Source organism: Actinoplanes sp. ATCC 53533 (assembly GCF_003947245.1).
In genome coordinates, this window is sequence record NZ_QHHV01000003.1 from 57,672 (window position 1) to 107,090 (window position 49,419).

The 49,419-nt window shown below is 73.2% G+C and carries 52 protein-coding genes and 1 pseudogene (1 of these 53 cut by a window edge); 29 read left to right on the forward strand and 24 right to left on the reverse strand.

Annotation, left to right across the window (positions count from 1 at the left end; all coding sequences use genetic code 11):
* Positions 1-1,103, reverse strand: partial view of a bifunctional diguanylate cyclase/phosphodiesterase gene (locus DMB66_RS00545; RefSeq protein ID WP_125801984.1) — the 5' portion only. Its footprint begins 859 nt before the window's first position; the window shows 1,103 of its 1,962 coding nt (coding positions 1-1,103); its start codon is at positions 1,101-1,103; the stop codon falls past the left edge of the window.
* A gap of 135 nt (positions 1,104-1,238) precedes the next feature.
* On the opposite strand from DMB66_RS00545, the gene DMB66_RS00550 reads away from it, so the two are divergent.
* Complete coding sequence (locus tag DMB66_RS00550; RefSeq protein WP_125801985.1) at positions 1,239-2,396, forward strand: branched-chain amino acid ABC transporter substrate-binding protein; 1,158 nt, start codon at positions 1,239-1,241, stop codon at positions 2,394-2,396.
* Positions 2,397-2,410: 14 nt separating this feature from the next.
* On the opposite strand, the gene DMB66_RS00555 is transcribed toward DMB66_RS00550, so the two are convergent.
* A complete protein-coding gene (locus tag DMB66_RS00555) occupies positions 2,411-4,033 on the reverse strand; it encodes a glycosyltransferase family 39 protein (protein ID WP_233624188.1) in 1,623 nt (540 codons plus the stop codon).
* A gap of 131 nt (positions 4,034-4,164) precedes the next feature.
* On the opposite strand from DMB66_RS00555, the gene DMB66_RS00560 reads away from it, so the two are divergent.
* The 4 genes from DMB66_RS00560 to DMB66_RS00575 all read left to right on the forward strand — a co-directional run bounded on the left by DMB66_RS00560 (position 4,165) and on the right by DMB66_RS00575 (position 6,990).
* Positions 4,165-5,418, forward strand: a complete 1,254-nt coding sequence (locus DMB66_RS00560) for a sensor histidine kinase (RefSeq protein ID WP_125801986.1) — start codon at positions 4,165-4,167, stop codon at positions 5,416-5,418.
* A complete protein-coding gene (locus DMB66_RS00565) occupies positions 5,388-6,065 on the forward strand; it encodes a response regulator transcription factor (RefSeq protein ID WP_125801987.1) in 678 nt (225 codons plus the stop codon). Before DMB66_RS00560 ends, DMB66_RS00565 begins: the two co-directional genes overlap by 31 nt.
* A gap of 92 nt (positions 6,066-6,157) precedes the next feature.
* A complete protein-coding gene (locus DMB66_RS00570; RefSeq protein ID WP_199751618.1) occupies positions 6,158-6,664 on the forward strand; it encodes a hypothetical protein in 507 nt (168 codons plus the stop codon).
* A gap of 56 nt (positions 6,665-6,720) precedes the next feature.
* Positions 6,721-6,990, forward strand: a complete 270-nt coding sequence (locus tag DMB66_RS00575; protein ID WP_125801988.1) for a DUF2277 domain-containing protein — start codon at positions 6,721-6,723, stop codon at positions 6,988-6,990.
* A gap of 14 nt (positions 6,991-7,004) precedes the next feature.
* On the opposite strand, the gene DMB66_RS00580 is transcribed toward DMB66_RS00575, so the two are convergent.
* Positions 7,005-7,766, reverse strand: coding sequence for a hypothetical protein (locus DMB66_RS00580; RefSeq protein WP_199751621.1), 762 nt, complete (start codon positions 7,764-7,766; stop codon positions 7,005-7,007).
* A 72-nt stretch (positions 7,767-7,838) separates the two neighbouring features.
* Between DMB66_RS00580 and DMB66_RS00585 the strand changes: the two genes are divergently transcribed.
* Positions 7,839-8,198, forward strand: coding sequence for a helix-turn-helix transcriptional regulator (locus DMB66_RS00585; RefSeq protein ID WP_125801989.1), 360 nt, complete (start codon positions 7,839-7,841; stop codon positions 8,196-8,198).
* Complete coding sequence (locus tag DMB66_RS00590) at positions 8,195-8,827, forward strand: SRPBCC family protein (RefSeq protein ID WP_125801990.1); 633 nt, start codon at positions 8,195-8,197, stop codon at positions 8,825-8,827. The genes DMB66_RS00585 and DMB66_RS00590 overlap by 4 nt, the downstream gene beginning before the upstream one ends.
* A gap of 7 nt (positions 8,828-8,834) precedes the next feature.
* Here DMB66_RS00590 and DMB66_RS00595 read toward each other — a convergent pair whose 3' ends face one another.
* The 4 genes and pseudogenes from DMB66_RS00595 to DMB66_RS00610 all read right to left on the reverse strand — a co-directional run bounded on the left by DMB66_RS00595 (position 8,835) and on the right by DMB66_RS00610 (position 12,397).
* Positions 8,835-9,410: a sigma-70 family RNA polymerase sigma factor gene (locus DMB66_RS00595; protein WP_125801991.1), complete on the reverse strand. Its 576-nt coding sequence runs from the start codon at positions 9,408-9,410 to the stop codon at positions 8,835-8,837.
* 140 nt (positions 9,411-9,550) lie between these two features.
* Positions 9,551-10,240, reverse strand: a pseudogene (locus DMB66_RS00600) (YcnI family protein); the annotation flags it as partial.
* A 127-nt stretch (positions 10,241-10,367) separates the two neighbouring features.
* Positions 10,368-11,726 carry an ATP-binding protein gene (locus DMB66_RS00605; RefSeq protein WP_233624190.1) on the reverse strand — a complete coding sequence of 453 codons (1,359 nt, stop codon included), beginning with the start codon at positions 11,724-11,726 and terminating at the stop codon, positions 10,368-10,370.
* Positions 11,727-11,728: 2 nt separating this feature from the next.
* Positions 11,729-12,397 (reverse strand): response regulator transcription factor, encoded by a 669-nt coding sequence (locus DMB66_RS00610; protein ID WP_125801993.1) that lies wholly within the window; start codon positions 12,395-12,397, stop codon positions 11,729-11,731.
* A 102-nt stretch (positions 12,398-12,499) separates the two neighbouring features.
* On the opposite strand from DMB66_RS00610, the gene DMB66_RS00615 reads away from it, so the two are divergent.
* From DMB66_RS00615 to DMB66_RS00625, 3 genes are read left to right on the forward strand one after another with little or no spacing between them, the layout of a single operon-like run.
* Positions 12,500-13,648: a hypothetical protein gene (locus DMB66_RS00615; RefSeq protein ID WP_125801994.1), complete on the forward strand. Its 1,149-nt coding sequence runs from the start codon at positions 12,500-12,502 to the stop codon at positions 13,646-13,648.
* Positions 13,645-14,577 (forward strand): ABC transporter ATP-binding protein, encoded by a 933-nt coding sequence (locus DMB66_RS00620; protein ID WP_125801995.1) that lies wholly within the window; start codon positions 13,645-13,647, stop codon positions 14,575-14,577. The genes DMB66_RS00615 and DMB66_RS00620 overlap by 4 nt, the downstream gene beginning before the upstream one ends.
* Complete coding sequence (locus DMB66_RS00625) at positions 14,564-15,433, forward strand: ABC transporter permease (RefSeq protein WP_125801996.1); 870 nt, start codon at positions 14,564-14,566, stop codon at positions 15,431-15,433. Before DMB66_RS00620 ends, DMB66_RS00625 begins: the two co-directional genes overlap by 14 nt.
* Positions 15,434-15,460: 27 nt before the next feature.
* Here the strand turns inward: DMB66_RS00625 and DMB66_RS00630 are convergent, their stop codons facing one another.
* Positions 15,461-16,204 carry a PASTA domain-containing protein gene (locus DMB66_RS00630; protein WP_125801997.1) on the reverse strand — a complete coding sequence of 248 codons (744 nt, stop codon included), beginning with the start codon at positions 16,202-16,204 and terminating at the stop codon, positions 15,461-15,463.
* A 195-nt stretch (positions 16,205-16,399) separates the two neighbouring features.
* Here DMB66_RS00630 and DMB66_RS00635 point away from each other — a divergent pair, with 195 nt between their 5' ends.
* Positions 16,400-17,020 carry a dihydrofolate reductase family protein gene (locus tag DMB66_RS00635; RefSeq protein WP_125801998.1) on the forward strand — a complete coding sequence of 207 codons (621 nt, stop codon included), beginning with the start codon at positions 16,400-16,402 and terminating at the stop codon, positions 17,018-17,020.
* On the opposite strand, the gene DMB66_RS00640 is transcribed toward DMB66_RS00635, so the two are convergent.
* On the reverse strand, positions 16,974-18,419 hold the full coding sequence (locus DMB66_RS00640; RefSeq protein ID WP_125801999.1) for an alpha/beta fold hydrolase: 1,446 nt from the start codon (positions 18,417-18,419) through the stop codon (positions 16,974-16,976). The two genes, DMB66_RS00635 and DMB66_RS00640, sit on opposite strands and share 47 nt — an antisense overlap.
* Positions 18,420-18,551: 132 nt before the next feature.
* Between DMB66_RS00640 and DMB66_RS00645 the strand changes: the two genes are divergently transcribed.
* Both DMB66_RS00645 and DMB66_RS00650 read left to right on the forward strand, forming a co-directional pair.
* Complete coding sequence (locus DMB66_RS00645; RefSeq protein ID WP_233624191.1) at positions 18,552-19,739, forward strand: sensor histidine kinase; 1,188 nt, start codon at positions 18,552-18,554, stop codon at positions 19,737-19,739.
* Complete coding sequence (locus DMB66_RS00650; RefSeq protein ID WP_125802000.1) at positions 19,727-20,407, forward strand: response regulator transcription factor; 681 nt, start codon at positions 19,727-19,729, stop codon at positions 20,405-20,407. Before DMB66_RS00645 ends, DMB66_RS00650 begins: the two co-directional genes overlap by 13 nt.
* Here the strand turns inward: DMB66_RS00650 and DMB66_RS00655 are convergent.
* Genes DMB66_RS00655 through DMB66_RS00670 form a run of 4 tightly spaced genes read right to left on the reverse strand, consistent with a single transcriptional unit; the run spans position 20,404 to position 23,495 of the window.
* The gene (locus tag DMB66_RS00655; protein WP_125802001.1) at positions 20,404-21,021 is read right to left on the reverse strand and encodes an isoprenylcysteine carboxylmethyltransferase family protein; all 618 of its coding nucleotides are present in this window, start codon (positions 21,019-21,021) and stop codon (positions 20,404-20,406) included. The genes DMB66_RS00650 and DMB66_RS00655 overlap by 4 nt on opposite strands.
* A gap of 3 nt (positions 21,022-21,024) precedes the next feature.
* The gene (locus DMB66_RS00660; protein ID WP_125802002.1) at positions 21,025-21,735 is read right to left on the reverse strand and encodes a cation transporter; all 711 of its coding nucleotides are present in this window, start codon (positions 21,733-21,735) and stop codon (positions 21,025-21,027) included.
* Positions 21,732-22,067, reverse strand: a complete 336-nt coding sequence (locus tag DMB66_RS00665; RefSeq protein ID WP_125802003.1) for a helix-turn-helix transcriptional regulator — start codon at positions 22,065-22,067, stop codon at positions 21,732-21,734. Before DMB66_RS00665 ends, DMB66_RS00660 begins: the two co-directional genes overlap by 4 nt.
* A gap of 15 nt (positions 22,068-22,082) precedes the next feature.
* Positions 22,083-23,495: a DHA2 family efflux MFS transporter permease subunit gene (locus DMB66_RS00670; protein ID WP_125802004.1), complete on the reverse strand. Its 1,413-nt coding sequence runs from the start codon at positions 23,493-23,495 to the stop codon at positions 22,083-22,085.
* A 58-nt stretch (positions 23,496-23,553) separates the two neighbouring features.
* On the opposite strand from DMB66_RS00670, the gene DMB66_RS00675 reads away from it, so the two are divergent.
* From DMB66_RS00675 to DMB66_RS00695, 6 genes are all read left to right on the forward strand, one after another.
* Positions 23,554-24,135, forward strand: coding sequence for a TetR/AcrR family transcriptional regulator (locus DMB66_RS00675; protein WP_125802005.1), 582 nt, complete (start codon positions 23,554-23,556; stop codon positions 24,133-24,135).
* A 217-nt stretch (positions 24,136-24,352) separates the two neighbouring features.
* Positions 24,353-25,252, forward strand: a complete 900-nt coding sequence (locus DMB66_RS00680) for an aminoglycoside phosphotransferase family protein (protein WP_125802006.1) — start codon at positions 24,353-24,355, stop codon at positions 25,250-25,252.
* Positions 25,253-25,260: 8 nt separating this feature from the next.
* A complete protein-coding gene (locus DMB66_RS60940) occupies positions 25,261-25,398 on the forward strand; it encodes a hypothetical protein (protein WP_158647096.1) in 138 nt (45 codons plus the stop codon).
* 168 nt (positions 25,399-25,566) lie between these two features.
* On the forward strand, positions 25,567-26,148 hold the full coding sequence (locus DMB66_RS00685; protein ID WP_233624192.1) for an ATP-binding cassette domain-containing protein: 582 nt from the start codon (positions 25,567-25,569) through the stop codon (positions 26,146-26,148).
* Positions 26,141-26,941: an ABC-2 family transporter protein gene (locus DMB66_RS00690; RefSeq protein WP_125802007.1), complete on the forward strand. Its 801-nt coding sequence runs from the start codon at positions 26,141-26,143 to the stop codon at positions 26,939-26,941. The genes DMB66_RS00685 and DMB66_RS00690 overlap by 8 nt, the downstream gene beginning before the upstream one ends.
* On the forward strand, positions 26,938-27,732 hold the full coding sequence (locus DMB66_RS00695; protein WP_125802008.1) for an ABC transporter permease: 795 nt from the start codon (positions 26,938-26,940) through the stop codon (positions 27,730-27,732). Before DMB66_RS00690 ends, DMB66_RS00695 begins: the two co-directional genes overlap by 4 nt.
* Positions 27,733-27,954: 222 nt before the next feature.
* On the opposite strand, the gene DMB66_RS00700 is transcribed toward DMB66_RS00695, so the two are convergent.
* From DMB66_RS00700 to DMB66_RS00710, 3 genes are all read right to left on the reverse strand, one after another.
* A complete protein-coding gene (locus tag DMB66_RS00700; protein WP_125802009.1) occupies positions 27,955-28,734 on the reverse strand; it encodes a sulfite exporter TauE/SafE family protein in 780 nt (259 codons plus the stop codon).
* A gap of 71 nt (positions 28,735-28,805) precedes the next feature.
* Complete coding sequence (locus DMB66_RS00705) at positions 28,806-30,311, reverse strand: GNAT family N-acetyltransferase (protein WP_125802010.1); 1,506 nt, start codon at positions 30,309-30,311, stop codon at positions 28,806-28,808.
* Between the two features lie 49 nt (positions 30,312-30,360).
* The gene (locus DMB66_RS00710; protein WP_199751624.1) at positions 30,361-31,782 is read right to left on the reverse strand and encodes an MFS transporter; all 1,422 of its coding nucleotides are present in this window, start codon (positions 31,780-31,782) and stop codon (positions 30,361-30,363) included.
* A 93-nt stretch (positions 31,783-31,875) separates the two neighbouring features.
* Between DMB66_RS00710 and DMB66_RS00715 the strand changes: the two genes are divergently transcribed.
* The 6 genes from DMB66_RS00715 to DMB66_RS00740 all read left to right on the forward strand — a co-directional run bounded on the left by DMB66_RS00715 (position 31,876) and on the right by DMB66_RS00740 (position 36,494).
* Entirely contained in the window at positions 31,876-32,463 is a 588-nt protein-coding gene (locus DMB66_RS00715) for a TetR/AcrR family transcriptional regulator (protein WP_125802011.1), read from the forward strand.
* Between the two features lie 79 nt (positions 32,464-32,542).
* Positions 32,543-33,703, forward strand: a complete 1,161-nt coding sequence (trpB, locus tag DMB66_RS00720) for a tryptophan synthase subunit beta (protein ID WP_125802037.1) — start codon at positions 32,543-32,545, stop codon at positions 33,701-33,703.
* The gene (gene trpA / locus DMB66_RS00725) at positions 33,700-34,512 is read left to right on the forward strand and encodes a tryptophan synthase subunit alpha (RefSeq protein WP_233624193.1); all 813 of its coding nucleotides are present in this window, start codon (positions 33,700-33,702) and stop codon (positions 34,510-34,512) included. The genes trpB and trpA overlap by 4 nt, the downstream gene beginning before the upstream one ends.
* Positions 34,415-35,209 (forward strand): GntR family transcriptional regulator, encoded by a 795-nt coding sequence (locus DMB66_RS00730; protein ID WP_370318317.1) that lies wholly within the window; start codon positions 34,415-34,417, stop codon positions 35,207-35,209. Before trpA ends, DMB66_RS00730 begins: the two co-directional genes overlap by 98 nt.
* 92 nt (positions 35,210-35,301) lie before the next feature.
* The gene (locus DMB66_RS00735) at positions 35,302-35,925 is read left to right on the forward strand and encodes a TetR/AcrR family transcriptional regulator (protein WP_125802013.1); all 624 of its coding nucleotides are present in this window, start codon (positions 35,302-35,304) and stop codon (positions 35,923-35,925) included.
* Positions 35,922-36,494 (forward strand): SRPBCC domain-containing protein, encoded by a 573-nt coding sequence (locus DMB66_RS00740; RefSeq protein WP_125802014.1) that lies wholly within the window; start codon positions 35,922-35,924, stop codon positions 36,492-36,494. Before DMB66_RS00735 ends, DMB66_RS00740 begins: the two co-directional genes overlap by 4 nt.
* A gap of 16 nt (positions 36,495-36,510) precedes the next feature.
* On the opposite strand, the gene DMB66_RS00745 is transcribed toward DMB66_RS00740, so the two are convergent.
* Both DMB66_RS00745 and DMB66_RS00750 read right to left on the reverse strand, forming a co-directional pair.
* On the reverse strand, positions 36,511-37,305 hold the full coding sequence (locus DMB66_RS00745; protein WP_125802015.1) for a hypothetical protein: 795 nt from the start codon (positions 37,303-37,305) through the stop codon (positions 36,511-36,513).
* Positions 37,306-37,380: 75 nt separating this feature from the next.
* Entirely contained in the window at positions 37,381-37,959 is a 579-nt protein-coding gene (locus DMB66_RS00750; RefSeq protein WP_125802016.1) for a helix-turn-helix domain-containing protein, read from the reverse strand.
* Between the two features lie 65 nt (positions 37,960-38,024).
* Here DMB66_RS00750 and DMB66_RS00755 point away from each other — a divergent pair, with 65 nt between their 5' ends.
* Positions 38,025-38,501: a DinB family protein gene (locus DMB66_RS00755; protein WP_125802017.1), complete on the forward strand. Its 477-nt coding sequence runs from the start codon at positions 38,025-38,027 to the stop codon at positions 38,499-38,501.
* 3 nt (positions 38,502-38,504) lie between these two features.
* Here DMB66_RS00755 and DMB66_RS00760 read toward each other — a convergent pair whose 3' ends face one another.
* The 4 genes from DMB66_RS00760 to DMB66_RS00780 form a co-directional block, all read right to left on the reverse strand.
* Positions 38,505-41,429 (reverse strand): hypothetical protein, encoded by a 2,925-nt coding sequence (locus DMB66_RS00760; RefSeq protein ID WP_125802018.1) that lies wholly within the window; start codon positions 41,427-41,429, stop codon positions 38,505-38,507.
* 16 nt (positions 41,430-41,445) lie between these two features.
* The gene (locus DMB66_RS00765; RefSeq protein WP_125802019.1) at positions 41,446-42,660 is read right to left on the reverse strand and encodes a hypothetical protein; all 1,215 of its coding nucleotides are present in this window, start codon (positions 42,658-42,660) and stop codon (positions 41,446-41,448) included.
* A 127-nt stretch (positions 42,661-42,787) separates the two neighbouring features.
* Positions 42,788-43,402 carry an RNA polymerase sigma factor gene (locus DMB66_RS00770; RefSeq protein WP_233624194.1) on the reverse strand — a complete coding sequence of 205 codons (615 nt, stop codon included), beginning with the start codon at positions 43,400-43,402 and terminating at the stop codon, positions 42,788-42,790.
* 359 nt (positions 43,403-43,761) lie between these two features.
* The gene (locus tag DMB66_RS00780) at positions 43,762-45,492 is read right to left on the reverse strand and encodes a DUF4419 domain-containing protein (RefSeq protein WP_158647097.1); all 1,731 of its coding nucleotides are present in this window, start codon (positions 45,490-45,492) and stop codon (positions 43,762-43,764) included.
* A 184-nt stretch (positions 45,493-45,676) separates the two neighbouring features.
* On the opposite strand from DMB66_RS00780, the gene DMB66_RS00785 reads away from it, so the two are divergent.
* Complete coding sequence (locus tag DMB66_RS00785) at positions 45,677-45,952, forward strand: Atu4866 domain-containing protein (RefSeq protein ID WP_125802021.1); 276 nt, start codon at positions 45,677-45,679, stop codon at positions 45,950-45,952.
* A 6-nt stretch (positions 45,953-45,958) separates the two neighbouring features.
* Positions 45,959-46,795: a helix-turn-helix transcriptional regulator gene (locus DMB66_RS00790; RefSeq protein ID WP_125802022.1), complete on the forward strand. Its 837-nt coding sequence runs from the start codon at positions 45,959-45,961 to the stop codon at positions 46,793-46,795.
* 6 nt (positions 46,796-46,801) lie between these two features.
* Here DMB66_RS00790 and DMB66_RS63360 read toward each other — a convergent pair whose 3' ends face one another.
* Together DMB66_RS63360 and DMB66_RS00800 are read right to left on the reverse strand one after the other, a co-directional pair.
* Positions 46,802-48,034: a tyrosine-protein phosphatase gene (locus DMB66_RS63360; protein ID WP_233624195.1), complete on the reverse strand. Its 1,233-nt coding sequence runs from the start codon at positions 48,032-48,034 to the stop codon at positions 46,802-46,804.
* Positions 48,035-48,244: 210 nt separating this feature from the next.
* The gene (locus DMB66_RS00800) at positions 48,245-48,931 is read right to left on the reverse strand and encodes a TetR/AcrR family transcriptional regulator (RefSeq protein WP_199751627.1); all 687 of its coding nucleotides are present in this window, start codon (positions 48,929-48,931) and stop codon (positions 48,245-48,247) included.
* A 46-nt stretch (positions 48,932-48,977) separates the two neighbouring features.
* Here DMB66_RS00800 and DMB66_RS00805 point away from each other — a divergent pair, with 46 nt between their 5' ends.
* The gene (locus DMB66_RS00805; protein ID WP_125802024.1) at positions 48,978-49,301 is read left to right on the forward strand and encodes a nuclear transport factor 2 family protein; all 324 of its coding nucleotides are present in this window, start codon (positions 48,978-48,980) and stop codon (positions 49,299-49,301) included.
* The last annotated feature ends 118 nt before the right edge of the window (positions 49,302-49,419 follow it).

Sequence of the window (49,419 nt, forward strand, 5' to 3'; positions counted from 1 at the left end):
TAGACGGCGACGCCGCCGCCGTTGCCCTTGGCCCGGTACATCGCCGCGTCGGCGTGCCGGAACAGCTCGTCGGCGGCGCCGTGCAGCGGGCCGAGCGCGATGCCGAGGCTGCCGCTGATCGCCGCCGGGCCCTCGTCCAGCAGGAAGTCGCGGCGCAGCGAGCCGACCAGCCGCTCGGCCAGCTCGGTGGCCGCGGCGACGCCGGAGACGTGCGGCAGCAGCACGGCGAACTCGTCGCCGCCGAGCCGGGCCACCAGGCCGTCGGCGCCGACGCCGCTGGTCAGCCGGCGGCCGGACTCGATCAGCACCAGGTCGCCGGCGTGGTGGCCGAGGGTGTCGTTGACGGCCTTGAAGCCGTTGAGGTCGATGACCATGAGCGCCATCTGATGACCGTCGCCCGCGGCGGTGATGTCGGCCAGGGCCCGGCGCAGCCGCTGGCCGAAGAGGGTGCGGTTGGGCAGTCCGGTGAGCGGATCGTGCAGGGCCAGGTGCCGGCTCGCCGCGGCCTGCTCGACCAGGCGGTGCTGGTAGCCGAGCACCAGCCGCAGGATCATGCCGACCAGGGTCAGGGTCACGCCGAAGCCGACCGAGGTGCCGATGAGCAGCCGCACCTGGGTCCGGCGCAGCTCCGCGACCTGCATCTGGGCGTCGTCGTGGTACGCCCGCGACACCTCGTCCACGTCGTCCTGCAGGCTGTAGAAGGCCGGCGTCACCTCGAGCCGGTCGAGCTGGATGTGCCCGGGGTCGCTGTCCGCGATCTGCGCGATCAACCGCGCGGCGAGGACCTGGTACGCGAGTTGCTCCTCCCGCAGCCGCAGCGCGTCCACCCGGGCCTGCCCGGTGTCTTCGGCGGCGATCCGGCTCAGCGTGTCGTTCGAGGTGCGGGCCACCTGGGCGAAGCGCTGCTCGACGGCCACGGAGGGCTCGACCTGGTAGTGCCGCAGGTTCACCTCCTGCATCGCGATCGCGATCCGCGCCTCGGCGAACATCGAGTCGATGACCAGCGCGTGGCTCTGCTGCTCGGTGGCCCGGGTGGTGTGCACGGTGCCCTGGATGACGTATCCGGCCAGCGCCAGCAGCACCCCCGCCAGGGCAGCGGTCATCGCCACACTGCGTCCTCGGATGCGCCTGATCACGTCGGTCTATTCGGCAGCGGCGGGCGGAGGTGAAGGCGAATGAGCTCAGCTGACCGGGTCCGGTACCGAAGAGACCCATGAGTCGAAGGACGGGGTGGTCCCATGCGCAGCCGACAACTGCTGGCCGGCGTCGCGCTGGCGGTCGTACTGGCCGCCCTCGCCGGCTGCGGCGAGCAGGCGAAGAGCTCCACGACCGCGACGGAGCCCGCGGCGGGCACCATCCGCCTCGGCACCCTCGTGCCGCTCACCGGGCGCAGCAGCCCGTCCGGCGAATCCATGGTCAACGGAGCCCGGCTGGCGATCAGCGAGGCCAACGCGGCCGGCGGCGTCCTGGGCCGGCAGATCGAACTGGTCGTCGAGGACGACGCCTGCGACCCCGGCACCGCGGTCACCGCCGCCCGCACCCTGGTCGGCAAGGACATCGTGGCCTCGATCGGCGGCTACTGCAGCAGCGCCACCGTGCCCACCCTGAAGATCTTCCGGTCCGCCGGCGTGCCGATGGTCGTGGCGCAGGCCAACTCCACCGACCTGCTCGCGCCGAAGTACGACAGCGTCTTCCTGATCTGCGGCACGGTCAGCGCCGAGGCGGACATCGCGGTCGGCTGGATGAAACAGCTCGGCGGGCGCCGGCTGGCGGTCGTGCACGACGGCACCAGCTTCCCGATCACCCTGGCCGATTCCACGGCCGCCGCGGCGAAGCGGACCGGCGACCTGGCGGTGGCCGGCGAGTTCGAACTGAGCCAGGGCGCGACGAACTACTCCCGGATCGTCCGCAAGGTGCTGACCAGCGAGGCCGACATCGTGTACTACACCGGCTACTACGCCGAGGCCGGCCAGCTCATCAAGGATCTGCGCGACGGCGGCTTCACCAGCAAGATCGTCGTCGGTGACGGCTCCACCGACGGCCAGCTGCTGGCGAACCTCACCCCGGCGCAGTCGCGGGACGTGTACGGCACGGCGACGATCTTCCCGGAGCTCATGCCCGAGCTGGCCGACTGGTCGAGGCGCTACCGGACGGCCTTCGGCACGACGCCGGGCACGTCGACGGTCGAGGCGTACGACGCGGCGAAGGTCGCGCTCGACGCGATCAAGCGAGCCGGCAGCCTCGACCACGAGGCGGTCCGCGAGGCGATCGCGACCACCAGGCTGGACGCGTTGAGCGGGCCGCTGAGCTTCAACCCCGACGGGACCCGCGCCCAGCCGAGGTTCCTGCTGCTGCGCACCGAGAACGGCAAGTTCAGCCTGCAGCCGACCGGCTGAGGCACCGGCGCCGGTCAGGGACGGCGGTAGATGGTGATCGAGTGGCCCACCTCGTCCACCGGCTCGCCGCTGGTGCGCAGCAGGCTCTTGAGCCGGGCGCCGGCCCGGGCGGCCGCGCTGTCGGAGACCACGAGCAGGCCGTGCACGTCCGCCGCCGGCGTCTTCAGCGGGTTCCCCGCGGTGATGCCGTACGCGGCCGGCAACCCGGCGCCCTTGTACACCAGCCAGACCTGCTCGCCGGGATACCGCTCGCGCAGCCGGTCGGCGAGCCGGCCCAGGTCCTGGCCCCAGTCGACGTTCGAGTCGTGCAGCCGCAGGTGGGTCTTGGCCGGGCCGCCGAACGCCTCGTTCGAGTACGGCAGGTAGTACGGGAACGTCCGCAGCGAGCTGACCGCCACGAACAGCGTCAGCACCGCCGCCGTGAGGTGCGCCCAGCGCCAGCGCAACGCGACCACGGCGGCCGCCGCCACGGCCAGGAAGACCGGCATGAACACCGCGTACCGGCTGCCGAAGTCGCGCGAGCCGGTCATGGCCACGACGAATAGCACGGCGGGCAGCAGGAGCAGGTACAGCGCGGCGATTCGCAGCCGCGGCACGATCAGCAGGGCCACCGTGCCGGCCAGCCACAGCACCAGCAGGCCCAGCGGCGTCTTCACCAGCATGGCCAGCGGCAGGTAGTACCAGCGCGAGCCCTTGTACGGGTGGCCGAACAGGAAGCCGTTGAACGTCCGGTCCTCGAAGGCGAACTGGATCCGCATGCCGTCGCGGTACGGCACCGGGAACGGCAGCAGGTCCACGGCCAGCCCGCGCAGCCCGTCGATCACCGGCATGCCGATCGGGTGCAGGAACCGCAGCGTGGGATCGACGGCGAGATAGACCACCCAGACCACGGCGACCGCGATCGCGGCGAGCCCGCCGGCGGCCGCCACCCCGCGCAGCCGCTTGACCGCCAGGAAGGCCAGCAGCATCAGCACCGGCACCGCGGGCAGCACGCTCATCCGGGTGGCCAGCGCGGCGCCGAGCGCGAGCCCGGCCAGCGGGACGTACGGCAGCGGCCGGCCCCGGGCCCGCCAGAGCAGCCAGGTCGCGGTCAGCAGGAACCCGGCCGCCGGCACGTCCAGGGTGGCGAGCGAACCGTGCGCGATCACGTCGGGCGAGAACGCGTAGAGGGCCAGCGCCAGCAGCCCGCCGACCGGCCCCACCAGGTCGCGGGCGAACGCGAACACCACCAGCCCGAACAGCAGCGTCAGGATGATCATCGGAAGCCGGGCGAAGAACATCAGCTCGTACGGGTCGTTGCCGGCCGAGTAGAGCACGTGCCGGCCCAGCGCGGTCTGGTTGCCCCGGAAGGCGGGATCGAGCTTCGGCTGCGCGAAGACCAGCCCCGCCGCCATGATCAGCTTGCCCAGCGGCGGGTGTTCCGGGTTGTACCGCAGGCTGTGCTGCTGGACATAGGTGATGGCGGTGCCGACGTACACCGGCTCGTCGATGGTCGGGGTCTGCTGCACCGCGGTGACCACCATGGCGGCCGCCATCTGCCCGAGCAGAACCACGATGAGCAGGGCGAACAGCCACCTCCGGCGGGCCCGGGGCCGGGCTGGGGCGGGGGTCGTCGGCTCGTCGAGGTCCACGGTCACCCCGAGAACCTATCCGGGCTGCCCCGGCACCGGCCACGGCACGGGCAGCGCCGCGGCGACCCGGCAAGCTAGGGTCCGACGGTGCGCTTCCCCTCCGCGACGGGCCTCCCGCCGAGCCGCGAGCCGGGCGGATGACGCGGCGGCTGATCGCCCCGCTGGTCAGCGCCACCACCTGCCGGCGGGGCGCGTTCCTGCTGCTCGGCGGGGTGCTGCTGCTGCCGTACGGGCTGGTCGGGGCGGGTCTGGCCGGGTTGGCGCGGGACGGTGGGACACCCCTGGCCGTCACCGTGGTGCTCAGCGCCGCGGCGGCCGTGATCGGGTTGGCGCCGCCCTTCCTGCACGGCGCCCGGGTGCTGGAGGTCGCCGCGGCCCGCTGGCTGCTCGGCGTCGAGCTGCCGGACCCGCCGGGGCGGCCCGCCCCGGAGGCCCGGCTGCGCGGTGCGCTGTGGTTCGCGGTGCACCTCGGCGTGGGTGCGGTCGTCGCGTTCGCGCTGTTCGTCGCGGTGCCGACCGCCGCGGCGCTGATCATGACGCGCACCGGCTGGACGGCCGCCTGGTGGGCGCTGCTGGGCGTGGCCCTGCTGCTCGCCACCGGCTACGGGGTCGCCGGGCTGGGTGCGCTGGCCGCCCTGATGGCCCCGGTGCTGCTCGGTCCGTCCGCCGACGAGCGGGTCGCGGCGATCCGGGCGCAGGCCCGCCGGCTCGCCGAGCGCAACCGGCTCGCCCGCGATCTGCACGACTCGGTCGGTCACGCGCTGACGGTGACCGTGGTGCAGGCGGCCGCGGCGGGCGAACTGCTCGACCGCGACCCGGCCTTCGCCCGCCGGGCCCTGACCGCGATCGAGGAGACCGCCCGCGCCGCCATGGAAGACCTGGACCAGGTCCTCGGCCTGCTCCGCCCCTCCCCCGAACCGCCCGGCCCCGAACCGCCCGGCCCCGAGCTGCACGGCGCTGAACTACCCGACCCCCAGCTGCCCGGCGCCGAAGTGCACGGCGCCGAGGTGCACGGCGCCGAGGTGCACGGCGCCGAACCGCAGGCGCCGGTGGCCGGGCGGCCGGACCTCGGTGACCTGGGCCGGCTGGCCGCGGTGGCCGGTGCGCGGCTGGTGACCGACGGCCCGATCGGCGAGGTGCCCGCCGAGCTGTCCCGGCAGGCATACCGGGTCGTGCAGGAGTCGCTGACCAACGCGCTGCGGCACGCCGCCCCGGCGCCGGTGTCGCTGCGGGTCACCGCCGGCGGGCCGGGTCTGGTGGTGGAGGTCCGGAATCCGCTGCCCGGCCGCGGGCTGGCCGGCATGCGGGAGCGGGTGGCGCTGCTCGGCGGCGAGCTGGTCGCCGGCCCGGACGGCGACCAATGGCGGGTACGGGCGGAGTGGCACTGGTGAGCGCCCCCGGCGAACCGATCCGGGTGGCCGTCGTCGACGACGAGGAACTCGTCCGGATCGGGCTGACCGCGATCATCTCCACCGCGCCGGACCTGATCATGGTCGGCGAGGCGGCCGACGGCGCCGCCGTGCCGCCGCTGCTGGCCCGGACCAGGCCGGACGTCGTGCTGATGGACGTCCGGATGCCCGCCATCGACGGGCTGCAGGCCACCCGGCACCTGCTGGCGACCGCCGCCCGCCCGCCGCGGATTCTGATGATCACGACCTTCGAACACGACGAGTACGTCTACGCGGCCCTGCGCGCCGGGGCGAGCGGCTTCCTGCTGAAACGGGCCCGTCCGGCCGAGGTGCTGGCGGCGATCCGGGTGGTGGCGGCCGGCGAGTCGCTCCTGTTCCCGGCGGCGATCCGGCGCCTGGCGGCCGCGTACGGCGGCCACACCCCACCGGCGGATCTGACCGACCGGGAGGCCGAGGTGCTGCGGCTGATGGCGAAGGGCCTGTCCAACGCCGAGATCGCCGAGCGGCTGGTGCTGGGTGTGCAGACGGTCAAGACCCACGTCGGCAACGTGCTGAGCAAGCTGGGCGCCCGCGACCGCACCCAGGCGGTGATCGCCGCGTACGAGTCGGGCTTCGTGAGTCCCTCCTGAGCGGGAGCCGGTTCCCTCCGGCGCGGGAGGTGTCCGGGGCCGCGGCCGACCAGGCTGATCCATGTCGGTAGCACACCAGACATGGAGGAACCATGATGAAGCGAGCAATCCTGGCCCTGGCCGCCGCGGCCGCCGTCCTGGTCACGTCCGGCGGCGCGGCGTCGGCCGGCCCCACCCGGCCCACGGAGCCGAGCCTGGTCGGCTCCGCGAAGCTGTGGCGGGCCGCAGGCGACGACATCCGTTTCACCTTCGCCGCCCACGGGCTCGGCCCGGACGCCCGGGGCACGTTCCGGGTCAGCCACTACCTGGGCACCGAGGGTGGCTGGTTCAGCGGGAAGATCGACTGCCTGGTGGTCGGCGGCCCGGTGGCGGTCGCGACCGGCGTCATCACCGCGAGCAGTTACCCGGAGTTCATCGGCGTGCGCCGCGGCTTCACGGTCTACGACCACGGCCGCCACGACCGGCTCGGCTACAGCTGGATCTTCGACCCGGGCAACACCGAGTCGGTGCCGCTCTGCGCGAGCAACGCGCCCTTCGAGACGGTGGAGAGCGGCAACTTCCGGACCGTCGAATGGTTCCCGCCGGACATCCTGCCGTAAGCTCCCGGCGGTTCGCCGGGCCTGCCCGGGCGGCCGGCAGTGGCTAGGCTTTCCCCATGTGCCGAAACATTCGCCAGCTGCACAACTTCGAGCCACCGGCCACGCCCGACGAGGTCCGGGCCGCCGCCCTGCAGTACGTGCGCAAGGTCGCCGGGTCGACCAGCCCGTCGCAGCGCAATCAGGCCGCCTTCGACCGGGCCGTCGACGCGGTCGCGGCGGCGACCGAAGAGCTGCTCGCCGCGCTCGTCACGACCGCGCCGCCGAAGGACCGCGAGGTCGAGGCGGTCAAGGCCCGCGAGCGCGCCGCCAAGCGGTACGCCTCCTGAGCCGGGCACCCGGCTCAGGGGGCATGTCGCAGTGACGCCCCGGTGAGGGTGAGATACCAGGCCGAGTCGGTGAAGTCCGGTCCGGTCTCCTCGCCGATGTAGACGTCGACGTGCCTGCTGCCGCCGAGGCCGGGGGTGAACTCGTCGGCCACCGTCCAGCGGGCCCGGCGCAGGCCCGCGCAGACCGGGCCGGGCGGCGGGGCTCCGTCGTCGGTGTGCCCGCAGCCGGCGATCCGGAAGGTCGTGCCGCGCGGCAGCACGCCGGGGTCGGCGGCGGCGGTGACGAACGGGCGCAGCGGCGCCCCGGCGGTGTCACGCGCCGCGCTGTCCAGCCAGTAGCCGACGTCGTGGGACCAGTTGAGGTACGTGCCGTCCGCCGTACGCCCGGTCCCCTCGTCCTTGACCGCCGCGACGAAGTCGGCGGGATACTCGCCGAGTTCGTCGTCGCCGTGCGCGCAGTCGAGGCCGCGGCAGCCGGTGACGGTCTCGGGCTCGCCGTCGTGGAAGCTCTGCACGGCGGTGTAGTAGACGGTGATCTCCCAGCCGCCGCTGACGACCGCGGTCCTGGTGGTAGCCGCCGCCGTGGCCGTTCTGGTCGCGGACCGGGCCGGCCCGGTGGACGGCGGGGCCGGCACGCTCGGCTGGCCGGGCGTGGCCCATCCCCCGGGCGACGGCCGGGGCAGCACGGTCGAGGGCGCCCGGGGCGCCCCGCCGCCGCAGCCCGTCAGCAGGCCGAACGCCAGCAGAACCACGCAGAGCCGCACCTGAGGCAGCATGGCAGCAGCCGGCCGGCGGGGGCCAATGTTTAAGAGTTGCCTTATATAAGCCGCGACTGCAATAATGGCCCGGTGCACGCGTTCGACGTCCTCGGCGACCCGGTCCGCCGCCGCATCCTGGAGCTGCTCGCCGACGGCGAGCAGCCCTCCGGCGCGGTCACCGAGGTCATCCGGGCCGAGTTCGGCATCTCCCAGCCCGCCGTCTCCCAGCATCTCAAGGTGCTGCGGGACAACGGTTTCGCCACCGTACGGCCGGAGGGCACCCGCCGGCTCTACGCGGTCGACGACACCGCGCTGCGCGAGGCCGACGCCTGGCTGAGCCGGTTCCGGCGGTTCTGGACCCCGCACCTGGACGCCCTGGCCACCGAAGTGGCCAGGGGCAAGAGACAGCGGCGGCTCGCCGCCCGCGACGACGATCGGAGCGACGGATGAAGGACGCGAAAGAACAGATCAGCGCGGTACGACGCCAGGTCGGTGACCGCACGCTGGCGGCCGGCGAGGCCCGCGTCTCCACGATCAGCCAGGTCTACGACACCGACCTCGACGACCTGTGGGAGGCGGTGACCAGCCCCGAGCGGATCCCGCGCTGGTTCCTGCCGGTCTCCGGCGACCTGCGCGAGGGCGGCAGCTACCAGCTCGAGGGCAACGCCAGCGGCACGATCACCCGCTGCGACAAGCCACGCGGCTACTCCGCGACCTGGGAGTTCAACGGCCAGGTGAGCTGGGTGGAGGTCAGGCTGAGCGCCGAGGGCGACGGCCGGTCCCGCTTCGAGCTCGAGCACGTCGCCCACGTCGCCGACGAGTTCTGGGACCAGTACGGTCCCGGCGCGACCGGGGTCGGCTGGGACGGGGCGCTGCTGGGCCTGGCCATGCACGTGGCCAACCGGGCCACGGTGAACAATCCCGAGATCGTGGCGAGCTGGGCGGCTTCCGACGAGGGCAGGCTCTTCTACCGGTTGAGCAGCGACAGCTGGGCCGAGGCGGCGATCGCGAACGGCACCGACCCGGAAGCCGCCCGCGCCCAGGCCGACCGCACCTACGCGTTCTACACCGGCACCTGAGCGACCGTCAGCCCGCCGCGTTCGGGGCGCGGCCCCGGCGCGGGTCCCCGCTCGCGGCCAGCGCCGCCACCAGGTCCTCGCGGGCCCGGGCCACCCGGGAGCGGATCGTCCCCACCGGGCAGTCGCAGACCTCGGCCGCCTCCGCGTACGACAGGCCCAGCAGCTGGGTGGCCACGAAGGCCTCCCGCCGCTCGGCGCTCAGCCCGCCGAGCAGGTCGCGCAGGGCCAGGTCGTCCTCGAAGCGCGGCCGGTCCGCGGCGCCCACGGCGTCGGCCGCGCCCTGCCAGTCCTCGACCCGGGCGATCCGCGGGCGCACGACCGCGGCCCGGACGTGGTCGACGGCGACCCGGCGGGCGATGGTGTAGAGCCAGGTGCGGGCGCTGGCGCGGCCGGCGAAGCCGGGCAGGCTGCGCAGCGCCCGCAGGTAGGTCTCCTGGGTCAGGTCCTCGACCTCGCCGGGCCCGGCGAGGTGCTGCAGAAAGCGCCGCAACTGCCGCTGGGTGGCCCGGACGAACGCCGCCGCCGCGTCCCGGTCACCCCGGCCGGCGGCGAGCGCCCACTCGGTGACCTGCTCGTCGGTCACTGCCCCGCGTTGCTCTGACCAGCGGTGACCTGATCCGCGCCGCTCTTGTCCGCGCTGTTCTGACCCGTGCCGCTCTGACCCGTGCCGCTGTTGTCCGTGCTGCTCTGACCCGTGCCGCTCTGGCTTGTGGCGCCCTGGCCCGAGCGGCGGTAGGCGAGCAGGCCGAGCACCAGCGCGGCCAGCCCCAGCCCGATCCCGACGACGCCGGCCCAGGACGCGGTGCCGTCCTCCTCGGCCGGCGCCTCGGCGACCACGGTCGGCGCGGCACCGCTGCCGGCGGCGGCGTCGGTCGCGCCGGCCGCGGTGAGCTTGAGGACGGGCGCGGGCTTCTCCGGCTCGGTCCCGTCGGTGGTGGGCTCGTCGATCCACCGCACCACGTTGCCGTCCGAGTAGGTCTGCAGGGCCTTGAACACCACCTGCGGCACCTCCGGCAGCGGGCCGACCGACACGTCGAACTCCTGGAACTGGCCGGGCTTGATCGCCGCGTCCCCGACGGCGGTCCAGGTGATCTTCGTGACCGCCTCGGTGAGCTGGGTGCCGTGCGCCTCGACGGGCTTGGCCAGCTTCGACTTCACGGGCGCCATGGTCCAGCCGGCGACGGGCTTGAGCGACACCGAGGCGAACGGGGTGTCGGCCGGCAGGTTGACCTCGACCTTGGTGGTGCTCGCGGTGTCGCTCTCATTGGGCACGCGGAACGTGAGCTTGGCGTAGCCACCCTGCACCGCAGTGTTCGGATTCACCGTGACGTGCGCGGACGCGGGCACCGCGAGGGCGAGGGTGAAGGCGGCGACCATTCCGGCCACCGCGGCCGAACGCTTCAACAGGGACATCAGAAACCTTCCGATCGAACCGGCCAGGGCGCCGGGCACGGTCATTGGTCGATACCCGTCGCGGAAAAGTTCCAGCCGGATTTCCGGGTGCCACCGGCGCGGCCCGCGCGCCGGTCCTCCCGGCGGGTCACGCGCCGGGCAGCCGGACGTCCACGCGCAGGCCGGGCGGGGGCGCCGTGCCCCGCAGCGCCACCGTGCCGCCGTGCCGGCGGACCAGCTCGCGGACGATGGCCAGGCCCAGCCCGGAGCCGCCGGCGTCGCGGGCGCGGGCGTCGTCGAGCCGGGTGAACCGGTCGAAGACCCGCTCGCGGTCCGCCGCCGGGATGCCCGGCCCGTCGTCCGAGACCGAGATCATCTGGTACGCGCCATCCGCCGTCACCGCCAGGCGCACCGACGACGCGGCGTGCCGGACGGCGTTGTCGAGCAGGTTCGCCACCACCCGGCCGAGCGCGTCGCGTTCCCCCTGGGTGCGCAGCGGCACCGCCGGCCGTTCGTACTCCACCGCCGGGTAGCGCGCCGCGACCTCGCCCAGCAACTGGCCCAGCTCGACCGCCTCGGCCCGCCGGGTCAGCGCCCGGGTGCTCCCGTCGTCCGCGCGGGCCAGCAGCAGCAGGTCGTCGACCAGCCGGCTGAGCCGTTCCACGTCGGTGAGCAGGTCGTCGGCGAGCGCCGGCCAGTCGGTGGTGTCCGGCAGCCGCTGCGCCACCTCCAGCTCGGTCCGCATGTTGGTCAGCGGGCTGCGCAGCTCGTGGGCGGCGTCCGCCACGAAGGCCCGCTGGCGCCCCCGGGCCGCGTCGAGGCGGTGCAGCATGCCGTTCAGCGTCACCGCGAGCCGGTGGATCTCGTCGCGGGAGTCCGGCACCGGCAGCCGGTCGGGCCGGGCCCCGCCGGTGATCTCCTCCGCGCCGGCCCGCAGCGCCTCGACCGGGCGCAGCGTCGCGCCCACCACCCGCCAGGCCACCAGCGCGAGCAGCGCCACCAGCGGCGGGAACGTGACCAGCAGCGTGGTGCGCAGCAGGTGCACGCCCTGGGTGAGGTCGGCGGTGGGCCGGGCGACGAGCACGTGGACCGGGTCGCTCGCCGGGCCGGCCGTCACGCTCACCACGCGCACCCGGCCGTCCAGCCCGATCCGGCTGCCGGGGATGAACCGGCCCTGCCCGTCGCCGAGCGCGTTCAGCTCGTCCGGGTAGAGGATCGGCACGAGCCGGTCGGCCCCGGCCGAGACCGCGCGGACCTGGTGCTTGGCGGTGACCACCTGCACCCGTACGGCCGGGGCAGCCGGCAGCGGATCGCTCAGCGTGCCCTCGTTCACCAGCTCGGCGACCGCCCTGGCGGTTTCGAGCGCCTCGTTGTTCGCCGTGCGCAGCAGCGCGAAATTCATCGTCGCGACCAGCACCACGCCGCCGCCGGCGAGCCCGACGAAGAGCACCACGACCGAGACCAGCAGCAGCCGGGCCCGCAGGCTGAGCCGGCGCAGCCAGGTCACGCTCAGGACCCGTCGACAGCGGCCAGCCGGTAGCCGGCGCCGCGGACCGTCTCCAGCCGCTCCCGGCCGATCTTGCGGCGCAGGTAGCCGACGTAGACCTCGACCGCGTTGGCGGCGGTCTCCAGCGCGGCGTCCCAGACGTGGTCGAGCAGCTCGGTCTTGGAGACGACCTCGCCGGGGCGGCGCAGCAGGTATTCCAGCAGGGCGAACTCGCGGGCGGTCAGCATCACCTCGGCGCCGGAGACGGTGACCTTGCGCTGCGCCGGGTCCAGCTCCAGGTCGCCGTGGCGCAGCACCGCCGGCCGTTCCGGGGTGCCCCGGCGCAGCAGCGCGCGCAGCCGGGCCAGCAGCACCACGTAAGAGAAGGGCTTGGTCAGATAGTCGTCGGCGCCGCAGTCCAGGCCGTCGGCCTGGTCGTACTCGCCGTCCTTGGCCGAGAGCATCAGCACCGGCAGCCAGTGCTCCTCGGCCCGCAGCTGGCGCACCACCCGGTAGCCGGACAGCCGGGGCAGCATGACATCGAGGATCATCGCGTCGTAGTCGCCGTGCCGGGCCAGCTCCAGCCCGTCCTGGCCGTCGCCGGTCACGTCCACCGCGAAACCCTCGGCCTGCAGGCCACGCTTCAGGGCGGCCGCGAGCCGCGCCTCATCCTCCACCACCAGCAACCGCACTCCACTACTTTGGCACGACGGGGGCAACCCCTAGGGGATGTTCTCAGCGGCGTCACAGGCCGGTCGGCGCACGATGGCTGCAGACAACGGGAGGTGCTCATCGTGAGTGTGTTCAGGTCAAGGCCCGCGCTGCGCTGGCTGGTTCCGGCCGCGGCAGCGGTCGCCGTCATCGGTGGCGGCGCGGCGGCGGGCACGATCGTGGCCAGCGCGGACCCCTCGCTGCCGGAGCGCAGTGCGGCTCAGCTGCTGGTCGACGTGCAGAACGCCAAGGTCGACGGTTTCTCCGGCACGGTGGTGCAGACCGCCGACCTGGGGCTGCCGTCGCTGCCGGGCGTCACCAGCGGAGCCGGCAGCGCCGACATCATGAAGCTCGTCGCGGGCAGCAACACCGCCCGGGTCTGGTACGCCGGCGAGGACAAGGCCCGCGTCGCCCTGATGGGCACGCTCGGCGAGACCGACGTGATCCGCAACGGCTCGGACGTGTGGATGTGGCGCAGCGCCGACAGCTCGGCCACCCACTACAAGATCCCCGCGGACAAGGCGGACAAGAAGCCGGCGGCGCTGCCGACGGGTGTGCCGTCCACGCCGCAGGAGGCCGCCGACGCGGCGCTCGCCGCGATCGATCCGACCACGGCGGTCACCACGACCGGCGCGGCCAAGGTCGCCGGGCGGGACGCCTACGAGCTGGTGCTCACCCCGCGTGACACCGCCTCGCTGATCGGCCAGGTGCGCCTGGCCATCGACGCGGAGAAGCACGTGCCGCTCGGCGTCGACGTGTACGCCAAGAACGCCAACGACCCCGCGGTGCGGGTGGCGTTCCAGCAGATCACCTTCAAGGTGCCGGACGCGGAGCAGTTCGCCTTCAACCCGCCGGAAGGCACCAAGGTGACCGAGCCCAGCGCGGCCGACCTCGCCAAGGAGCACGACAAGGCGATCACGCCGGAGCAGGCGAAGGAGGCCGAGAAGCAGGCCGCCGCAGACGGCACCAAGGTCGTCGGCACGGGCTGGACCTCGGTGCTGGTGGCCAAGATGCCGGCCGCCGGTGACGACAAGGCCGGCGCCAAGACCGGCGCCGACCAGGCCGCCGGGCAGCTGGACGCGATCGTCGGCGCGCTGCCGAAGATCAGCGGCAGCTGGGGCAGCGGGCGCCTGCTCACCAGCGCCCTGTTCAGCGCGCTGATCACCGACGACGGCCGGATCCTGGTCGGCGCGGTGGCCCCGGAGAAGCTGTATGAGGCAGCCGGAAAGTGACTGACCTCGCGGTCGCCACATACGGGCTGACCAAGCGGTTCGGCAGCCAGGTCGCGGTGGACACCGTCGACCTGGCTGTCCCCCGCGGGGCGGTCTACGGCTTCCTCGGCCCGAACGGGTCGGGCAAGACCACCACGATCCGGATGCTGCTCGGGCTGATCGGCCCCAGCGCCGGCCGGCACGAGTTGCTCGGCGCGGCGATGCCCGACCGCGCCGCCGAGGTGCTCCCCCGGGTCGGCTCGCTGGTCGAGGGGCCGGGCTTCCACCCGTACCTCTCGGGGCGCGACAACCTGCGGCGGCTCGACGCGGCCGACCGGGGCGCCGAGGCCGGCACCGCGGAGACCCGCATCGCCGCCGCCCTGGACCGGGTCGGGCTGGGCGCCGCGGCAGCCAAGCGCTACCGCACCTACTCGCTCGGCATGAAGCAGCGGCTGGCCATCGCGGCCGCCCTGCTCGTACCGCGCGAGCTGCTCATCCTGGACGAACCGACCAACGGCCTGGACCCGCAGGGCACCCGCGAGGTGCGCACGCTGGTCGGGGCGCTCGCCGCGGAGGGCGCGACGGTGCTGCTCAGCACCCACCTGCTCGCCGAGGTCGAGCAGATCTGCACCCACGTCGGGGTGATGCACCGGGGCAAGCTGGTCGCCCAGGAGCCGCTCACCCAGCTGCGCTCGGACGCGGCGCCCCGGGCCCGGGTGCTGACCGACCAGCCGGCGCAGGCCGCCGAGGTGCTGCGCACGCTGGGCCTGACCGAGGTCACCGAGACGGCGGCCGAGGCCGCCGGGCAGCTCGGCGCGATCGCGCCGGACAAGGTGGTGGCCGCGCTGGTGCACGACGGAGTGGCGGTACGCGGCTACTCGGTCGAGTCACCCAGCCTCGAGGACGTGTTCGTGTCCCTGACCGGAAGAGGCTTCGATGTCAGCGGTTGAGGTGTCCGGGGTCCCGGCGGCCCCGGTCCGCCGGTTCTCGACCCGGTTCCTGCGCTCCGAGCTGCGGCTGATCGCGGTCCGCCGGCGCAACCAGGTCGGCCTGGCCGCGCTGGCCGCGGTGCCGATCGTGCTGGCCGTGGCGATGAAGGTGGCCGCGCCGGACACCTCGGGCAGCCGTGGCGGCGGCCCGGACTTCTTCGCCCAGATCACCGGCAACGGCTTCTTCGTGGCACTGGCCGCGCTCGCCGTCGAACTGGGGCTGTTCCTGCCGATCGCGATCGCGATGCTGGCCGGCGACGCGGTGGCCGGCGAGGCGAACCAGGGCACGCTGCGCTATCTGCTGACCGTGCCGGTGGACCGCACCCGCCTGCTGGCCGTCAAGTACGCGGGCATCGTGGCGGGCGCGTTCCTGGCGCCGCTGGTGGTCGCGGTCTCCGGGCTGGCGATCGGGCTGATCCTCTTCGGGGGCGGGAACGTCACCCTGCTCTCCGGCTCACAGACCAGCTTCGGCGAGGCACTGCTGCGGCTGCTCGGCGTCTGCCTGTACCTGGGGGTCTGCCTGTCGGCGCTGGGCGCGATCGGGCTGTTCCTGTCCACCCTCACCGAGCAGCCGATGGGTGCCACCATCGCGCTGACCATGCTGACCGTGGCGAGTTTCGTGCTGCTGCAGATCCCGCAGCTGGACTGGCTGCACCCGTACCTGCTGACCCGGCACTGGGAGGATTTCGGCGAGCTGCTGCGCGACCCGGTGTCGTTGGGCGCGCTGCGGCCGGGTCTGCTGTCGGCCGGCGCCTACATCGTGGTGTTCCTGTCGGCGGCGTGGGCCCGCTTCGCCGGCCGCGACATCACAAGCTGAGCGCCGGCCGCTTCGCCAGCGGCTGGCTCAGGCGGATCGGCGGGCCGGTTCGCCGCGGGCCACGATGACGGCGCGGCCGTACCGGTTGGTCAGCGCGGCGGCCAGCTTCGCCGGGATGTCGCCCTCGACCCGGACCACACCGGCCACCGGATCCACCCGCAGGGTGAAGCCGGCGGCCTGCAGGAGGGCGGCGCTCACCCCGGCGCGGACTCTCTCCAGCTCGGCGAAGGTCGTGTCGCACGTGACGACGCGGTGCTTGCGGCCCGCCAGGGCCGGCCGGATCGCGGAAACGGCCGCGTCCGGGTTCACCCCGGCGGCCACGGCCACGACCAGGGTGCCGTCCGGATCGGCGCCGAGCCCGACGAAGCGGCGGCGGTCGGCGGCGATGCGGTCGCCGAGATCCGTGCTGGGCCGGCCGGCCACCGAGACCTGGATCGTGCTCCCGCGCCCCACGCTCGCGCCGGCCGCGGGATGGACCGCCACCACCGTGCCCGGTGCCTGCCGGGCCCGGGGACGGTAGCTCAGGACGGCCACCACCCCGGCGTCACCGGCGAGCTTGTCGACCACGGCGATGTCGCGGCCGATCAGATCGGGCACCGTGGTGCCGGCCCGGCCGCCACCGCCACCCCGTCGCCGACCGGGAGCGGCCGGAGTGGCCCGGGCGGGAGTGGCCCGGGCAGGAGTGGCCCGGGCGGCGAGCAGGACCACGGAGCCGAGCAGGGCCGCGGTGCTGAGCAGGACGAACGACGGGCAGGCGCGGCGGGCGGACATGGCGGACCTCCGGGGGTCGCACGGCTGGCAGTCCACGATTGGACGCGCGGGCTCGCGAGCCGGGTTCCCCCGCGCCGCGCAGACGGCACATCCCGGCCCTGAGCAGGCTCAGGTGGTCGGTCTGCCGGTGCGGGTATCGGGTACGGTCCGAAACGATGGCGGACAGCAGCCGGGCTATTCGGGAGGACCTCGATCATGGCGTACGTGACCTGCGACCTCGGCGTCTCCGCCGACGGCTACGTAGCCGGACCCCGGCAGAGCCCGGACGACCCGCTCGGCGAGGGTGGTGAACAGCTGCACCGGTGGATGTTCGACACTCCCGACGAGAACACCGCCGAGCTCGATGCGATCACCGCCGCCGACGCCTTCGTCATGGGGCGCAACATGTTCGCCGGGCCCGGGGCCGGTGACTGGGATCCGGCGTGGCGCGGCTGGTGGGGCGAGGATCCGCCGTACCACAAGCCGGTCTTCGTCGTCACCCGGCACCCGCACGCCGACCTCGTCATGCGGGGCGGCACCACGTTCTCCTTCGTCACCGGCGGTGTCGAGGAGGCGATCGCCCGGGCCCGGCAGGCCACCGGCGACGGCCGGATCGCGGTCGCCGGCGGCGCGTCGACGGTCAACCAGGCCCTCACCGCCGGCCTCATCGACGAGTTGCGGCTGCACGTCGCCCCGGTGCTGCTCGGTGCGGGCGCGCGGCTCTTCGACGGGGTCCCGGCGCTGCGGCTGGAGCAGCTCTCCGGCCGGTCGGCGTCGCTGGTCACCCACATCACCTACCGGGTGTCACCGCCTGCTGAGCCAGCACCTCGTCCATGACCTCGGCGAGGCGCCGCGGCTGTTCCAGGAACGCCCGGTGGCCGCCGGACGGCACCATGATCAGCCGCTTGGCGGGCGCTCGCAGCGCTTCGTACCAGGGGGTGAAGAGGGCGGCGAGGCCGCGCATCTCGTGCGCGCCCTGCACGAAGTAGACCGGCACCTCCAGCCGCGGCACGTCCCGGCGCAGGTCGACGTCCCGCATCGCCGGGTAGAGCACGCTCCAGGTGTCCAGCACGGCGTTGAGGACGTGCGCCTTCTGCAGCAGGGTGTGCTCGGACGCGCCGAGGCCGGCGAAGGGGTCGCCGGCGCCCTCGGCGTTGGCGGAGTGGTCGTAGTCGTAGACCTCGTTCTCGTAGAGCATGATCGGCTCGTAGGAGTACACGTCCCGGTACGGCGGCGGCCCGAGCGCGGTGAGCGTGCGCACCAGCCCCGCCCGGCCGGTGTCCCGGGCCCAGGCGAGGATGTCGGCGTAGAAGATCTTGTCGCTGGCCGTCAGGTCCACGCCCTGCCCGGCGCCGATGTAGGCCCGGTACAGCTCGGGCCGGCGCTGCACGGCCAGCACGCCGAGGATCGAGCCGCCGGAGTGCCCGAGCAGATAGATCTTCTCCTGGTGGAACCGGCGGCGCAGCGCCTCGGTGACGGCGATGACGTCGGCGACCGCGCCGTCCAGCGTCACCGTCGCGGTCGGATCCAGCGCGGGATAGGACGAGCCACCGCCCCGCCGGTCCAGGGTCACCACCACGAACCGCCGCTCCAGCCCGGCGAGGTGCCGGCGGGCCGCGCCCAGCTCGGAGCCGCCGGGCGCCCCGGGCACGAAGAGCAGCACCGGCGCCGTCCGGTCGGCGCCCCGGATCAGCGCGCCCAGCCGGTGCCCGCCCGCGTCGATCGTCCCCAGCTCCGCGATGGCCCGCTCCCCCGCGATCGGCGGGGTCCGGGCCGGCACGGCGACAGCCACCGTCACCGCCAGCAACATCGCCGTCAGCAGCCCGGTCGCCGTGCGGCGCGCGTACCGCCAGCTCCGCCTGCCGCCGGCCCGGCCGCGCCGCACCCGGCCCGCGCCGTACGCCGCGGCCAGCGTCATCGGCAGCACCGAGAGCAAGCCGTGCAACCCGCGGCCCGCGACCAGCACGACCAAGCCGAAGGCGCTGGCGTGCGGGGCGTCCACGGACGGCCCGTCCACCCGCAGCCGCATCACCTCGACCGCGACGGCGAACAGCGCCGGCGCGGCCAGCATCGACCACCGTGACCGGCTCAGCCACCCGGCCAGGGCGCCCACGGCCACGCTCAGCCCGACCGACCACAGCGCCTGCGTGATCGTCAACGGCCCGCGCGGCGTCCACCATCCCGCGACGAGGCCCCATCCGGCCGCCGCGCCCATCCACCCCACTCGTCTGACCATGGCCCGAGCCTGGATCCGGCGGCGGCCGCGGCACATCGGCCCTCGGATCCGGTACGCACCCCTACTTCGGTAGGGGGCACGGACGACTTCGGACAGTGCCCGGCCGGGGCGCCGGATCGTAGGCTTCGGCACATGGCCGGCCTGGTGTTCACTCTGCTCGTTCCCGATCCGGTGGGAAGCCGCCGGTCGGCGGCCCGGAACCGGCTGGCCGACGCCGTCGCGGTCACGGTGGCACTGGCGTACGGGTCGGTGATGGTGCCGCTCGGTGACGCCACGCGCGCGGGCGCACCGCTGCCCTGGCTCGCCGACGTCGGGCTCGGCGTGCTCTGCTGCGCCGCCCTGGTGCTGCTGCGCCGCCGGTGGCCGGTCGGGCTGGCCCTCGCCCTGCTGCCGGTCAGCACGGTGTCGGTGATGGCGACCGGCGCGGTCATCGTCGCGCTGTTCACCGTGGCGATCCACCGTCGCGGCCCGGTCGCGCTGGCCCTCGGCGTGGCATACGTGGCGGTCGTGCCGGTGTACTTCGTGCTGCACGACAACCCGGAGTTCCCGGTGTGGGTGGACGTGCTGGTCCGCGCGGTCACCACCGCGGGGGCGCTGGGGTGGGGAATGTTCGTGCGGGCGTACCGGCGGCTGACCGAGACGCTGCGCGAGCACGCCGCCCGGCTCGAGGCCGAGCAGCACTTGCGGGTCGACCAGGCCCGGCTGACCGAGCGGGCGCGGATCGCGCGGGAGATGCACGACGTGCTGGCCCACCGGATGTCGCTGGTCAGCCTGCACGCCGGGGCGCTGGAGGTGCGCACCGACGCCCGGCCGGAGGAGGTGGCGATCGCGGCGGGGGCGATCCGGGCCAGCGCCCACGAGGCCCTGGAGGAGCTCCGCGGCGTGATCGGGGTGCTGCGCGAGGGCGCGGTGGGCCGCCCCGAGCCGCCCCAGCCCGGCCTGGCCGACCTGCCGGGACTGGTCGACAGCGCCCGGGCGATGGGCATGTCGGTGGGCTACACCTGCGCGGTGCCGGCGGGCGGGCCGTCGGTGGTGCTGGGGCGGACGGCCTACCGGATCGTGCAGGAGGGGCTCACGAACGCGCGCAAGCACGCGCCGGGAACGGCGGTGCGGGTGCTGCTCGACGGCGGGCCCGGCGCCGAGCTGCGGATCAGGATCTCCAACCCGTATCCCCGGCAGGCGCCGGGCCCCGGGGTGCCGGGTGCGGGGATGGGCCTGGTCGGGGTCAGCGAACGGGCGGCGCTGGCCGGCGGCCACGTCGAGTACGGCCGGCGGGACGACGACTTCCACCTTGAGGCCCGGCTGCCATGGCCGACCTGAACCACCGGGCGCGGCCGATCCGGCTCGCGATCGTGGACGACGATCCGCTGGTGCGGGCCGGGCTGCGCATTCTGCTGGGCGGTTCGCCGGACATCGAGATCGTCGCGGAGGCCGGCGACGGCGCGCAGGCCGCCGCGCTGGCCGACGCGCACTGGCCCGACGTGGTGCTGATGGACATCAGGATGCCCAAGGTCGACGGGCTGACCGCGACCCGGCGGCTGCGGTCGCGGCCGGCGCCGCCCCAGGTGATCGTGCTGACCACGTTCCACGCCGACGAGCACGTGCTGGACGCGCTGCGCGCCGGTGCCAGCGGCTTCCTGCTCAAGGACACCCCGCCGCGCGACATCATCGAGGCGGTCCGGGCGGTGGCGGGCGGCTCGGCCACCCTGTCGCCGGCCGTGATCCGGCAGCTGATCGACCACGTCGCCGACCCCGCGGCCGGACCGCGCCGGGACCGCGCCCGGACCCGGCTGGCGACGCTGACCGAACGAGAACGCGAGGTGGCGCTGGGGCTCGGCCGGGGCTGGTCGAACGCGGAGATCGGCACCGAGCTGGTGATGAGCCTGCCGACGGTGAAGGGCCACGTGTCCCGGCTGCTGGCGAAGCTCGGGCTGAACAACCGGGTCCAGGTGGCGCTCCTGGTCCACGACGCCGAGCTGCTCACCTAGCCCGTCGGCCAGCCGGAGCGTGCGGTGAGGCCGGGCAGGAAGCGGCCGACCCGGGCCGCGTAGTCGGTGTAGGCCTGGCCGTGCGTACGCACCAGGTACGGCTCCTCGACCGCCCGGACCTGCACCTGGATCGAGGCGATGAGCACCACCGTCGCGGCGAGCGACACGACGTTGGGCACCATCAGCGCCAGGCCGGCACTGGTCACGATCATCGCGGTGAAGATCGGATTGCGGACCACGGCGAACGCGCTGGCGGTGACCAGCGCGGTCCGCTCCTGCGGATCGACACCGATACGCCACGAGGCGCCCATGGTCAACTGGGCCAGCAGTGTCGCGCCGATCCCGGCGCCGGCCAGGACCAGCCCGGCGACGGCGACGGCCCGGTGGTTCAGCGCACCGAGCCCGGCCAGCCCGGCCAGTGCCGCGACGGGACCGGCCAGCCCGAGGACGAGGGCGGCGAGAAACGACAGCTTGGCCCACCAGCGCAGCGAACCGATCCGGCCGGCGTCGAGGCGCAGTCCGGTGTCGCCGGTGCGGCGCCACTGCACGATGCTGCGTACGCCGAAGGCGAGAACCAGTCCGAGCAGGTAGAACCCGAGCGCGAGCGATGCCATGACCTACTCTCCGTCCCGGCAGCAGCCGTCGGCGCAGGACCGGTCCGGCTCGGCGCGCAGCGCCGCGCCCGGCGCGCAGCAGGCATCACCGCGCCACGCCTCCCGGCCTTCCTTGACCGCCACCGCCGCGATCACCAGCGCCGCGAGGGGATCAGCCCACCACCAGCCCAGCGTGGCATTGACGATCAGACCGACCAGCAAAACCCCCGACAGGTACGTGCACAGCAGCGTCTGCCTGGAGTCGGCGACCGCCGAGGCGGAACCGAACTCCCGGCCCGCCCGCCGCTGCGCGTGCGACAGGATCGGCATCACCAGCAGGCTCAACGCCGCCAGGCCGATCCCGACCGGGGAATGCCCGGCTTCGGCGGCCCCGGCGAGGGCCCGGACCGACTCGACGGTGACGTAGGCGGCCAGGGCGAAGAACGAGGCGCCGATGATCCGCAGGGCGGCCTTCTCCCGCCGGTGCGGATCCGCGGCGCTGAACTGCCATGCCACCGCTGCCGCGGAGGCGACCTCGACCACCGAATCCAGGCCGAACCCGATCAGCGCGGTGGACGAGGCGATCGTCCCGGCGGTGATCGCGACGACCGCCTCGACGACGTTGTAGGTGATCGTGGCGGCGACCAGCAGCCGGATCCGGCGGCGCAGCAACGATTGTCGCGCGGGCGACGGCGCCGCGGCCACCAGGGGCAGGAGTCGTGGTGGGTTGGTCATGCGCAGCTCCCGTCGGTGTCGACCGGGCAGGCCGCGTCCGGGTCGATCGCCAGGGTCAGCTCGATCAGGTCGCCGAGCGCGTGCGCCAGGCGCCGGTCGGCGAGCTCGTAGCGTGACCGGCGGCCCTCCGGCGCGGCCACCACCAGACCGCAGCCGCGGAGGCACGCGAGATGGTTGGACAGGTTGGTGCGGGAGACACCGAGCGTGTCGGCCAGGTCGGCGGGATAGGCCGGGCCGTCGCGCAACGCGATCAGCAGCCGGCAGCGGGTCGGATCGGACAGGGCGTGCCCGAACCGGGCCAGCACCTGGGCATGAGCTGCGACGGTCACCATGCCGGCGATAGTACATCATCCGCTGAACTCAGCATCGCGTGAATTATGCCGCGCGTGGTCGTCCTTCGGCGCCCCCGTCCCCGGCATGAGCAGGGCGGGAATGATCGCGAGGGCCGTGAGGGCGATGCTCCAGGTGAAGGCGGCACCGAAGCCGGCGGTGAGCAGGGCGGCGAGGAGCGCCGTGCCGGCCGATCCGCCGAGTTGCTGCAGGAGCCTGATCACGGCGGAGCCCGCGGGCACCTTGGCACGGGAGAGGCGGCTGAAGGCGCCCGCGGTGATGGCGATGTTGGCGGCACTGAGCGCTCCCCCGCGGACGACGAGCGTCGCGGCCAGCAGGAGGTAGCTGGTGTGCGGGCCGGCGAGCGCGAAGGGGATGGTGGCCGCGGCGCAGATGGCGATACCGGTGACGATGATGGTCCTGGCGCCGACGCGGTCGACGATGCCGCCGACCCAGCGGGTCAGCAGCGAGCCGATTCCCTGCAGGGCGAGGATCGTGCCGCTGGCGAGGGCGCCGAGTCCGCGTTCGGCCTGGAAGTAGAGCGGGATGAGGAACAGTCCCCCGTAGAGGGAGAGCCCGCTGAAGAACAGCGCCCCGGACGCACCCGCGAAGGTGCGATCGGTGAACATGCGCAGCGGGATGAGCGCGCGGCCGCCGCGGCACAGGCTCCAGGTGATGAATCCGGCGATGAGCACCAGGCCGGCACCGAGGGGCAGGTAGAACGTCCCGACGGCGTCCGCGCGGTTGGACGTGGCGTTGCCGAGGGCGAAGAGGAGTGCGACCGTGCCGGCGGCGATCAGCAGAAAGCCCGGAACGTCGAGTCCGGCCTGTCGGTTCGATTTCTCGCCGGGCACGACGCGGGCGGCGAGGAGGATCGCGACCAGGCAGAGGGGGATGTTGACGGCGAACACCCACCGCCAGCTCGCGTCGGTGACGATGAGCCCGCCGACGAGCGGCCCGGCGACCGGCGCTATCAGGCTGACCGAGGTGACGATCGTCAGGACCCGGCCGGTCTTCGCCGGGCCCGCGGCGCGGACCAGGATGGTCTGCAGGACCGGTTGGATGATTCCGGCGCCCATGCCCTGCAGGGCCCGGAAGGCGATGAGGCCGCCGAGGTTCCAGGCGAGCCCGGACAGCCCGGAGCCGATCAGGAACACCACGAGCCCCGCCACCCAGAGGCGCTTGGCGCCGAAGCGGGCGGTGGCCCAGGTGGTGAGCGGGATGGTGATGCCGAGGGCGAGCAGGTAGGCGGTCACCACCCACTGGACGGATGTCGCGGGGCTGTGGAATTGGGCGCCGAGGGCGTGCAGCGCGACGTTGACGATCGTGGTGTCCAGCAGCGGGGCGACGCCCCCGATGACCACGACGAGCGCCAGCCGGACGAGGGGTCTGCCCAGGGGCTCGAGTCGCGCGGTCCGGTCTTTCATCATGCCTCCTTAAGATACGCGTGTATCTTACAGCGATAAGAGGCAGGTGTACCCTAAGCTCATGGCCGAGAAGATGCCGCCGGCGCAGCGTCGCCGCGGGACCGCCCTCGAAGACGTCCTTCTCGAGGCGGCCTGGACCGAGTTGCAGCGGACCGGCTATGCGGAATTCACGATCGATGCCGTCGCCAGAGCGGCGCGCACCAGCCGGGCCGTGCTGTACCGGCGCTGGCCCCATCGCGCGGCGCTCGTGCTCGCCGCGCTGCGGGCGCACGTGACGCCGGTGGCCGAGGACGTCCCGGACACCGGAAGTCTCGGCGGCGATGTGATCGCGGTGCTCAGCACGCTGGCCGGCCGTGCGGATGTCGGGGGCCTGGATGTGCTGGTCGGGCTGCTCAGCGAGCTCGACGAGGTGCCGGAGAGCCTCACGACCACCGTGCCCGACGTCCTGCGCCAGGTACTCGCCCGGGCGGCGGCCCGCGGCGAGATCGGCCGGGGCGACATCCCGGCGACCGTCCTGGAACTGCCGGTCTTCCTGCTGCGCTACGACATGGTCGTCAACCGGCGCACGCCGAGCGGGGAAAGGCTCACCGAGATCGTCGACGACCTCTTCCTGCCCCTGGTCCAGCGCTACGCGTCGGCCTAGCCTTCCGGCCTGGATGATCTCTGCCGGTGGTCGCACGCGGCCGGGGAACGCATGATCGGCTGGCCGGCGTGCCAGTTGTGCCAGATCGCGACGGGCACGGAGCCGACCCCAAGATCCGCACCTGCCTGCTCGTTCGGAGCTGCTCCGCTCAGTTCGTGCGGAAGGGGGAATGTGAAACTCGTTAGCCAGGAAGGTCGGTCGAGGCGATGATCGCGGCGTGATCTCCACTCCCCCGGACGGCCGTGCCGGCATCGATATCGCACTGGTTCGGCGCCTGCTCGCCGAGCAGTTTCCACAATGGAGCGGTCTGCGGGTGCGTCCGGTGGAGGTCGACGGTTGGGACAACCGGACCTACCGTCTGGGCGACGACATGACGGTGCGGCTGCCCACCGCCGTCGGCTATGTCCCCGCGGTGGCCAAGGAGAATGACTGGCTGCCGCGGCTCGCGCCGCAGTTGCCGGTGGCTGTGCCGCCGATCCTCGCCCTCGGATTGCCCGGCGAGGGCTACCCCTTCCCGTGGTCCGTGCGCGGCTGGCTGCCCGGCGAGACAGCAGACCGGGGACGCATCGCCGACATGGCGCAGTTCGCGATCTCGGTGGCCGATTTCCTGCGTGCTCTCCAGCGCTGCGACACGGTCGGTGGCCCGGTCGCCGGGGAGCACAGCGCATATCGGGGGGCGACGCCGGCTCACTACGACCAGGAAACCCGCCGGTGTCTGGCCGCGTTGACCGGCCTGATCGACACGACCCGTGCCGCCGCCGTGTGGGACGCCGCCCTGACCGCGCCGTGGACCGGGCCGCCGGTGTGGTTCCACGGCGACATCGCCTCCGGCAACCTCCTGGTCGCTGACGGAAAACTGACGGCTGTCATCGACTTCGGCACCTCGGGCGTCGGGGACCCCGCCTGCGACCTGGTGATCGCCTGGACGATGTTCTCCGGCGCGAGCCGCGAAGCATTCCGGCAAGCGATCGGCCTCGACGACGGCACCTGGGCGCGAGCCCGAGGCTGGGCCCTGTGGAAGGCGCTGCTGGTTCTCGCCCGAAGCATCGACACCGAACCCGACCTGGCCGCCACCAACCAGCACCTGATCCGCGAAATCCTCACCGAGAAAAAGTGATGGTAACGATGGACACCAGCCTGGCGGCGCGGCCACTGCCGCACGGTCCGCTGAGCACCCTGGCCACACTCGCCTCCCGGACCGGTCACCCCAGCGCCGGCCTCGGCATCGGCCGTCGCGGGTCCGTCGAGACGGTCGAGCCGTGATCGAGGTACGCGACCTGGCCAAGCATTTCCCGGTGCACCGGCGCGAGCCGGGCCTGCGTGCCGCGCTGCGCTCCCTCGTGCGGCGTGAGTACCACACCGTCCGTGCGGTCGATCAGGTCAGCTTCACGATTCCGGAAGGGGAGGTGGTCGGCTTCCTCGGTCCCAACGGTGCCGGCAAGACGACCACCCGAGCTGATCGCCCTGCTGGACCTCGAACCCCTGCTCGGCAAGCAGGTTCGGGTCCTCAGCCTCGGCGAGCGGATGCGCTGCGAGCTCGCCGGCGCGCTGCTGCACCGGCCGGACGTGCTCTTCCTCGACGAGCCGGCGCTCGGCCTGGACGTCAACGGCCAAGCGGCGGTGCGCACCTTCCTGCGCGACTACAACGCCCAGCACGGCGCGACCATCCTGCTGACCAGCCACTACATGGCCGACGTGACCGCGCTGGCCCGCCGGGTGCTGGTCATCGACCACGGCACCCTGCGCTTCGACGGCGACCTCGCCGCGCTGGTCGAAACGCACTCGCCGCACCGGCTGGTCCGGGTCACCCTGCGCGAGGCCGCACCGGCGCACACCTGGGCGGGCTTCAGCGAAGTGTCCGCCGTGGACGGCGCGGTGGTCACGCTCCTGGTCCCGCGCGCCGAAACGGCCGCGATCGCGGCCCGGCTGCTGACCACCCTGCCGGTCGAGGACGTCGCGATCGAGGATCCGCCGATCGAGGACATCATCCGGGCGGTCTTCGCCGATGCGTGACCTGCTCACCGCCTACCCTCCGCTGGTGCGCAGCGCGGCACTGGTGGCCGTCACCTACCGGGGCCGGACCATCCTGGGCGTGATCACCGGCTTCTTCCCCCTGCTGACGATGGCGGTGTGGCTCACCGTGGTCGCCGAGGCCGGGCCACCGGCGGGCTGGACCACCGGCGACTTCCTCTCCTACTACGCGGCGGCGACGCTGCTGTGGAACCTCTCCGGCGACCACGTCGTGTGGCAGTGGGACGCGGACATGCGCAGCGGCGACCTGTCCGTGCGGCTGCTGCGCCCCGTGCACCCCTTCCACCAGTACGCCACCAGCGCCCTCGGGCATCGCCTGGTGTCCCTGACGATGCTGGCCCCGGCCCTGGCGATCGCCGCGCTGCTCGTACCGGGCCTGGACTACCCAGCCGATCCGGTCCGGCTCGCCGCCGTCGCCGGCGCGCTGATCCTGGCGTACGGGGTCAGCCTGCTCATGGCGTCGACATTCGCCCTCATCGGCTTCTGGAGCACCCAGACGACCAACACGTGGATGCTGTGGTGGGGCCTCGGCTCGTTCACCTCCGGCTGGGTCGCCCCGCTGGCACTGATGCCGGACTGGGTACGCACAGCAGCCGCCATCCTGCCGTTCCGCACCACGATGGGCTTCCCCGTCGAGTTGCTGATGGGCCGCCTCGACGTGCGCCAAACCCTGTACGGCTTCGCGGTCGGGCTCGGCTGGCTCGCGGTGTTCGCCCTGCTGTACCGGCTCACCTGGCGGCGCGGCGTCCGCCGCTACCAGGCGGTGGCCGGATGACCAGGTGGACCCGCCACGCCCGCATCCTGAGCATCTGCTGGCGGGCGGCCGTGGCCAGCGAGCTGGAGTACCGGCTGAACTTCGTCTCCAACGTCGCCCTCAGCATGTTCTGGATGCTGTGGGCGGTCGCCGGGGCATCGGTCTACTTCCGGTACACCGGCGCTGTGGCCGGCTGGACCAATGCCGAGGTCCTCGTCGTGATCGGCCTGTTCTTCACCCTCAACGGCCTACGCCAGATGGTGCTGCAGCCCAACCTGGAACGCATGACCGACTACGTGCGCCTCGGCACGCTCGACTTCCTGCTCATCAAGCCGTTCGACGCGCAACTCCTGGTCAGCCTGCGCCACCTGAACGTCAACACCCTGCTCGACCCGGTGCTCGGCCTGGCACTCACCACCACCGGGATCGTCCTCACCGGCCGGGGCACGTCCGTGACCGCCCTCGCGTCCTTCGCCTGGATGGTGACATGCGCCGTGTTGCTGATGTACGCCCTGACCGTCCTGATGATGGCACTCGCCGTGAAGCTGGTAGCCGCCGAAGAACTCGACCGAGTCAGCTTCGCCTTCGTCGAACTGTCCCGCTTCCCGGTCGACCTGTACCGCAACCCCGTACAGACCATCCTCACCGTCGTGCCGATCGCGTTCCTGACCACCTACCCCGCCGCCGCACTGCTCGGCCGCCTCAACCCCGCCATGCTGCTGGTCGCACCTGCCGCAGCAGGCTCCGCTGTCCTCCTCGCCACGCTCGCCTGGCGGCGCTCACTCCGCTCCTACGCCGGCGCGAGCGCCTGACCCAGGCGTGCCCTCGCCAACCCGAGACACGAACCGCGCCGCCACAAGATCCGGCCGCAGCGCCGAGCGGGCGGTGGGCCTGATCGCCTGATCGGGGTCGATAACCGTTCGGCGAATGGCGATTTACCACGATCAAGGTGCCCGCGAGGAACCCCGGCAGGACGGAGTGCCACACAGATCCTCACTGTGGTTCGCTGTTCCGCATCCCTTGGTATAGATCATCTAGGCGAGGCCTTGGATCAGGTAGAGCACGGCGAGCGCGGTGGCGAGCGTGCCCAGGAGCAGCCGCAGCGCGTTCTCGGGCAGGTGGGGCTGCAGCCGGGCGCCGAGGTGACCACCGATGAGCCCGCCCGCTCCGCAGAGCAGGCCGAGCGTCCAGTGCGGGGCGATGTCGCCGGTGGTGGTCAGGGCGAGGATGCCGTACGTGCCGGCGCCGACGATGGACGTGACGAAGGTGGCGGCCAGGGCCGCCGGCGCGATCCGGGTCATCGGGGTGCCGCGGCCGGCGAGGACGGGGCCGAGGATCGAGCCGCCGCCGATGCCGTAGATCCCGCCGACGGTGCCGGTGATGACGCTGAGGCCCAGGACGGCCCGCCGGGACAGCGGTGGCCGGTCGGGCGTGCCGGGGCGCAGGGCGCGGGCGCCGAGCCAGAGCCCGAGTGGGAGCAGGACCGCGGCGGCCACGAGGCGGAACACCCGAGGCCCCGGGATCGCGAAGACCCGGATGAGCGCGCCGAGGATCACGCCGGGCACGGTGCCCGCGATCAGCAGCCGCGCGAGCGAGCCGGTGAGCTGGCCGTTGCGGCGGTAGCGGGCCAGAGCACCGGGCCCGGAGACGACGTTGAACAGCAGGTTCGTGGGTGTGACCGCGGGGCTGGGCACGTGCAGCACGCTGAGCTGGACAGGGAGCAGAAACACCGCTCCGGACACGCCGACCGGCGCCGTGCTGACCGAGATCAGCAGACCGGCGACGAAGCCGGTGAGCCCGGTCTGCCAGGTCATCGGCCGGGGACCGGCGGCGGGCGGCACATGATCGACACGGTATCGAGAAGATGTTGCGTGATGTGTGAACGTCAGTTGCGGGGCCAGACCCGGACCGGCACCCGGGGGAACGCGGCGGTCAGGAAGCGCTCGGTGCGGCGGTCCCGCAGCAGGCAGTCCGGCCAGGCGTCGAGCACCTCGGACAGGGTCCGGTGGCCGAGGGCGAGGTGGAGCAGGGCACCGGGCGGGACGGCGGCGTGCGTACCCCGGTCGGCGGACGGGCCGACCGCGCCGCGCACCGCTGTCACCGTCGTCAGCTCACCCTCGGTGAAGCCCAACCGGGCCGCGCGGCCGTAGAGGTCGATCACCAGCGCGGGCTCAGGCCAGCGCAGATCCGCCGCGTGCCAGCGAGCCCGCAGCAGCGGCAGCAGCCGGGCGAGCAGGTCGACCGGGTCGCCGGTGCGCACGTACCAGGCCCCGGGCCGCTTCGGTACGCCCGGCGGGCCGAACCGGACCAGCGGATGGTCCGCGTCCAGGATGGGGCGGACCGCGACAAACGGCTGACCCGCCGTCGCCTCGTAGGAGCGGCCGACGTTACCGAGGTGGGCGTGCATCGCGGCGGCGGCCCCCGGCCATTCGGCCGGCCGCTCGCAGGCCGCCGCGAAGGTGATCAGCTCGCCGCCGGAGGAGAGCCGGGCGCCGTGGACCAGGTAGCCGCGCACCTCGTCTCCGCGCACCTCGTCTCCGCGCACCTCGTCTCCGCGCACCTCGTCTCCGCGCACCTCGTCTCCGCGCACCTCGTCGCCGCGCACGAGGACGGCGACCGCGCGGCGGGCGAGATCCGCCGGACGGCGCCCGGCGATCTCGTACCGCCACACCTCGGCGTCCCTCGGGCAGACCAGGGCGTCCCCGTCGGCGAGCCGCCGGTCGATGCCGGCGAGGGCATCCGCGTCGGCGACAGTGGCGGGGCGGACCGTCAGGCCGGCGGCGGCTTCCGGCTCAGTGACCGCCAGCGCGGCGGCGGGCACCACGGCGGCGCCGCCGTTGGCCAGGGCGTAGTCGTAGCCGAACCGCCGGTAGAAGGAGGGGATCCCCTCGATCATCTGGATCGGCACGCCGTCGGCCGCGCACCGCTGGTGCAGCGCGGCGAGCAGCCGGTCGGTGAGCCTGTTCCCGCGGTGCTCGGGCGCCGTGCCGACCAGCTCGACCTGGACGACGGGCAGCCGGACCCCGGCCAGGCTCCAGTCCTGGCGGAGCGCCACCAGGCTGGCCACCGGGCCGGCAACCGGGCGGACCACCGGGCCGGCAACCGAGCCGGCAACCGAGCCGACCACCGGGCCAGCAACCGGGCCGACCACAGGACCGGCAACCGGGCCGGCAACCGGGCGGCCGGTGGCGACCTCCTCGGCGACGAGGAAGTCGCCGGGCGCGACCGAGGGGTGCCCGGCCAGCAGGCCCTCGACCCAGGCGGCGATGCCAGGGTGCGGCTGCCCGCCGGTCACCGACTGGAGCTGGACCGATGCGTGCAGGCGAGCGAGCTCGACGGCGTCGGAGGCGCGGCCCGGCCGGATCACGTATCGGTCGTTTTCCCTGGTCATAACCCTATTCTCCTAGCGGCAGTTCCGGATCGTCGAGGTCAGGACCCGCTCAGTGCGGGCCCGCGGGTCGCCCGCCGGTCGCCTGCCCGGATCGGGAGTGCGGTGTGATGGCGAGCGCGGCGACGGCGGTCACGACGGCGACGATCGCGCCGGTGGTGAAGCCGCGTGTGAACCCCACGGTGCCGGCGCCGGCGATGCTGACGGCGGCGATGCTGGAGGCGACCGCCGCGCCGAGTGCGGCGCCGAATTCGTGGAACGTGCTGACGATGCCGGAGGCCAGGCCGGCTTCGTGCGCCGCCACCTGGCCGAGCGCGGTGGCGGAGGCCACCACGAACAGCGACCCGGTGCCGGCAGCCGCGAGTGTCAGGCCGGCCACCATGGGCGTGGCCCCGGTCCAGAGTGCCGGGACGGCGAGACCGGCGGCGGCGACGACCAGCCCGGCCACGGCGAGGGTCCGCGGTCCGGTGCGGCCGATGAGGCGGCCGGCCAGGTGGGCGCCGAGCATGGTGGACAACGCGACGGGCAGGAAGAGCAGGCCGGTGGCCAGCGCGCCGTAGCCGTAGTGTTCCTGCAGGGCGAAGGTGCCGAGGAAGAACATCATGATCATGAGTACGGTCGCGACGAGGATCAGCAGGGTGCCGGTCGCCACGGGCCGGCGGGTCAGCAGCCGCACGTTCATCAGCGGGCTGGCGGCGAGGCGCTGACGCGTCACGAAGGCGGCGTAGAGGGCCGCCGACGCCGCCAGCAGCGCGGCGGTGGTCAGCGTGCCCCAGCCGTGGTCTCCGGCCCTGATCAGCGCGTAGATCAGGGCCGCGGTCGCCGCGGTCACCAGGGCCGCGCCGGCAACGTCGAGGCGTGCCCGGGTGGCGGGTGCCGGCCGGGCCGGTAGCTGCGCGCGGAGCGTGAGGAGCAGCGCGAGCCCGATCGGGACGTTGATGTAGAAGATCCAGGCCCAGCCCGGGCCGGCGGTCAGCAGCCCGCCGAGCAGAACGCCGAGGGCGGCGCCGCTGCCGCCGAGGGCGGACCAGATGCCGAGCGCCCGGTTGCGCTCGTCGCCGTCGAAGATCGTGACGATGAGCGACAGCGCCGCCGGTGACAGCATGGCGGCGGCCATGCCCTGCGCGACCCGGCCGGTGAGCAGCATCGGCGCGGAGGTGGCCAGGCCCGCGGTCAGCGAGGCTGCCACGAACAGCAGCAGACCGGCGAGGATGAGCCTGCGGGCGCCGAACAGGTCGGCGGCGCGACCGCCGAGCAGCAGCAGGCCGCCGAAGGCGAGCGTGTAGCCGCTGACCACCCAGGTCAGGGTTTCCCGCGACAGGTCGAGCTCCGCGCCCAGCTGGGGCAGGGCGACCGCCACGACGGTGACGTCCAGGATGAGCATGAGTTGCGCGACGCCGACCAGCCCGAGAACGCGCCAGCGTCGTGGATCGGGGATGGGGCTCGAATCGGTCGCGGTCAGGGATTCGGACACAGGATCACCTCCGGGTTAAGTCGTACAGCCGTTGTTCAACTTAGGTCCGGGTACCATAACCCGTACAACCGCTGTTTGACTTAAGGAAGTTGCATGGCTCACTCCGCTGCCCGGCCGGCCCGCCGGGCGGACGCGCGCCTGAACGCCGAGAAGATCGTCCAAGCGGCCGTCAGCTGCCTCGGACGCAGCGCCGAGGCGAGCATGAACGACATCGCCCAGGAGGCGGGCGTCGGCAGGGTGACCCTGTACGCGCACTTCCCGTCCCGGGAGGCGCTGGTCGAAGCCACGATGATCCGGCTGCTGACCGAGGGGGACGAGGTGCTGGCGGCCGTCGATCTCACCGGCGATCCCCGCGACGGGCTGCGGGCGCTCATGGAGTCCGGCTGGCTGCTGATCGCCCAGGCGGCCTCGGTCCTGCAAGCGGCGCTGGCGGCCCTGCCCCCGGGGCGCGTGCAGGAGCTGCACGCCAAGCCGGAACAACGGATCCATGACCTGATCCGCCGAGGCCAGTCCCTGGGCGTCTTCCGGGCCGACATCCAGGCGGACCTGCTGGCCGGCGCCCTGCACCACCTCCTGCACGGCGCGGCAGCCGACGTCGCGGCCGGGCGGCTCGATCCGGCGGACGCGCCACACCTCGTCGCCGAGCTGGCCCTGGCCGTCTGCGCGGTTCCGCAATCCTAAAGTTCTAGAACTCTTGGCAATGTTGTGACACACTCTGCCAAGAGTTCTAGAACTTTGGAGGCACCTCGTGACCGTGCTCATGCGCGAACCCACCGCCGGCGGGCGCTTTGGGGAGTTCGGCGGCAGATACGTCCCCGAGTCCCTGATCCCCGCCTGCCTCGCCCTCACCGAAGCGTTCCGCGAGGCCTGGGTCGACCCGGGATTCCGGCAGGAGCTGGACGCCTACCGCCGCACCTACGCCGGGCGCCCCACCGCCCTCACCGCCGCCCGCAACCTCTCCGCCGAGCTGGGCATCACCCTGCTGCTCAAGCGCGAGGACCTGGCGCACACCGGCTCCCACAAGATCAACAATGTGCTCGGGCAGGCGCTGCTGGCCCGGCGGATGGGCAAGACCCGGCTGATCGCCGAGACCGGGGCCGGCCAGCACGGCGTCGCCACGGCCACCGCGGCGGCGCTGTTCGGGCTGCGGGCCACCGTGTACATGGGCGAGCGGGACATCGAGCGGCAGGCCCTCAACGTCTTCCGGATGCACCTGCTCGGCGCCGAGGTCATCCCGGTGACCAGCGGCAGCCGCACCCTCAAGGACGCCACCAACGAGGCCATGCGGGGCTGGGTGTCGGCCGTCGAGGACACCCACTTCTGCCTCGGGTCGGTCGCCGGGCCGCACCCGTACCCGTGGCTGGTCCGGGAATTTCAGCGGGTGATCGGCGACGAGGCCCGCGGGCAGGCCGCCAGCGAGCTGAGCAGCGGCGTCCCGGACGTCGTCGTCGCCTGCGTGGGCGGCGGATCCAACGCGGCCGGCACGTTCGCGGGCTTCGTCGACACGGATGCCCGCCTGGTCGGCGTCGAGGCGGCCGGCGGGGCGGCGGTGTCCGAGGGCGAGCCCGGCGTGCTGCACGGCTCGCGCTCGCTGGTGCTGCAGGACCGGCACGGCCAGATCGCCGAGGCGCACTCGATCGCGGCCGGCCTGGACTACCCCGGGGTCGGACCCGAGCACGCGCACCTGGGCGGCCTGGGCCGCGCGGCCTATGTGACCGTCACCGACGACGAGGTGCTGGTCGCGGTGCGCCGCCTCGCCGAGCGGGAGGGCATCATCTGCGCGCTCGAATCGGCGCACGCCGTGGCGTGGGTGCTGCGCGCGGCCGGCACTCCCGAGCTGCCGACCGGCTCGACGGTGCTGCTGACCCTCTCGGGCCGCGGCGACAAGGACATGTCCCAGCTGATGGAGGGCCTGCGTTGACCCCCCACGCACCCGGACTCGGCGACGCGCTGCGCGCGGCCGGGCGGCCGTTGCTCGTGCCCTACGTGACCGGCGGCATCACCGCCGACTGGACCGACCTGCTGCTCGCCTACCAGGAGGGCGGTGCGGACGCGATCGAGGTCGGCCTGCCGTTCTCCGACCCGATGCTCGACGGGCCCACCATCCAGGAGGCCTCCGACCGGGCCCTGGCCCGCGGCGCCACGGTGGACTCCATCCTCGCGGACATCGCGGGCACGCCGCTGCGGGTGCCGATCGTCGTCATGACGTACGCGAACATCATCCTGCGGGCCGGAATCGCCGCGCTCGCCGCCGCCGGGGTGTCCGGCCTGATCGTGCCGGACCTGCCGCTCGACGAGTCGGCCGGCCTCGAGGCCGAGGCGGCGGCCGCCGGCATCGACCTGGTGCTGCTCGCCGCGCCCTCGACCCCCGACGACCGGCTGCGGCTGATCGGTGCGCGCAGCCGCGGCTTCGTGTACGCGATCAGCGTCATGGGCACGACCGGCGAGCGCACCACCCTCGCCGCCTCGGCCGCGACCCTGGCCGCCCGGGTCAGGGCGGTCACCGACCTGCCGGTGGTGATCGGCTTCGGGGTGTCGACCCCGGCGCAGGCGGCCGAGGCGGGACGCGCCGGGGACGGGGCGGTGATCGCGTCGGCGCTGATGCGTAGGGTTCTCGACGGAGCCACGGCCGGTGCGCTGGGCGCCGACGTCGCGGCCTACCGCGCCGCACTCGACCTGGGGGTGTCTCCTGGAACGCCGCACGCCGAAATATCAGGTCATCGCGGCTGACCTGACCACGAAGATCCGCGGCGGCGAACTGCCGCCGGGATCGGCGCTGCCGCCGCAGAAGGAGCTCAGCGCCGCGTACGGGGTGACGCTCGTGACGCTGCGGCAGGCGCTGCGGCAGCTCGAGGACGACGGCCTGCTCTCCCAGCAGCCCGGCCGGGGCACCTTCGTCGCGTCGCCGAAGGCCACCTACCGGCTGGACTCGCTGCGCGGGCTGGCCGAGGATCTGCGCGCCCAGGGCCACACGGTCAGCACGGAGATCCTCGACCAGGCCATGCACCGCGCACCGGCCTGGGTGGCGGCGCACCTGGGCACCGGCCGCGCCCTGCGCCTGGAACGGTTGCGGCTGCTGGCCGGCCGGCCCGCGGTGCACCAGCTCTCCTGGGTGGGCTCCCCGGCCGGCGCCGAGCTGCGCGCGGCGGACCTCAGCGACACCTCCCTGTACGCGGCCATCGCCGGGCACGGGATCGTGGTGCACCGCGCCTCGGAGGTGCTGCGCCCGGAGGTGCTGACCGCGCCGGTGGCGGACCTGCTGCGCTCACCCGCGGGGACGCCGGTGTTCGTCTCCGACCGGGTCACCTACGGCCTCGACGACCAGGCGATCGTGGTCGACCGGGCGACGATCCTGGGCACGGCGATGGAGGTCCGCACGGAACGAGCGGTCACCGGCCTGTCGGTGCAGTGGTCCTCGTCGTCCTAGCGGGACGACTTTCGAAACTCGTGTCGCGTAATTGCGGGATCCCTGCTAGGTTATTTACGCTACGCAAGTAGCGGATATCCGGGAGGGGATCCATGGAGGCACCTCGCGGCCGGCCCCGCGACAGCGACGCGGGCCGGCGCATTCTCCAGGCCGCGCGGCACGCGCTGCTGTCGTCGGGGTATGCCGGGCTGTCGATCGACGAGGTGGCACAGCAGGCCGGCGTGGCCAAGACCACGCTCTACCGTCGCTGGCCCACCAAGGACCACCTCGCCATCGCCGTCTACGCGGACATGCTCGATCACGACGTGCCGGTCACCGACACCGGCGATGTCCGCGCCGACCTGGTCGCCTACCTGAGCCAGATCGCCGCCACGCTGGAGAGCGTGCGCCGCGCCGGCCGTCCGTCCGGCGACGCCGATCCGTCCGCCGGCATCGTCGCCGAGCTGGTGGCGGCCGCGGCCCGGCACGCCGACGTCGGCGCGGCCATGCGCGGCCTCTACACGCGCCGGATCAGGCTCGCCGTCGAGCTCGTCGAGCACGCCACGCACCGTGGCGAGCTGCGGGCCGGCACCGACCCGGTCCTGCTCCTCGACCAGCTCGCCGGCGCCCTCTACTACCGCGTGCTCATCACCGGTTCGCCGGTCGACGGCACCTACCTCCAACGCCTCGTCGGCGCCGCACTCGACGGCGCACTGTCCACGAAGGAGCACCCATGACCCTGCCTCAGCTCCCGGTCGAAACGCCACCGCCGACGCGGAAGAGGCCCAGGCGGCGACGTCTGCTCGGGGCCGCGGCGCTCGTGCTGACCGCACTCGCCGGCTACGCCGTCTGGAGCAACACCGTTCCGTACGTGCTGCGCTCCGCCATCACGATCGACGCCACCCCGGAGCAGGTGTGGTCGGTGCTGACCGACCTGCCCGCGTACGAGGAATGGAATCCCTTCATCGTCTCCTCCAGCGGCACCGTCGCGGTCGGCGCGACCCTGACCAACACCATGCGCGACGCCACCGGGGAGATGACGTTCACGCCCACCCTGCTCGCCGTGACACCCGGCCGCGAGCTGCGCTGGCTGGGCAAGCTCGGTCCCGGGGGCGTGTTCGACGGCGAGCACGCCTTCCTGATCGAGCCCGTCGACGGCGGCCGGGTCCGGCTCAGCCAGACCGAGACGTTCTCCGGGGTGGCGGTGCCGTTCTTCCGTGGCCGGCTGCACGACCAGACACTGCCGCAGTTCCGGGCCATGAACGACGCGCTGGCCCGGCGTGTCACCAGCCTCAGCACACCCTGACTGCGCGCGAGTGGGCTCAGGCGTCGTCGGACGGCAGGATCCGGCGGCCGAACTCGACGGTGTCCAGGTCGCCGTGGAACTGGTCGGTGTCGACGTCGGTCTGGGTCGCACTGATCCGCTTGCCGCCGATCACCACGGCGCCGCTGGGCAGGATGTTCGCCAACTGGCCGGTCTGCCGCGCGGGCGGCAGCACCTGCTTGCCCGTCACCGGGTCGTGCACCCGGATCTGGAACAGCACCGGCGACAGGCGGATGCAGGTCACCCGGTACCACCGGCCGACCGCGAGGGTGAAGTCCGCGGCACCGGCCGGCAGCAACACGAAGTTCGTGCCGTCCGACCAGCGGCACGACGGCCGCCCCGAGTCGACCTGCAGCTTCCACTGGCTGACGCCGGCGCCCGCCGCACCGAACTGGAACACGTTCATGCCGGCGTCCGCCGGCGGCGGCTCGGTGAGCCGGATGTCGGCACCGAACACGAACCGGCCTTCCCCGTTGTCTCCCGGTACGAGCGTGACGGTGCTCGCCGGCCGGATGATCGCCTGCGGGCAGGGCGCGGTCGGACAACTGCCGGCGGGAAACCGCAGGATGCGATTGCCGTCGGGCTCGGCCACGGAGGTCACGGCGCCGCCGCTCCCGGTGAGGATGTTCCCGTGCAGCCCGTTGCCGCTGCTGTCGGCGACGCGCGCCGGGTCGGCGAACTCGCCGAGGTATCGCAGCTCCAGGTCGCCCGGAGGTGGCACGGCCGCCGCGGGTGCCGCGGCGGCAAGGACAACGGCACACACAGCGCCGATCATGGAACGCACATACTTCATGTGCGGAAGCACAGCCGATCCGCCGGGCGTGAACAAGGCAAATCTGTGCGACTGCCCCACAATCCCCCGAAATGGTTAAACCAGCCGGCCTACCGGGCGCACCCGTTCGCCCTGGACGCCGATCAGGGTGAGCACCTCGGCGGGCTGCTCGCCGGCGCTGCCGATCCAGTGCGGCACCCGGGTGTCGAACTCGGCTGCCTCGCCGGGACCCAGGCGCAGCGTCCGGCCGCGCAGCACGAACGTGACGTGGCCGTTCAGGACCGAGAACCACTCGTAGCCCTCGTGGCTGCGCGGGCTCGGCGCGCCCCACCGGGACGCCGGCGGGTAGATCACCTTGAACCCCTGGATGCCACCCGCCCGCCTGGCCAGCGGGATGAACGTCATCCCGCGGTGCGACACCGGCCGCAGGTGGATGCGCGGATCGCCGGTGCTCCGGGAGCCGACGAGGTCGTCCAGGGGCACGCCGTGCGCCCGGGCCAACGGCAGCAGCTGCTCCAGCGTGGGGCGCCGCTTGCCGTTCTCCAGCCGGGACAGGGTGCTCGTCGACAGGCCGGTCTCCTGGGCCAGGTCGACGAGGCTGCTCCCGCGGGCCCGCCGCAGCGCCCGCAGCCGGGATCCGACGCCGGTCAGCACATCCTGGTCGATCTCGTCCATGACCCGACTTTGCCAGTCGGCAAACTTCTTGGCCAGTCCGGCGGCCGCCCCCCGATGATCAGGCCATGGACCCGCAACCCTGGACCCGAGACCTCCGCCGCCGGCTCGACGAGCTGCTCGACCAGCATCGCCAGGCACTGCACGACTGCCTCGCCGGACTGACCGAGCAGGAAGCGAGAGCCTCGCTCGTCCCGTCCCGCACGACGCTGCTCGGACTCGTCAAACACGCCACCTACGTCGAGAAGTTCTACTTCGACCACGTCATCACCGGCCGCTCGCTCAAGGAACTGGGCGTCGCCAGTACCCCCGCCCGCTCCTTCGTGCTCACCACGAGCGACACCATCGAGTCCGTCCGGGCGGCCCATCGGGCCGCCTGTCAGGAATCGCGGCACACCGCCGGCACGCTCGACCTCGACCAGGTGGTCGCCGGCCGGAAGGTGCGGTCGGTCTGGGCGATCTACCTCCAGATGCTGCGCGAGCTGGCGCAGCACTGCGGCCACGCCGACATCCTGCGCGAGCAGATCCGCGCCGCCCGGCGCTGACGGTCAGCCGAGACGCTCACGGGTGTCCAGGTCCCAGAAGTGCAGGCCGTTGCCCTGGTCCCCGGAGGCCACGATCGTGCGCCCGCCGACCTCGGCGGTGGCCAGGCACTTCACGGCGGCGCGATGCCCGGTGTACTCGGATTGTTCGACGTTCGGCTGGAACGGATCGACGACGATCCCTTCCTCGGCCACGACCAGCAGGACGGTGCCGCCGGCGGAGCGGGAGACGATGGCGTGGTGGGTCCATCCCCCCTTCTGCCGGTGCCGTCGCAGAACCGTGCGGGTGGCCACGTCGACCACCTCGACGTCGGCTGCCTCCTCCGGGTGATAGTCGCCGCCGTCGCCGGCGTCGATCCCCCGGATGACCACGAGCCGGCCGTCGACGGTCGCGAGCGTGCCCAGATTCGCCGATTCCTCCGGCACCGTCACCGGCTCACCCGACTGCTCGCCGGCGATCACGTCCCACAGGGCCAGCACCGCCCCCTCATCGGTGACACCGTACGAGATCGTCAAGGCGACCGGACGCCCGTCCAGCACGCCCAGGTCGACGTGGCCCACCGCCGCTCCGGCACGCAGCTCGGCGTGAGCTTCACCCGTCGCGGCGTCCCAGGTGCGCAGAACTCCGCCCGGGCCGCCGACCCCCACCACCGCGCGACCGTCCACCTCGGCCGTGGCGATCCCGCCGATCCTGCCACCCAGGCTGGTCAGCGGCTCGCCGCGGAGGACCCCGGCGTGCGATCGCCAGCGCAACACGACACCGCTCTCGTCACCGGTGACGAGGATGTCGCGATCGGGGCCGCTGAAGGTGACGTGCGTGACGGCCGCGGCATGCTCGGTGAGCGCCGGGCCGAGTGCCCGCCCGGTGGCCGCGTCCCACAGGCGTACGGTCCGGTCGTCGCTGCCCGAGGCGAAGACCGGCCTGCCCTCCCACCGGCCGGCGGCAACGGTGCCGACGGCGGCGGTGTGTCCACTTCGGCCGGCCGAGGCACGCAGCCTCCACATGCGTGGCGGACCGCTCGACGCGTGGGACAGCACGACCGGTTCGCCGTTCCACTCGGTCACCCGTACGGCCCGGATGGTGTCGCCGTGCCCGCTCCACGGCCCGCCGGCGGAGGCGCCGGTGACGGCATCCCAGACTCGCACCGTGTTGTCCCAGCTGCCCGATACCACCACCGGACGGCCGTCCGCGGTCCCGACGGCCACCGCCGTCACGATGTCGGAGTGGCCGGCCAGGGGCGGCACGACGGCCGTGCCGGTGGCCGGATCGAACACGTGCACGAGCCGGTCCTTGCCACCGACGGCGAGCACCGGGCGGTCGCCGACCCGGCCAGCGGCCATCGCCAGGATGGACTTGCCGACGCCGGGATACGGCCGTCCCAGTGATTCCCCGGTGGCGGCGTCCCACGAGTGCACCGTGCGGCCGATCACCACGGCTACCGCGGTACGCCCGTCGATCTCGGTGCACGCCACGGCCTCCGGCCGCAGGTCATCGATGAACTGCTCCAGCGAGACCTCGCAGACCAGCGCGTCAGCGGCGGGATCCCAGACGCTGAGGGTGGCTTCCGTTCCCCGGGCGCCGGCGACGAGGGCGACCACGGCCCGGCCGTCCAGCTCGCCGGCCGCGGAGTGGGTGACCCCGCCGGAGGAGCGGTTCAGCCGAGCCACCGGGACACCGGCTGCGACGTCCCACAAGCGCATCGGCCGCCCGCCCAGAATGACGACGGCACGCCCCGCGGCGTCCAGGGTGCCGATGAAGCCGTTGTCCACCGGTCCGCCGTAGTACGGGCTGGTGAACTCCTGGCCGGTCCGCACATCGACGAGGCGCAGGGATCCGCCGGCCCCGCCCAGGGCGATCGTGGGACGTCCGTCGACCGTACCCGGCGCGAGCCGGCACACCGCGCCGTCGGCCAGCGTCGTGCGGCGCCTGCCCTCCGCCGACCACACCAGCAGTTCGGACGGTCCGGCACCCGCGCCGGCGGTGACGACGAAGAACCCGTCGTCGAGGCTTCCCAGCGCTATCAGCGCGCAGTCGCCGTCGAATCCGGCGAAGAAGTCCGGGAGCACCTGGTGCCCGGCGACCGGATCCCACAGCGTCAGCGGCGGTCCGGACTTCCCGGATCGGGCGACGAGCAGCAGCGGCCGCCCGTTCACCATCGCGAAGGCGAGCTCCCGGACATCGTCGGCGGGCGGGGCCGTCGGCAACTCGACGCCGGCGGTCACATCCCACAGCGAGACCTTGGTGTCGGCGTGCGAGTCGAGGAAGGCGACGAGCAACCGGCCGTCGTGTTCGACAGCCGCCAGCCGCCAGACGCTCATGGAGAAGTCGCACCTGAGCGGGTGCCCGACGGCTTCGCCGGTCAGCACGTCGTGCAGCCGCAACGAGTCGGCTGCCGCCTCCGCCACCAGGAGCAGGCGGCCCTGGTACGTGACGAAGTGCCGGCCGAACACGCGCTCGTGCCTGCCGATCAGCTCACCCGTCGCCACATCCCAGATCGCCAGGCCGGACCCCGTCGTGATCACCACCGGCCGCCCGTCGACCACGGCGAGCGCCAGCGACCTGGTCTGCCGCTCCTGAAGGATCGGCACGCCGACCGGCGAGCCCGTGACCGCGTCGCGCACGACGACGGTGTCGCGATGCGGGCCCAACGTCGCCAGGAGACGGCCGGCGCCGAGCGCCAGGACCTCATGCCGCTCGTAACGCAGCAGCGCGCGATCCGGCAGCACCGCGCCGGTGGCCACATCGACGGCCCGGACGAGACCGGAGTCGCCGCCGCTCGAGGCCGGCAGTGCCAGCACCGCGCGCCCCCGCACCGTCACCAACGCCGCGCCCGGGGTGTGGTCGATCCCGCCCCGCGAGACCAGATGGGGTGCGGCCTCGGGGTCCTCGACCCACCCGGACTCCGGCGCGGACGGCTGCGGCGAATTCATGCGGGGCAGCATACGATCAACGGCCGCTCGGGCTGGGGATCGCTTCTTCCGTGCCGTTCAGCGGCACCGACGCGAGCGTGTTGCCGGCCCGATCGGCGATGGTGACGCTCTTGGTGCCGGCGCCGTCGTTGAGCCTCACTCCCGGCACGACGAAGGTTCCGTTGACGACGCGGGCGGTGACGGGTCCGCGGCCGGTGCCTCCGATCGCCACGCTGGCGACGCGGTCGTCGGTGATGAGTCCGGTGACGGCGAGCGTGTCGCTGCTCGTGGCGGAGAAGTCGTAGAAGACGCTGGTGGTGAACAGGAACGGGTTCGGCTCTGCTTCGGTGTCGCGTCGACGGTCGTCGGGAAGGCCCTCATTGACGACCAGGTCCGCGCTGCCGGGAAGCCCGTTCGCCGTCCTGATGAGGCAGGTTGCCAGCATGCCGTGGTAGCGGGCCAGATGAACGGTCTCGTTGGCGTTCAACGTCACGGAGGTGGTCGGCGCCCAGTTGTGCGCATCGATCAGAGGTGCGACGGTCTTGTCCTGTGCACATGTGGAGAAGCCCACGGCGGCCGCGGAGTCGCTGTCCGGAGCCGGCTGGGGGCGGTCCACCCGCGGCGTGACCTGAGCGGGAAGCCCCGCGGCCGGCACGGAGATCGACTCGGCAGTGCGCAGAGGCGAACCGCCGAGATTCAGTGTGAGACCGCTCGGTGCCGCCGTCACTGAATTCGGCAGCACGAAAGCCCCGTCGCGCACCAGGGCGGGCTCCCCTTGCTCGGTCATGCTCCACCGCAGCAGCGGGTCTGCGACGTCGACCGAGTTGACGTCCTGGGCGACGACCCCGGCGACAGTTCCGAATCGCGAGACATAGGTGATGGTCGCGGCCGCGTCGGAGGCCGGTGCGGCCGCGGACACGGACACGGTCGCCGGTGTGAGCTCACAGAAGCGGATGCCGGTGGTCGCCCGAAAGGCGATCACGGTGACCCCTCGCGCCGACGCGGTGAACATCGGCTGCCACCCGCTCGCCTCGCCAGCCGCAGCAGGGGCTGCCTCGCATCGCTGGACGTCGGCGGGCGCCGCGGCGACCCGCAACCTGTACATCTCCTCGGGCACGGGCGGCGGCAGCTGCCTGATCGCATCTTCGCTGTCAGCTCCCACGACCGCCGTCTCGGGTCGCAGGGATGCCAACGCCGCGGCGCCCAAGCCCATCACCGCGAGGACCGCTGTGATGGCTCCGGTCGATGCCATGACCGAGCGACCCCGGCGGACCGCGACAGTGCGCTCAGAGATCCCTTCGCCCAGACGCTGACGAGCGGCGGCACGCACCGCGGGAGGTAGCGGTCGCGGCGCGGGCAGCTTCTCGAAATCCACCATGTCAGTCCTCCGTAACGATGTCGTGCAGGCGAACACGAGCGCGGCTGAGTCGTGCCCGCACACTGTGCACGCTGATCCCGAGGATCTGGGCAGCGTCCTCGACGGCTGTATCGCCGAGCAGGCACAGACGCACCGCCTCACGCTGAGCCCGCGGCAGCCGGTCAACCGCGAGCAGTACGCGACGGAGCCGCTCCGCCGCGGCGTCGCGTTCCGCCACCTGCTCGGCGTGATCTGGGGTGTCGCGGGAAACCAGTCGCGGCAGAGCCCGACGCAAACGAACGAACCCGCGACGTTCACCGCGGCGGATATTGGTCGTGACCACATAGAGCCAGGGCAACGCGCTGCCCGACACCAGGCGCATGTCCCGCCGCCGGCGCCAAGCGGTCAGGAACACCGCCGACAGCAGGTCATCGGCCTCCACCCACGAGCCCGTCAGCCGGTACGCGAAATTCCAGACGCGCTCCGCGTGCTGCTCGTACAGCGTGGTAAAGGCGTCCCGGTCCCCGGCCAGAAGCAGGTCGTACACGGCCGACTCGTCGCTGCGCCCCGGCACTCCGATGTCGACATCGGGTTGCGGCAGCGCCACCAGTTCGGCCTCTCCAAGCTTGAACGTCACACCCGCTTATGGCCGCACACCGAATCCCGGCATCGAATCCGCGGGTGATCCGAGTCACACATTCCGGCGACTGCGCAGGTAGCCGGGTCGTAGCCGGGACCGGGCAGGACGTCGATCATGAGCTCCGGGACGGGTTCCCCGCGGCGTCGATCCCCAGTTTGTCGTAGAGCTCCGCGCCGTACAGGCTCGCCGGGACACCCGCCGCCAAGACCTCCGCCTCGGCGGGGTGGGCGGCCCGGTCACCGAACTCGGGTGCCCCACCGACATGATCCAGGTGCGCGTGGGTGCGGTGACGTCCGCGCCGGCGGGTTCGTCCAGCGGGTAACCGCCGGTCCGGCGGGAACGCACCACCGAAGTGTTCAGGGCGCGGGTGGCGGGCTCTGCTTCGCTCTGGCGAGGAGTTCCTTCTCGAGGACGCGGAGGTCCGCGGCCGCTGCGAAGTTCTGCTCGTCGACGGCGGATTCTTTGGCTTGCCGGATCTCGGCGATCTGCTGGTCGATGGGGAGATCGGGCGATGGCAGCCGCGGTGGTCGCCGGTCGGACTGTTGCGCCGCGGCGGGCCGGTCCGGGCCCGGTGCGGATGTCCCGTTCAGGTCGTCGAGGTCGTCGAGGTCGTCGAGTCGGCCGGTCTCCAGGTGACTGATGTCGCCGCCGGTTTCGAGGGCGGCGGTGAGCAACAGGGTCAGCGAGGTGCCGTAGAGCGGGACGTCGGCGGGCTCCCCGCGCAGCACCAGGGCCGGCTCCTCGTTGGTGACTTGTTCGAGGTGGCAGGCGAGCCAGTGCAGGGACTGGGTGGTGTAGTCGATGGCCGCGCCGATCGTGCGGCCGTCGGCCAGGTCGATGACCGTGACGATGCTCCGGCGGCCGTGGCCGCGGCGCACGTGGCCGTGCTCCTCGACGGGCCGGATCCGCCAGGCGCCGTCGAACAGGGACGCCGATCCGATGCTGCGATAGAGCGCGGCGAGGTCGGCGGAGGCGAAGAGCAGCTGATCGTCCTGGGGCGGGGTGGCGTGGTGGTCGCGGACGATCCGGTCGATGGCGTCGTCGATCTGCGGCTGCGCGGGGGTCAGGTGCCACCCGGCGACCGGCCGCAGCGCGCCGTCACGGTCCTGGGCGACGGCGACCAGACCGGCGTGCAGGGCAACCGTGCGGTTGTCCCCCTCGGCGCGGTCGTTCACGTTGACGATCACTCGGGAGAGCGTGGCCGGGACCGTGTCGCTGCGCACTCCCGGTCCGCTGTAGCCCAGCCGGCCGGAGGCCAGCTCACGAGGTTCGCCGATCGGTAGGTCCAGCAACGGGTTCGGCCGGTCGACGACGCCGTCGGCCTTGAGGTACGGGTAGAGCCGCGCCGCCCAGCCGGTGATCACCTCGCCGCCGTAGGCATCCGCCGGATTGTAGATGCGCTGCCAGAACGCCGTGTCCACGTCGCCCGCCGCCGCCCGCACGAACTGGTCGGCGATCGGCACCAGCGACCGGCGCCAGCGGTCCAGCCCGAACGCGGCCAGCGCGTCCACCCGCTCACGGATCTTCCGCCAGTCGGCGACGGTGCCCGTCACCGTGATCGAGGGAATGCCGCAGACGCACGTCAGCCAGAGCGAGAAGTACGGCGAGTACGCGTCCAGCAGCACGATCTGCCCCGCGACGCGCTCGACGTCGGTGCTGGTCGAGAAGTCGCACGCGAACAGCTCGGCCTGGCTGACCTCGTCGGCGAGTTGCCGGCTGAACGACCGCACCAGCCCGCGCCAGGACTCGGCGTCCGTGGGCATCGGGCCGAAGTGGACCACCTCAAGCCGCTTGCGGCCCGGGTGCGACACCAGTTCCGGCCGCAACTGCTCGGCGTGCAGGCGTACGTGTTGGGCCACGCCCTGGGCGATCGTCAGCCACACCGCGTCCGGCGACAGCACCAGCGGACGATGCTCGGCGAACGCCCGCCCCACCGCGCTCAGCAACGGGTGCACCCCATCGGGCGCGACCACCTGCCGCGCCGGGTCGCCACCGACCGCCAGCGCGCCCGCGAACAGCTTGCCGAGAGCCTGGGTCGGCACCGCCTCAACCGCGGGGACGACATCATCGACCGGGAATCTCACCACAGGCCAGACGGTAGCCCTCCCCCGCGAATCGCAGGCACCCGACGGTCCGGCATCCGGGCACCGCGTCCAGCTGATGAGCCCCGGTCCCGCATACCGGGCGTCACCAGGGATCCGGTGGCCTGCCGCTGAGGGTGGGTGCGGCGCGGCCTCCCTCCGGCCGCGATTCGCTCCTACCGTCGACGGCATGACAGATGAGCAGCAGGCAGCCGGCACGGTCGGCCACCCGTACGTGGGCATGTGGGTCACCGGCGACGGCCGCATCCGGCATGAGCTGCTGGCGGACGGGCGCTACGTCGAGGCGCGTGGCGACCGCGAGCGCGCGTACACCGGTCGCTATGCCGTCAGCGGTGACCATATCGACTACCTGGATGACACCGGCTTCACCGCCGACGGGGACTTCGTCGACGACGTCCTGCATCATGCCGGGATGGTCCTTCGCCGCGCCGCGGCGCGGCGATAATCGGTCATGGCCGGGAGCGACGTGATGCTGGGTGACTTCCTGAGGGCGCGGCGGGCCGCGGTGCTGCCGCAGCAGGTCGGGCTGCCCGTGTCGGCCGGGCGGCGCGTCGCGGGGCTGCGGCGCGAGGAGGTCGCCGCGCTGGCCGGGATGAGCGTGGACTACTACATCCGGCTCGAGCAGGGCCGGGAGCGGCATCCGTCCCCGCAGGTGCTCGACGCCCTCGCCCGGGTGCTGCGGATGAGCGGCGACCAGCGGCTGCACGCGTACCGGATGGCGGGTCTGCTGCCTGTTTCCCCGCTGCCCGGCTCGGCGGAGATCGCCGACCCCGCGCTGATCGCCCTGCTCGCCGCCTGGCCGGGGAATCCGGCGATCGTCTTCGGCCGGGCCTACGACATCCTGGCCCGCAATCCGCTCGCCGAGGCGTTGTTCGCGCACGTCGAAAGCCGCGAGAACTTCATCGCTTCGGTCTTCCTCGAGCCGCCGGCCCGGACCTTCTACCGGGACTGGGCGGCGGTGGCGCGCAGCAGCGTCGGGGCGCTCAAGCTGGCCGCCGGCGCGGCCCCCGGCGATCCGCGCATCCGCGCCGTGGTCGGCACCCTGCTGGAGCACAGCGAGGAGTTCCGGCGGCTCTGGGCGAGCAGCGATGTCACCGGCAAGACGCTGGAGAGCAAACGCCTCGTGCACGGTGAGGTCGGCGAGCTCGACCTGATGATGCACACGTTCGACGTCCGGTCGGCGCCCGGGCAGCAGCTCGTCGTCTATCACGCGCCGCCGGGCAGCCCGTCGGCCGACGCCCTGGCGCTGCTGGGGTCGCTGGCCGCCACCCGGGCCGGTCCCGACTAGTCCCGACTACGTGCGGCGGGCCACCAGGTAGGCCTGTGGCACCTGCTCGACCAGGCCCGGATGCTCGGCGGGCTCGCGGACCGTCCGCAGCACCGGTTCCAGGCCGGCCGCCGCGAGCAGTGCGGCGACGGCCTCGGGCCGGCGGCGGTGGAAGGTGATGTCCTCGCGGACCCTGGTCTCGTCGCCGACCTGGAACGCCATGATCACCGGGGCGCCCGGGGCGAGCACGCGGTGGAACCCGGCGAACACCGCGGGCAGCGCCTCGTCCGGCACGTTGATCACGGAATACCAGGCCACCAGCCCGGCCAGGGACGCGTCGGGCAGCCTCAGGTCCGTCATGGAGCCGACCTCGTAGCGGACCTGGGGGTGATCGCGGCGCGCGACGGCCACCATCTCCGGGGAGAGGTCGATGCCGCTGATGTCGAGGCCCAGGCCGTGCAGGTAGGCGGTGGTGACGCCGGGGCCGGAGCCGACCTCGACGACCGGGCCCGGCGCGGCCCGGACCAGCTCGGCGAAGCCGCCCAGCAGCGCCCGGTCCCAGATCTTGGCGGCCAGCTCGCCGCGGAACAGCTCCGCGTAGTCCTCGGCGAAGGCGCCCCAGCCGCTGCGGGTCTCGGTGAGGAAGGCCGGCTCGCGCAGGCGCTCCCGGACCGCGTCGAGGTGGCGCTGCTCGACACCGGCGCCGCGCAGGTAGGACTCGACCCCGCCGTAGACCCGCTCGGCGTGCGCGAGCGTCATCAGCATGGCGACGGCCGGGGAGTCCTCGGTGAGCGCGTAGTCCTCGGCCACCGCCTCCGGGCCGACCCCGGCGACCGTCAGCGCGAGGGCGACCAGGACGCCCGTGCGGTCGCGGCCGCCGCGGCAGTGCACGACCACACCACCCGGCGGGGCCTCGGCGACCGCCCGGAACGCGGCCGCCACGCGCTCCTTGTTGTGGTCGAGCAGCGGCCCGTACGAGTCGTCCGGGTGCTCGTAGTCGATCTCGTCCGGGAGCATCGGGACGTGCGCGTAGATCGGGTCGGCGGCGAACGGGCTCGGCAGCTCTGCCAGCTCGCGGGGCCGGCGCAGATCCACGACCCGCGACACCCCGGACGCCCGGACGGCCGCGACCGCCGCCGGTGTCAGCGCGGCGTGGTTGTCGGAGCGCAGCAGCGCGCCGCCGCGGATCCGGCCGCCGTCCTGAGTGGGCAGCCCGCCCAGGTCGCGGGCGTTGCGGCAGGCGGGCCAGTCGAGGATCACCGGGCAGGCTCCGTTTCGGTAGCGACGGGTCGCCTCGGCCGGGGACAACCCCGGGCGAGGCGGTCGAGAAGCTCACCCAACAGGTCGCCTCGGCCGAGGTCAACCCCGGGTGAGACGCGTCGAGAAGCTCACCCGGCAGGCTGCCTCGGCCAGGGTCAGCCCTGCGCGAGGCAGTAGAGAAGCTCACCCGGCAGGCTGCCTCGGCCAGGGTCAACCCCGTGCCAGACGGTCCAGAAGCTCACCCAGCAGGCCCGCCTCGCCCGGGGTCAACCCCGCCGGATCGGCCGCCAGCGCGGCCCGCAGCGTGACGGCCGCGCCGGCCCGCGTGACGCCGGCGGGCGCGGCCTCGGCTGTGGTCAGGACCGCGTCGAGCGCGGCCTCGCGGGCCCGCACGGACAGCCCGAGGTCGCGCTCGGCGGCGGGCCGGCCGATCAGGCTCAGCGTCACCCCGACGTTCGCCGCGAGGATCTGGGCGGCGGCGTCCGCCACCGGCGCGCGCAGCAGCCCGCGCCCCGCCGCCGCGTCGAGCAGCCGGCTGAGCGCCGCCGTGGCGGGCCCGGTCACCGCGCACGGCACACCGGTGCGGATCCGGCCGTGCAGCAGCACGTAGAACGACGGGTTGTCGAGGCCGTATCGCACGTGGGCGTCCCAGCCGGCGCGCAGGTCGGCGACGGGGTCGCCGGAGTCGGCCGCGCCGGCGACGTATTGGGCGAAGCCGTAGTTGACCACCGCGTCGACGAGCCCCTGCTTGCTGCCGAAGTGGTGGTAGAGCGTGGGGGCGCTGACGCCGGCCCGCTCGCAGACGGCCCGGGTGGACACGTCACGGCCGCCGGACCCGTCGAGCAGCTCGGCCGCCGCGAGCAGCAGCCGGTCACGGGTGGTCGCCTCGTCTTTCACGTCGCTATAGTACCGGCTATAGCGTCGATACAGAAGGACGGTTGGCATGGACGTACCAGAGATCATCGAGCGATACCTGCGGCTCGGGACCGGTCCGGAACACGCGGCGACGGCAGCCTGCTTCACACCGGACGCCACCGTGGCGGACGACGGCCGGACCCATCACGGCCGGGCCGAGATCCAGGCGTGGCGGGAGGGCCTGGCCGGCCGGTTCACCTACACGGTGCGGGCGCTCGGGGCCGACGGCGACGGCACCGGCGGCTATCGGGTGCGCACCCTGGTGGAGGGCGACTTCCCGGGCGGGCGGGTCGAGCTGACCTACGGATTCCGCCTGCGCGACGGGCTCATCAGCGAGCTGGTGATCGCTTGATCAGCCGGTCCGGCCGACCGGGCGGCGCGTCCTCGTGGTCGGCGGCACGGTGCTCAACCAGTCCCCGGAACTGTGCAACTGCGTGACCGGCCGCCGGCCCGGGCGGCGAGCGTGGCTC

Coding starts and splice junctions, on each gene's coding strand:
- DMB66_RS00575 (WP_125801988.1), top strand. CDS start 6,721: ATGTGCCGAAACATTCGCCAGCTGCACAACTTCGAGCCACCGGCCACG.
- DMB66_RS00755 (WP_125802017.1), top strand. CDS start 38,025: ATGGACCCGCAACCCTGGACCCGAGACCTCCGCCGCCGGCTCGACGAG.
- trpB (WP_125802037.1), top strand. CDS start 32,543: ATGCGCGAACCCACCGCCGGCGGGCGCTTTGGGGAGTTCGGCGGCAGA.
- DMB66_RS00650 (WP_125802000.1), top strand. CDS start 19,727: ATGGCCGACCTGAACCACCGGGCGCGGCCGATCCGGCTCGCGATCGTG.
- DMB66_RS00640 (WP_125801999.1), bottom strand. CDS start 18,419: ATGGTCAGACGAGTGGGGTGGATGGGCGCGGCGGCCGGATGGGGCCTC.
- DMB66_RS00700 (WP_125802009.1), bottom strand. CDS start 28,734: ATGACCTGGCAGACCGGGCTCACCGGCTTCGTCGCCGGTCTGCTGATC.
- DMB66_RS00745 (WP_125802015.1), bottom strand. CDS start 37,305: ATGAAGTATGTGCGTTCCATGATCGGCGCTGTGTGTGCCGTTGTCCTT.
- DMB66_RS00805 (WP_125802024.1), top strand. CDS start 48,978: ATGGACGTACCAGAGATCATCGAGCGATACCTGCGGCTCGGGACCGGT.
- DMB66_RS00765 (WP_125802019.1), bottom strand. CDS start 42,660: ATGGCATCGACCGGAGCCATCACAGCGGTCCTCGCGGTGATGGGCTTG.
- DMB66_RS00705 (WP_125802010.1), bottom strand. CDS start 30,311: ATGACCAGGGAAAACGACCGATACGTGATCCGGCCGGGCCGCGCCTCC.
- DMB66_RS00625 (WP_125801996.1), top strand. CDS start 14,564: ATGTCAGCGGTTGAGGTGTCCGGGGTCCCGGCGGCCCCGGTCCGCCGG.
- DMB66_RS00695 (WP_125802008.1), top strand. CDS start 26,938: ATGACCAGGTGGACCCGCCACGCCCGCATCCTGAGCATCTGCTGGCGG.
- DMB66_RS00590 (WP_125801990.1), top strand. CDS start 8,195: ATGAAGGACGCGAAAGAACAGATCAGCGCGGTACGACGCCAGGTCGGT.
- DMB66_RS00550 (WP_125801985.1), top strand. CDS start 1,239: ATGCGCAGCCGACAACTGCTGGCCGGCGTCGCGCTGGCGGTCGTACTG.
- DMB66_RS00665 (WP_125802003.1), bottom strand. CDS start 22,067: ATGGTGACCGTCGCAGCTCATGCCCAGGTGCTGGCCCGGTTCGGGCAC.
- DMB66_RS00790 (WP_125802022.1), top strand. CDS start 45,959: ATGGCCGGGAGCGACGTGATGCTGGGTGACTTCCTGAGGGCGCGGCGG.
- DMB66_RS00735 (WP_125802013.1), top strand. CDS start 35,302: ATGGAGGCACCTCGCGGCCGGCCCCGCGACAGCGACGCGGGCCGGCGC.
- DMB66_RS00740 (WP_125802014.1), top strand. CDS start 35,922: ATGACCCTGCCTCAGCTCCCGGTCGAAACGCCACCGCCGACGCGGAAG.
- DMB66_RS00560 (WP_125801986.1), top strand. CDS start 4,165: ATGACGCGGCGGCTGATCGCCCCGCTGGTCAGCGCCACCACCTGCCGG.
- DMB66_RS00570 (WP_199751618.1), top strand. CDS start 6,158: ATGATGAAGCGAGCAATCCTGGCCCTGGCCGCCGCGGCCGCCGTCCTG.
- DMB66_RS00565 (WP_125801987.1), top strand. CDS start 5,388: ATGGCGGGTACGGGCGGAGTGGCACTGGTGAGCGCCCCCGGCGAACCG.
- DMB66_RS00655 (WP_125802001.1), bottom strand. CDS start 21,021: ATGGCATCGCTCGCGCTCGGGTTCTACCTGCTCGGACTGGTTCTCGCC.
- DMB66_RS60940 (WP_158647096.1), top strand. CDS start 25,261: ATGGACACCAGCCTGGCGGCGCGGCCACTGCCGCACGGTCCGCTGAGC.
- DMB66_RS00715 (WP_125802011.1), top strand. CDS start 31,876: ATGGCTCACTCCGCTGCCCGGCCGGCCCGCCGGGCGGACGCGCGCCTG.
- DMB66_RS00670 (WP_125802004.1), bottom strand. CDS start 23,495: ATGATGAAAGACCGGACCGCGCGACTCGAGCCCCTGGGCAGACCCCTC.
- DMB66_RS00785 (WP_125802021.1), top strand. CDS start 45,677: ATGACAGATGAGCAGCAGGCAGCCGGCACGGTCGGCCACCCGTACGTG.
- DMB66_RS00645 (WP_233624191.1), top strand. CDS start 18,552: ATGGCCGGCCTGGTGTTCACTCTGCTCGTTCCCGATCCGGTGGGAAGC.
- DMB66_RS00690 (WP_125802007.1), top strand. CDS start 26,141: ATGCGTGACCTGCTCACCGCCTACCCTCCGCTGGTGCGCAGCGCGGCA.
- DMB66_RS00630 (WP_125801997.1), bottom strand. CDS start 16,204: ATGTCCGCCCGCCGCGCCTGCCCGTCGTTCGTCCTGCTCAGCACCGCG.
- DMB66_RS00580 (WP_199751621.1), bottom strand. CDS start 7,766: ATGCTGCCTCAGGTGCGGCTCTGCGTGGTTCTGCTGGCGTTCGGCCTG.
- DMB66_RS00675 (WP_125802005.1), top strand. CDS start 23,554: ATGGCCGAGAAGATGCCGCCGGCGCAGCGTCGCCGCGGGACCGCCCTC.
- DMB66_RS00760 (WP_125802018.1), bottom strand. CDS start 41,429: ATGAATTCGCCGCAGCCGTCCGCGCCGGAGTCCGGGTGGGTCGAGGAC.
- DMB66_RS00635 (WP_125801998.1), top strand. CDS start 16,400: ATGGCGTACGTGACCTGCGACCTCGGCGTCTCCGCCGACGGCTACGTA.
- DMB66_RS00750 (WP_125802016.1), bottom strand. CDS start 37,959: ATGGACGAGATCGACCAGGATGTGCTGACCGGCGTCGGATCCCGGCTG.
- DMB66_RS00660 (WP_125802002.1), bottom strand. CDS start 21,735: ATGACCAACCCACCACGACTCCTGCCCCTGGTGGCCGCGGCGCCGTCG.